Below are 54,011 nucleotides of genomic sequence, written 5' to 3'. Positions count from 1 at the left end.
TGGGGCGTTACTCCGTTTTGTCGGTGGAAAGGTCCAGGGCGATGTTCGCCTGCAGGTCTTTCGGGCAGTTGAGGGGGCGGATCTTGAAGAAGGCCACGACCTTGGTTTTGCTCAGCCAGTTCAGCACCAGGTCGCCGTCCTTCGGTGGCTCGATATCACCGGGGAACACCTGGCCAGCAAAGGTGGTGGACTTGGCCATGGCGCGCATCGGCGCCATCAGCTGGTTGGTGTTGACCGCGATGCTGTTGGGGGTGTTGTTCAAGCGGCGATCGGCTACGCGACGGATCAGCAGCGGGCGGATCAGGCGAGCGGTCTTGTCAGTGATGCGCAGGTACTCCACGACCTGGTAGTCGCTGGCATCGCTGTCCAGCATGTTGCCGTCGCCCCAATACACGCCCTCATAGTCGGGATAGGTCTGCGACACCGAGTATCGGGCCCGGTCCAGTTCGCTGCGCACCGCCGACGGCAGAGGCACTTTCTCGATATCGACCGGCACCGGACCCAGGCCCAGCACCGCGCCGGTGGCCACGCGCATCGGGCTGTCAGCAATGCTGACCGTCGCATTGGCCAGGCGCCCGGCGAGAACGCCCAGGTCATTGCCATGCAGTTGCGGCACAACCAGAACACGCGGCGCTAACAGGTTGGCCACCAGGGCCTTTTGTGCGGTCACGTATTGCGCCCAGGTCTGTTCAACGGTGATGCCGGCAGTGGACGCCATGACGAACACACGGCGGCCGTAGGTGTTGTTCAGGGCAATGGCGGCGTCATGCATGGCCGACAGTTCGGCGGCGGCGGTCACCGGCTTGGTGATTACTACGGCCTCGACTGAATACCCCTGCTGCTGGGCCTGTTCCAATGCGGAGGACCAATCGCCCTCGCTGCCGATCGGCGCGGCGATACACGCCCAGCGCTGGCCGCCGTTGAGGCGGGCGGCGGTGATTTGGGTTTTCAGGTCGCTGACCGGAATGCCCAGGGCGACGTCCAGGTCGCTGTCGGTATTCAGCGGGATGAACTGACCGACGTTCTTACTGGCCGGGCCAATGAAAAGGAAATAGCGCTCAATCTCTTTCACGGCACCCTGGCCCAGATTGAGATTGTCGACGGTGACTTGACCGAGTGCCATGTATGCCTCGTTAACGGGGTGAGTGAAGGATTTGCTGCAGTACCTGGTGCAACAGCTGGCTGGCTTCCAGGTCGCTGACGCCCAGGAACTGGCGTTTCGGCAAAGTAATTTCCCAGCTCTGAGCGCCTGTTGATTCGCTGCGCTCGTTGTCCAGGATGCGGATCAGCAGGCCGGCTTTCGCGTAGTTCACATGCTCTTGAATCCACGCCACAGACGGCCGGGTCAGTGTCTTTTTGCCCGCCTGGCGCACCCGGAAGCCCAGCCGGCGCAGGCGTTTGGCCTGCTTTTCGGTCGCGGCAAGCCCGGGGGGAGTCTTGTTCCAGCGGCGCATCTGCGCCGCTGTGCGGCGCTCGCTGACGCCGTTGTGCTGTTGCGTCGCGACCCAGCGGGTCAGGGCGTTACGCCAGCCGAGTTCGGCCTGGTCGGGCGTCAGACTGGTGACCTGCATCAGCTTCGCCAGGCCGGCCTCCATTTTCTTCTTGCCCTTGCTGCTGCCCTTGCGAGGGGCGAACGGCGTGCCGTCCAGGTTCACCTGGTCACGCACGCGCTTTCTGCCCATCGAGCGCGCGCGCTTGCTGACGTTGTTCAGCAGCCGGCGGCGCAGCTTCGGCGGCAGGCTCAGCAGGTCCAGCTGATCGCGCACGCTCAGAAGGCCGCGGGCGTCGAGGTTGAGAGCGCTACTTGCGGCCATCGGTGGCCACCTCGCCATGTTCGGCAATCCACAGATCAAACGGGACGAAAGCCCAGGACTTTCCGAAGGCCTTGATCTCGCCTGCAGGATCCTCGGCCAGGTACTGCGGCTCGACGAACTCCAGGGTTATGTCCACGTCGAAAAGGTCATTGTCCTGGGGCTCGACGGCGAACAGCGGCGCCGGCAGTGCATGCCGATCGCGCTTCGGATCGTGGGTTTCCAGCCAACTGCCAATGAGGGCCATCAGCCGCGCCGGGTGGTCGGCGAAGCGCTCCAGGACGAGCGCGGCGCGGTAGCGCATGTCGCCCAGGTGCATGCCGTCCAGGTCGGGTTTCCAGACCAGTTCCAGCGTTACCTGCTCCGTCCAACTGTCGAGCTGTTCGGGCTCGACCAGGCGGTGTTCCAGCAGGTAAGCGGTCAATGCCTGCAGCTTGGTCATAGCAACGCAGCCGTGATACGGCTACGGCCCTGCAGGGCGCGGACGGCCTGCTGACTGAAAGCCAAGAAAGTGGATTCGCGTTCAGGGGCTTCCTTACCGGTGTTCTCTGCGCTTTCGCGGCGGGTGACGGTGGCGAACTGCTGCAGGGCGCTGGCCTTGGCGCGGCAGTACGCCGCACGCTTGTACAGCCCGGCCTGCAGCGCACGCTCGGGCAGCAGCATCGGGTCGGCGGTTGCGACGTTGGCAATGCCCACGGCCTGCCAGCGCGCTTTCAGCTTGGCCAGGTCCGTATTGACCTCGAACATAGCGATGGTCAGGGCGTCGGTCAGCAGTTCGCCCAGGAACTCCGCCGGTAGGCGGTAGCCCTTCTGGAACTCGGACACGGAGAGGTTCGGCCAGAAGCCGTCGTTCTCGATTGTCTTATCCACAAGGGTGGTGGGTTTCCCGGAAAAGCTCATTGCTGGCCGCTCGAATAGGGCGGGAAACACCGTTTCAACGGGGCGGGCCATAAAATGGCTGACTCGTTTCACGGGTTCCCGCTGGGGGGGGTAGTCAGGTTATTCGGTGGCCGGTGTGGCCCGTTGTTTGGTCAGTTCTTTGCGGCAGGCGTCCAGCTTTGTTTTCACGCCAATGGCGGAATAAAGCTCGGTGGCCCGTTCAAAGTGGGTAATAGCTGCCTCCCACTTCTGCTGGTCCATGGCCCGGATGCCCAGCAACTTGTGGTACTTGGCCGGGATCTGCTCGGGCAACTGCCATTCGCCATCCACTCGGGGCAGCAGGTTGGAAACATAGGGCTCGGGACTGCGCTGAACATCCTGCTCGGCGTTGGCCCACTCGATCACCGCGTCAGCGACAAAGGTCTGGATATCGCGCCGCTTGAAACGCTCCGGCATCTCCTGGCCCTGGGCAATGGCGAAGTCGGCCAGCTCCAGGCCGTCCTCGAATCGCTCGGTGTCGAACAGCCAGACTATTACCTGCACCAGCACGCGGTTCGGCATGTTCAGCCCCGACTCCATGTAGCGCTGGATAAAGTCCTGGTACTTGGGCAGCAGCTCGTCGCGCTTGAGTGCCTGTTTGCTGGCCAGGTTATTGAGCGCGCTCAGGCGATCCAGGTCCTGGTCCAGGGCGGCCTCCTGCAGCAGCAAATACTTACGGGCATTCGCGGGGCTGCTTAGGGATTCTGCCGGCGAGTACATCACCGGTGCAGCTGCAGCAGCGGCTAATGCAGCGCTACCCAGGGCCAGGATGCGGCGCTTGTGCGCCAGGGCCAGGCTCATTTCAGCAGCTCCACGTTCTCGGTCAGCGCGATTTTTTCCAGCTGCTCGATCACATAGCCCTCGTTCCGGCTGTTGTAGTCCTCGACGCGGTTGCGCTTTTCGTTGTCTACCGTCTTCTTGCGCCAGCTGGAGTCCTGGAAGTAGATCGAGAGGTTGTCCCAACTGGTGACCAGCACTGCATTGACCGGGAAGAACGGCACGCTGAAGCTCGGCAGGCCGCCATAGGTTTCGATAACCTGGGCTTCTTCAATGCGTTCTTTCTCAGTCGGTGTATCGCCCTGCTTGGCGTACAGCTTGGCCTTGTCGGCCGCGAGCAGGTCGCTACCAATGATCGCCACCAGGTCGCCGCCGTCACGCAGACGTTCATCCACCATCTGCTTGGTGTCGTGCACCAGGGCATCGAGGTTGGCGTAGTCGCCGCCGGCGCCCAATTTGACCTTGCCGGAGTCCTTCACGCCTTCCTTGAGCACCTGTTGCGGCGCCTGTTCGCGCAACTGCTGCAGCCAGCCCTTGTTCACGTCCTGAAGCATCGGATACTTGCCGATATCGGTCTGCTCGGCGGTGTGCGTACCGTGGAAACCGACCATGATCCGGTCGAGTGCGATCTGCTTTTGCACTGCGGCGGAATAACGCTGGTGGAAGTCTGGGAATTTGGCCCAGGCGTCGATTTTCGCGTATGGCAGACCCACGTCGGACTCGGTCGAGGACAGTTCGTAGGTCGTGTGGTCCAGCGCCGAAGCGTCCTTGGCTTCGCGGTCGGTGGTCTTGGTGTTGGTGCGGCCGGTGACCGGACCAGAAACCCCAATGAACACCTTCTCGCCCTTGATCTCAGTCACCGGAATGACGTTGATACGGGAAAGGAAGTCCGATTTTGCGGTGATGGCGTCGTTCAGTTCCTGAGCGATCGACGGCTCAACGTTGAACATCTTGGTGGACAGCTGGACGCCGTAGGTTTCGGCGATCGCGAGCTGCATTTCTGCATACATCTTCGCGCCGTAGGCGCTGAGAGAACGGGCCATGTCAGAGCACCCGCGCTTTCGTGGTGGTTACAGGACCGGCATTGCGCGGCAACTGGCGGCCGGTGGAGGTGTTCTTCAGCACAGAGAACTCCTTTTGCAGGCCAGCCAGCGCAGCCAGCACAGCAGCGTTAGAACCGCCCTTGCGGCGATATTCGCGCTCTTCTTCGGCCGTGGTGACGATCTCGTCCACTGCGGCGCTCACGTCATCGATCGGGGCCTGGTCGGGTTCAGGTGCATCTTCGGCGGCGGGCTCGATCACGGCCTGAATGCCGGCAGCCACGACCAGCAGCTGGGCCAGCAGGGCTTTTAAAGCCGTTGCGGTAGCTTCATCCATTGGGGGTTTGCTCTCGGTTGGGGTGGTGGGGGTGTCGGTGGCGGGGGCTTCAACGCTGAATCGCTTGAAAAAGCCGGTGAGCAAAGCGGTGAGCTTGCCCAGCTCGCCCTTGGGTTCGTTGTCATGGAAAGAACCCAGCTCAACCGAGGCGGCGTAGTAAGCAGCGCGGTTGGTTTTGTTGGAAAAGTAGAGTTCCTGGGTGCCCGTGCTGGCGGGCTCGTCGGTTACCGCCATGCCGGTCATGTACGCTTTGCCACGGCCGCGGAAGTTCGGAAGGATCTCGACACTGGAGAAGAGTTTTTCCCCGGCATCGTTCAGGCGCAGCAGCTTGTCGTTCGGCTTCAACTGCGCTTCCAGGGCGACTTGGCCTGGCTCCAGATCTTCGGCGCCCTCGATCAGGCGAAGGGCATACACAGTCCCGAAAGAACCGAACCAGCGTTCGTGCTCACACCAGATAACGGCGGTGTACAGCGCGGGGTCGTAGGTTTCGGCACAGTCGCGCAGTTCCTGGGGCAGGATCTCGCGGCCATCGACGGTCGGGCCGCTGGTGGCTACGCGCTTCCAATAGGAGACAAGGGAACGTGGCATAGGTGGTAACTGCGCTCAATCGGTTGAATGAGCCGCCACGATAGGGAGCCGTTTGGCCTCAAACAAACGGTTCCCTTGCGCGTTCCTCCTAGATTCTAGATATAGGTGGATCGCGGAATTTAACTCCGCGTTTCCCGCGTTTTCGCCGCATAGACTGCGGCCCATGTACTACTCGACCGAAGTTAAAGAAGCCGCCAAACGCCTGTTTCTGCGCCGCTGTAAGGCCAAGGAAATTCAGGCGCAGCTCAACCTGCCGAACATCCGGATCGTCTACTACTGGATCCGGCAAGGCGGCTGGGAAGACATGCTGTCGGATGAAGAACCGCTGACCGCCGTAGGGCGGCGTATCACCCTACTCCTGGACAAAGCCACCAGCCTGACCAAGGACGAGCTCAACGAGCTGGACCGGCTGACCACAGTTCGTGAACGGTTGCTGAAACAGGCGGCCAAGCCATCGCCGGCGCCGATCGGCGAATCCTCGGCCGCCCCCCAGGAACGCCGCCAAGGCTCGCGGGGCGAACGCTCCGGCCGTGGCGAGGGTGGCGGCAAGAAGCGCGAGAAGAAGGTCAAGAACGATATCAGCGGCCTGACCGAAGTGGACTTCCTGGATAAGTTCATCTCCAAGATGTACCGCTACCAGCAGGAGCTGTTCGAGGCCAAGCAAAACCCGCTGACGCGCCGGGTTCGCAACATCCTGAAAAGCCGCCAGGTCGGCCTGACTTACTATTTCGCCGGCGAGGCGTTCATGGACGCCGTGTTGAGCGGTGACAACCAGGTGTTCCTGTCGGCCAGTCGATCGCAGTCGGAGATCTTCCGTAGCTACATCATCCAGTTCGCCCAGCAGTGGTTCGGCATCGAGCTGACCGGCAACCCCATCGTGCTGAGCAACGGCGCGGAGCTGCGCTTTCTCAGCACCAACAGCAGCACCGCCCAGGGCTACCATGGCCACGTCTACGTCGATGAATATTTCTGGATCCGCGACTTCGACAAACTGAGCACCGTGGCCAGCGCCATGGGCACACACAAGAAATGGCGCAAAACCTATTTCTCGACGCCCAGCGCGGTGTCGCACCAGGCGTACCCGTTCTGGTCCGGAGAAGAGTTCCGCAACAGCAAGCGCGGCAAGAAAGCTGGCGGCACCTGGCCGAGCGAAGCGGCCTACACGCAGGGTACGCTGTGCCCGGATGGCCAATGGCGCAAGACCATCACCCTGGACGACGCGATCGCCGGCGGCTGCGATCTGTTCGACCTGGAACAGCTGCAGCTGGAGTACGACGAGGACAAATTCCAGCAGCTGTTCTACTGCAAGTTCATCGACAGCTCACAGAGCGCGTTCGGGTTGAAAGACCTGGAGCGCTGCTATTCCGACTTGACGCTGTGGGAGGACTACAAGCCCGAGCTGGATCGACCTTTCGGCAACAGCCCGGTATGGCTGGGGTACGACCCGAGCCGCACCCGCGACGACGCCACCTGTGTGGTCATCGCGCCGCCGCTCGAACCCGGAGCGAAGTTCCGGATCTTGGAAAAGCACAGTTGGCGCGGGCAGTCGTTCAAGTACCAGGCCGAGCAGGTCAAGAAGCTCACAGAGCGTTTCAACGTGCAGCACATCGGCATCGACACCACGGGCATCGGCTACGGGGTTTTCGACCTGGTGCGCGACTTCTACCCGCGTGCGACCTCGATCCATTACAGCCTGGAAACCAAGAACACGCTGGTGCTCAAGGCCCAGGACACCATCCAAGGCAGCCGCATCGAGTGGGATGCCGGCTGGACCGATATCGCCCAGGCTTTCCTCACGATCAAGCGCGGCACGACCGGCAGCGGCCAGGTCACCTACAGCGCATCGCGCACCGACGCCACGGGCCACGCAGATATCGCCTGGGCGGTGATGCACGCCCTGGCACACGAACCCCTAAACACCAACAAGCGGCGCCGTAGCCGCTACGTCACGAGCGGAAGCAATGTCCAAGCGACGACACAGAAAGCACCAGGTAACCCAGCAGGCGCGACAGCAACAGCCCATGCGGGCATTCACCTTCGGGGAACCAGAGCAGGTGCTGAGCGGCAACATCGGCGAATATCTCGGAGTGTTTCCCAGCGACGACGGCGAGATCTACAAGCCGCCGGTGTCGCGGCCGGGCCTGGCCAAGCTGCTGCGCGCCAACGCGCACCACGGCGCTATTCCGAAGTTCAAGCGCAACCTGCTGTTGCGTGAATTCATACCCTCGGCCGGCTGCAGCACGCAGACGATGGGCCGGGCCGGTCTGGATTACATGGTGTTTGGCGAAGCCTACTTCTACCGTGTCCCCAATGCCTTTGGCCAGGTCCTGGAGCTGCAGCACCTGTCGGCGATCAACATGCGGGTAAAGGTGGACGGCGGTTTCAGGATGCTGCTGCCCGACAACAAGTACCAGGACTTCGACCAGGACGAAATCGAGCACGTCCTGGACTACGACGTGGAGCAGAACATCTACGGTGTGCCCGACTACCTAGGCGGTATGCAGGCCCTGCTGCTCAACGAAGCCGCGACCCTGTTTCGCCGGCGCTACTACAGCAACGGCGCGCACGCCGGTTACATCTTCTACACCAACGACCCGGACCTGACCGAGGAAGACGAAGAAAACCTGCGCGCACAGATCAGCGCAAGCAAGGGCGTGGGTAACTTCCGCTCGATGTTCGTCAACATCCCCAACGGCAAGGAGAACGCAATCCAGATCATCCCCGTGGGGGACTTCCAGGCGAAGGACGAGTTGGAGAAGGTGAAGAACATCACCCGCAACGATGTCATCGCCGCCTGGCGAATGAACCCTGCGTTGGCCGGCATCATTCCGGAAAACACCGGCGGTTTCGGCGACATCGAGAAGATCGATCGGGTGTACACCAGCAACGAAATCCGGCCGATCTGTCAGCTGTTCGATCAAGTCAACGCAACCTTACGGTCAGACAGGAAAATCAACTGGAAGGAACCGAAAGAAACAGGAACGACCGCCAATTAACAGGCTATTTGCGGTGAACACCAGCGAACATGACGCCATAATGATGGCTCGTAAAAACCCTGGGGAGGGACACATGCGGATTTATTGCACTACCTGCGGCCACAAAGGGCGCATCAGCTCGCGAGAGGAAGTGACTCGAACCTACGTGAAGCTGTATTGCCAGTGCCTGGACTCAGCAAAGTGCGGCCACACCTGGGTATCCACTCTGGCGTTTTCACATACATTGCGCCCCTCGGCGCAGCATCTGGACACACTCCTGGTCGATCGCTTCAGGAGCTTGCCGGCAGACCAGCAGAAAGCACTATTCGAGATGATGAAGGGGCAGGCCGTAGCCTGATGAGAATCGCCGACATAGGTCGGCGATTTGTTTGGTTGACTCAGGAATCTAAGTCATCCGGGTGCTTGGCCAACTGTTCAATCAACCGTCGCACCTGGTGACGATCATGATCCGTCATCTGACGAAAGCGCCGAATCAACCGGCGCTCATACTCACTCAAACCGAACCATTGAAAATCAACTTGGTCGACGCTTTCCTGCCCAGCTACTGCCAAATCCAACATGCGCTAACTCCTTGATATGCAATGTGGAATCGGCGTTATCGGGGCGGGAGAACTGCTTTACACGGGGAACCGACGAATGGACCGCAAACTACTTGCCTGCGTCATCGAACATGGCTTTCAGGAAGCGCCGCAGCGCTCGCTGATCCTGCTCAGGGATATGCCGGTAATGCACGATAATTTGGGCCTCTTCGGCACTCAGGCTTCCAGCAACGGATCGCGCCCCCGTAAGGACGAACATCACGTCCACCCCCAAGCCCGAGATGGCGACGAGATAGGCAGAATCAGGGTTTCTGGCCCCACGTTCATAGCTTCCCTGCGTATTCCGGTTCACTCCGCCCGCTTGGGCCAGATCCTCTTGTTTGAGGTTCAACCGGACCCTTTCCTCGCGCAGCCGATCCCCGACCGTTCCGTCAGACGCTGATTCTGGCGCACAATTTTTCAAGCATTCACCCTTTACATGATTAATTTCGTGTGCATAATCACCTCCAATGAACTCAAAACAACGCGCACAAACAGGAGGAAACACACTATGCCCGCGCCAGTTACGCCGGAGCAAGCCCGCGCAGCGCTTGATCGAAAAGGGATGAGCATTGCGGAATTCAGTCGGATTCATGATTTGAACAAAAATTTGGTCAGTGACCTTCTCAACGGTCGTCGAAAAGGCCGCCGGGGGGAGGCACACCGCGCTGCAGTGCTGTTGGGCATCAAGGACGGCGAGATCTAAAAGTAAGGCCATAGGACTAGGAAGGACCACGAGAACATGAAAACCAAAATCCTCAATACGCGTCGCGACATGACCAGAGCAGTAATCAACGGCTTTCCCGGGGGGCGTATCGCTGCTGCTGCAGTCCTTGGGCTGACGCTCAAGCAGCTTGATAACCACGCCTATGAGAATAGCGAACGCCGTCCGCTTTCGGACGTGCAACTGCACCAGTTGGAGCAGCAAGCCGGAACCACCTACTTTCCCGAGTATGTCGCCCGTCTCTACGGCGGTATGTTCGCCCGCATGGCGCCGGCCGAACAGTTAGACAACGTCGAGCTGTACGCCATGTCGGTGCGCGTTTCCACGCACCGCGGCGCCGTGGATCAGGCGATTGCTCGCGCCCTCGATGACGGTTCGATCGACCAGGCCGAGGCAGACGAAATCCTTCTTAAGCACAACCGTCATCTGGCGTCCCGCCATGCAGAGGTTCTGTCCGCAATCGCGCTGTACAGCAAGCGGAAGACCGCACAGGTGGTCGCATGAATACCGAGAACTCTGTAATCGCCTTCCAGGACGTGCTGAAACGCTCTGCTCTGCACTACCTGGAGCGCCACCAGGCCGAGCATCTGACAGGTGACGACAAACTGTTCAGCCGGACAGTTACCCACCTGCAGAACGACTATGAGATCTCCGGCCCATCCGCCGAAAAAGCTGTGCATTTGGCCATGAGCGACATGGGCCTGTGCTGTATCACCACCCGCCCCGCGTAATTTCGCTGTAACCCCAATCAACCCGCCCTCCCCCGCTCTATCCGTGGGTTTGGGCGAGCTGCGCCCAAATCGAGGTTTGACGATGGAAAACGCCATGAAGATCGAAGCTGAACTGACCCCTGGTCAGGCTCAAGCGCTCTTGGCCAACCTGCGCGAGCAGTACCGAATCAGCCTCAATGAACTCTGGTACGACGATCAGTACCGGCTGATTCCGGATGGGATGCGGCACGGTTCGATTTTGGCCAGCTGCCCCGTAATGGCAGCACAGAAACGCCTCATGGGCGCCCTATCCCTCAGCCTCAAAGCAGTGAAATAACCAATGAAAGAAAAATTGCGCAGTGACGTGATCAAACGCCTGCAAACCGATTACGGGCTCAAGCACCGGACAAAAACTAACTACATGCGCGGCGGCACCTGCCCGAAATGCCGTCAGAAAACGCTGTACACCCGTTTTGATGCTCCTTGGTTGGTGATCTGCGGCAGACCTGAAAAATGCGCTCACACCCTGCATGTGAAAGAGCTGTACGAAGACCTGTTTGAAAACTGGAGCAAGCGTGCGCCAGCGACCGATCAAGACCCCAATGCGACCGCCCGCGCCTATCTGGAGTTCGCCCGGGGCTTTCGCATCGAGCTTATCCAAGGCTGGTTCACCCAGGAAAGCTTCTACTCCCCCGACCATAACGCTGGTAGTGCAACTGTCCGCTTCGCCCTGGAGAAGGGTGGCTGGTGGGAGCGCCTGATCGACCGACCGTACCGCTTTGGGAAAATGAAAGCGCGGTTCAAGTCGAAGGACAGCTATCGCGGAGTTTGGTGGTGCCCGCCGTGCGTGGATCTCCTGGAAGCGAAGGAAATCTGGATTGTTGAAGGAATTTTCGACGCCATCGCCCTGGTGCACAACGACATAGCGGCAGTCTCGGCCATGTCCTCGAATGCGTTCCCCGAGGAATCACTGCAGGCGCTTGCTCGTAACCGCGGCGGGAAGCTGCCCAAGCTGGTTTGGGCGCTCGACAACGAACCAGGAGCCCACACCTACACCAAACGCTGGGCAAAGCAGGCTCGGGCACTTGGGTTCGTCTGTGAGGCTGCACAGATCCCACTTCGCGACGGCCGCAAGACCGACTGGAACGACCTGCATCAGCGCTGGGGGTTCATCGAGGACGACAGCGAACGAGCTGACCAGATCGCGGCCGACCTCAAGCAAGCACGCCACCAAGGGGCCCTGCTGTTGGCCGAGAGCGCCGCCGAGAAGGCATTGCTGATGTACGACTGGAACAAGCGCGGGGAGTTTCACCTCGGCTTCGGTAACCGTCTGTACTGGTTCAAGTTGGACATGGAGAAGTTCAACCGGGCCATGCAAGACATCGAGGACAGCGAAAGCCACGACGACCAGTTGCTCAATCAATCGCAGCAACGCGAGAAGGCGCTGCAGCAGTCCGGCAGTGTGGTCGAGATCGCCAACTGCTACCCGCAGGCTTTGTACTTCCAACGTAACGAGGTCACAGATGAGTCCTGGTACTACGTGCGTGTTGACTTCCCTCACGACTCCGAAAGTGTGAAGAACACCTTCACCAGTGGCCAGCTGTCCGCCGCAAGCGAATTCAAGAAACGTCTGCTCGGAATGGCCGCTGGTGCCATGTACACAGGTAGCGGGCAGCAGCTGGACAAGCTGATGAAGGATCAACTGTTCGGTATCAAAACCGTTTCAACGATCGACTACGTGGGCTACAGCAAGGAATACGGCTGCTACGTGTTCGGCGATATCGCGATCAAGGACGGAGTGACCTTTAAGGTCAACAGTGAGGACTATTTCGAGTTCGGCAAGCTGCGGCTGAAAACGCTGCAGAAAGGCGTGCCAGTCAAGCTTCAACGTGATGGGAAAGAGTTCAACGAACAGTGGCTGCAGTTGCTATGGACATGCTTCGGTGCCCAGGGCCTGGTCGCCCTGGTGTTCTTCTTCGGCTCACTGTTCTGCGAGCAGATCCGGGCACGCTACCAATCGTTCCCATTCTTGGAGGCCACCGGCGAGGCCGGCGCCGGCAAAACGACCCTGCTCAATCTGCTATGGAAGCTGCTCGGTCGAGAGGGTTACGAAGGCTTCGATCCGATGAAGTCTACGAAAGCAGGCCGTTCACGGTTGATGGGCCAAGTGTCCGGGATGCCGGTCGTGTTTCTTGAGGCCGACCGCCACAGCGATGATCGATCTCACGCCAAGACCTTTGAATGGGACGAGCTGAAAGACTTCTACGGCGGCGGCACCTTGGCCACCAAAGGGGTCAAGACTGCGGGAAATGAAACCTACGAACCACCGTTTCGCGGAACGATCGCCATCAGCCAAAACGCTGCTGTAGTCGCCCATGAAGCGATCATGACTCGAATCGTGAAACTGCACTTCATCCGGCCGACAGTCACCCCAGAAAGCCGTGCAGCAGCAGACAAGCTGAACGCCCTGGATGGCGGCATCCTCAGCCACTTCCTGATTCGAGCCGTCGGCAAAGAGTCTGCCGTCCTTGAGCTTTTCGCCCAGCGCATGCCGGAGCACGAGGCCAAGCTACGCCGCCTGCATACCCATTGCTTTGCATGCAGTGCCGAGTACCCCAATGAACAGGGCAACTGCAGCACCTGCGGCTATGACTTGCGCGGCTACATCCGCGTCGAGCGTATCAGCAAGAACCACGCTCAATTGCTCGCCCTGCTCGATGCGCTGCGCTTGGTCCTGAACTTGAGTGATTACCAGGTAACAGCTACCCAACGCCAGATCGTCCGTATGGCGATCGAGCGCCAGGCGTCGATCAGCTCCGACCATCCGGCTGTCGCTGAATTTTGGGAGGTCTACGACTACCTCGAATCACTCAGCGAAGACCCGCTGGTCGACCACAGCAGCGATCCAAGCGTTATCGCAATCAACCTCAACGAATTCAGCGAACGAGCTGCGGAACACAAACAGAAACTGGCCGACGTGGCCACCCTCCGCGACCTGCTCAAAGAATCCCGATCGCACAAGTTTCTGGATGCGAACAAAGCCGTACACAGCGCCGTCCGCGTGGCGATGAACAACAGAACACCAATGGCGCCAGGCCGCCCAACAACGGTCAAGTGCTGGACTTTCAAAGCGTAAAAGGAGGCTACACCGATGCAAATTCAAGTTTTTCTAGGCAATGCCGGCGACGGCAAAACAAGCAAGCTGCAGGAAGTCCAGAGCCGTCTGGAGTGGATGGGCGAAAGCCACCCGATCATTCAGGCGGGTGCTTATGCCGAAGAAGGGTTGCGGCAGATCCTGGAGGTTCGAGCTGCAGCTGGCCAGCGAGAGATCCTGGTAGATGGGTGTAGTACTCAGCAGATTTTTAGCGTGTTGGAGTGGCAATCGTGCACTGAGGGCGATCCTGATTTCGCCGACCTGGTTATCCACCTGGCCCGCCAGGACTGACAGGAAAAGAAGTGATGTCGAGGAGTTGGCCCTCCCCGACATCCACCACCACTGAGGGCAACACAATGCAAGCACAGCACCAAAGCAGCAGCGAAGTGAAGGCTAACACACCGACCCGGCACCTGGTGGCAACCGCAATCATCGGGGCGGCGATGATCGGCTACCTGGTTCACAAAACACCTGATGCACGTACTCGTCTGGAGAGCCTGACGACCATGGCACAGCAACTTGGCGAACTGAGTGCCAGCGATTTGGCTGTCGTTGCGCAGCTGCTAGCCGCACCACCAGCAACAGTTCATCACCAGGTTTGGAAGAAGGATTGAGCCCATGTCCCCAACTGCTGAACAAGCATTGCAACGTGCCAGAACGCGCGCTGTAGACGCCTCAACGCAAAAGGCAACCACTAACCGGCGTTTCTGGACAACAGCCGAGGAAACCCTCCTGAGATCCTTGTATCCAAACACGCCCATGCCTGAGCTGATGGTGCAGATCGGACGCCCGAAAGCCGCGATCTACGGAAAAGCTAAGGAGCTAGGTTTGAAGCGTAGCGAAGCGTTCCTGGCCAGCGAGCATTCCGGCCGCTTGCGCCACGACGGAAACCCGGGCGAGGCCACACGCTTTAAAAAGGGTCACGGCACCTGGAACAAGGGCAAGCCTTTCAGCGCCGGCGGCAGATCCGCAGAAACACAATTCTCCGGTGGCCACGTACCGCACAACCATGTTCCCGTCGGTACGGAAGTCATGGCCACAGACGGCTATCTGAAAATCAAAGTTGCAGAGCCGAACACCTGGGAATGGACGCATAGACGTAACTGGCAAGCCGTTCACGGCCCAATTCCGGCCGGCCATTTACTTGTGTTCAGAAACAGGGACCACACCAACTGCAACGTGGACAATCTCGAACTGATAACCCGGGGCGAACTGATGAGGCGGAACACTATCCACCGATACCCGGAAGAACTGAAAACCACCATCCGCCAGTTGAGCAGGTTGAAACGAGCGATCGAGGCCGCGCATGAATAACAAGATGACAGATCTCAGGAACCATCTGTTTGCAACCCTGGAGGCGCTCCAGGATCCCGATAAGCCAATGGATATCGAACGAGCCAAAGCAGTTGCAGAGGTAGGGAAAGTGCTGGTTGACTCGGCAAAGGTCGAGGTTATGTATCTGAAAGTTATGGATGGTGACGGCAAAAGCACCGGTTTCATCGAGTCGGAGAAAGCGCTACCGTCACTTCCACATGCTGGGAGCCGATCGTGAGCAAGTTGGATCGTTTTATGCGGGAAAAGGATGTCATCGCTGTGACCTCTTTGTCCCACTCCACACTATGGCGAGTAATCAAACTGGGGCGATTTCCCAAGCCAATAGCTATTTCCCCTGGCCGGGTTGGGTGGCGGGAATCTGCGATCGCCGCCTGGCAGACAGACCCGGCAAAATGGCAAGCACCTGAAGCAACTGAAGCCGCATAACGCGGCTTCATCTATTCCAGCTTCGCGGTTACTACATTCACCTGTAACCATGTGGCCCAGCGCTGCAGCCCGCGCTGTTTTTCCTTGAAGTAGTCGTAGCGATCATAGTGTTTCGACGATACATCACCGAATGCATGCCCCTGGATGCGGTCTTTCAACTCTTTACTGAGGCCTGCAACTCCCATCAGCGTTTTACAGGTACGACGCAAGTCCCGAAGCGTAAAGGGACCATTGAACTTATCAGCATGCCGACCATAGAGCTTGGTGACTGCACGGGATAACGAGTTGGTATGCAGTGAGGCCCCCACTACCTTGCCCTCGAATGGGAAGACACTGCTCTCGCTGATTTCGTCCATGACCTTAAGGCTCTGCCGCATCAGCTTGTTGTAAGGCACCACATGCAACGAGCGCTCGCCCTCAACGCCTTTGTTACTCCGCATAATCAAATGGTCTTTCAGGTAGTTGCGACGTTCGGTCGCCAACAACTGCTCCGGGCGTTGACCACCGGCCGCGATCAGGAACTTGAGCAGTTCAGAGGTTGTTAGGGACAAGAACTCCGGCAGCATCTGCCACAGCGTGGCCAGTTCCTCAGTCGAAAGCGCTCGATCGCCTGGCTGTTCCCAGTCGGACTGCACCGGCACGCTGGCCACAGGGTTGGACTGCAGACCGAAACGCAATACCTTCTTCTGATAGCTTCGAGGGTTGAACTCCTGTTCAAGCGCCATTTGGAACGCCGCATGAAGCTGTGAGCGCAGTCGATTGCAATAGGTCGTAATGCCGGCTTCGATCATCCGGACGAGAATGTCCCGGATATCACCGGGGCCAAGTAACGACGCCGGTCGCTTGACCAGATCAGGGAAGGGCTCAGATACATAGTGCCTAAATGACCACTCCACATCAGAAGCCGATGCGGCACCTTCACCTTTCAACTTGGTGACATAGGCGTCCAGGACGTCCTGGAACGCTCCCTCCGAAGCCCTTACCTCCTTCTCTCCCCTACTGCAGTCCCTGGCGGCCGTAAGACTCAACGTCGGCCACGTGCCCAACTTGGTCAACTTCTTCTTACCTGCGACATGCCGCTGGAAATAGAACTCCTTTGTTCCATTCGGCCGGACCTTGATAACCAGCACTCCCTCCCCCCTGGCACTGCGGCCGTCCGATATGACGTAGTCCTTTTCGCGGGGCTTGAGGGCTCGTATCTGCTTTTCCGTGAGCATTTGGTGACAGTTCCTGGTGACAGTTCGCCTGAACGAAGGGGGTAAACGATGAGACAGCCTGAAACAACGAAGGAATCCCAACCCCTTGATTCTACTGGCCTAAAGGCATCCAAGCATACACATTGCTACAATATGAAACTCTACCCACCCAAGATTCCCAAGCTGATAACGAGGGTTCGATTCCCTTCACCCGCTCCACTTCCCCATTCCGGGACGTCTCGACCCAAGGCGGACGAGCCTGGAAACGCCGCTACTACCAGGCAGACACGCAAAACCCCATCTCCCCCAATCGACCAAGACTTCCAGCCCACACCAGCGTGATGGTTCTGTTGGGCCTGCCGCGTCAGATATTACTGAAACATCTCAACGAACATCCTTGTCGCAGCCATGGTTTGCCCGATTGTATTGGCAGCCACTGAAGGGTTACGCCGCGGCGGGGCAGCCATTGCCTGCGTTGGAAGCGCTGCGGGAGCCGGGAAAAACACGCTCTGGCCGCCGTGTCATACAAGGCCGTTTTTAAGAACCTTCTTATGTTCTCAGTGCAGAAACGGCGGGGAGAATTGCGCATTCGAACTCGCCGCACACTCACGAATCGTTGACGACTCGTGGAGTCGGCGCAGTCGAGACACTCCTGCCAACCCTTCACGCCCATCGATTCTGTACGAATGAAATCCATCAATATCGCAGTCTGATGATTCGATAATTCGTGTGGAGCGGCGTCCAGCGGAGCCCTACTCCATGACACTGAAGCCGACTCGCCTCTCTCTCGCCATCCTGGCGGTGTTGTTCCCGTCACTCTCCATGACCGCAGCAGCGGCCACCTATCCCAGCATCGACCTGTCCTCGCCCAATGGCGAATCCATGCTGCTCGATCCCGGCGATATGGTGGTCAATCGGCAAGTCGCTCCAGCCATCCTTATCAGTGGGGCCGGCAACGCTCTCGCGGGCGATCGCGTCAGCATCGAATCCGGGATCGCCGATACGGGAGTCGGGGCCACGGGTATTACCCTGAGATCGGGCGGGACACTGGACCTGTCCAATAGCACGATCAACACCCAGGGCTACCGCAATGCCCAAGGCGTAGTGGTGCAGGACGCCGGCAGCAAAGCCGTCCTGAATGGCAACACGATCACCACCGAAGGACAGGAATCCCACGGCGTATACGCCCGCGAGGGCGGCCAGGCCGAAGTCACCGGGGGGACGATCAGCGCCCGGGGCTATGGCGCCCATGGCCTGAATAGTGCGGGAGCAGGTTCGACAATTACCGCTCAAGGCTTGGAAATTACCGCCTGGGGAGCGGAAGCCGCCGCGGTCAATGCCGAGGACGGTGGGAGTATCGTCCTGGACAAGGCCAGGCTGAATGCCAACGACACTGCCACGCAATGGGGCAGCAGAGGCATCATGATCAACCGTGGCTCGGTCACTGCGACCCATACCGATATCCGCACGCTCCGCGGAAGGGGTATCGAGACATCCGGGGGAACGCTTTCGCTCTCCCAAAGCACCATCGACGCCTATAGTTCCGGTGTTCACCTGGGCAGCGCTTCGGGGGCCAGCATCACCCAATCCACGGCCAAGTTGACCGATGTGAAGATTCATTCCGAGGCGGGCTATGGCCTCAACGCACAAAGTGAGAGTCGCGCCACCCTGGAACGCGTACAGATCGACAGCAACGGCTCCCAGGTTTCAGGCATCTGGCTGCCGAGCAAGGCGGTCGTATCCGTCAAGGACTCGACCATCGAGATGACCGGCGCCAATGGCGTGGGTGTCGACAACCGCGCGGGTACTTTCACCATGGACGGCGGCTCGATCACCACCCACGGGACCAGCGGCCACGGTCTCTACTCATCCGAAGCCTGGACCGGCAGTGGCGGCCGCGCGACCAGTACGCTCCGTAACGTTGCCATCGAGACCTTTGGTCAGGCGGCCATCGGTGTGGTGTCGCGTACCGCTGTGTCCGATATCGCGTTCGAAGGCGGTTCGGTGACCACCCATGGGAAGACCGCCTACGGCATGCTGGTCAATGGCGGTCGCCTGCAGGCCACGGGGACGACAGTACGCACCACGGGAGATTTCGCCACCGGCTTGAGGATGGGCAACAGCGGCGCAACGGTCACGCTAGACGGCGTTGACATGCGCACCAGCGGTACGGGCGCTGCCGGCTTAATGGCCTACTCGATGAAGGCTGGAGTCGACAATGAAGTCACCATCCGCAACAGCCATATCGAAACCGAGGATGGGCATGGCATCACCGTCGAAGGTTCCGGCCTGACAGCGAACCTGGTCGATAGTATGGTCATCGGCAAATCGCGAAATGGCGGCAATGGCACCCTCCTGCAACTGGATGAATGGACCGGCAGCGACAACGCCAAGCTGAACATCGCCGCGCGTAACGTGCAGCTCAATGCACTGCGCAGCCGCCTCGAAGGCGATGTAGCGATCGATAGCGGATCGGCGAGCCTGAGCTTGCAGGACCATTCCATGCTGACCGGCGCACTGCTCGATCGGAACGGGCGGACCGTGGACAAACTGAGCATCGACGACAGCAGTGTCTGGCGCGTGCGCGGCAACTCGGCAGTAGCGGACCTGGACACGACGGGCAGCGTTTCCTTCGACACCCCTGGAAGCGATTTCAAGACGCTGGACATCAGCGGCAATCTCAAGGGTGGCGGCCTGTTCGAAATGCGCACCGACATCGGCTCCGGCCAGGGTGACCTGCTGCGTGTCGCAGGCACCGTCGAGGGCAATCACCGCGTACTGGTGGCCAACAGCGGGACCGAACCTGCGACGGCCAATGGCGCCCTGAAGCTTATCCAGACCGAAGGCGGTCCAGGCTCCTTCTCGTTGGCCAACAGGGGCCAGGTCGTGGACGTCGGGACCTACCGTTATGAGCTCAAGCGCGATGACAGCGCAGGCGGCCGACCTACGGACTGGAGGCTGTTGAATACCGGACGAAACGCCCCGGTCGAGCCTCCTGCGATAATCCCCCCTCCAGTAACTCCGCCTCCCGTGGAGCCCCCGCCTGTGCTGCCGCCACCGGTTCCGCCTCTCCCCGTCGATCCGCCACCGGTCACTCCCCCTGGCCCTGACAAGCCGCGGCCGGAACATTTGTCGACGGCTGCCAACGCGGCGATCAACACCTCGGCCGCCAGCACCGCGCAGGCGATCTGGCATGCGGAGTCAGGCACGCTGGCCAGGCGCATGGGCGAGCTGCGTCAGGGCAAGGATCAAGACGGGCTCTGGATACGCAGCTTTGGCGAGCGTCAGAAGCTCGATAACCATGGAGCGCGAGCATTCGAACAGACCGTCAGCGGGATGCAAATCGGCGCCGACAAATCCCTGCCGGTCGAGGATGGCCGTTGGTACATCGGCGGCATCGCCGGCTACAGCTCCGCCGACCGCCACTTCTCCGGCGATGGCTCGGGCAGTGCCAACAGCTATCACCTGGGCGCTTATACCACCTGGTTGGCGGATTCCGGTTGGTACGTCGATGGCGTGCTCAAGGCCAACCGTATACAGCAGGACTTCAAGGTGGAGGCCACCGATGGCCAAAGGGTGAAAGGCAAAACGTCCCAGAACGCCATCGGCGCCACCCTCGAAGCGGGGCGCCAGCTGCAATTGGGCGAGGGCTGGTTCGTGGAGCCGCAGGCTGGCATGGCGGTCGTCCACGTCAACGGCGATAACTATCGAGCCAGCAACGGGCTCGACGTTTCGGCCGGAGCCGGCAATTCGCTGCAATTACGGGCAGGCTCCGCGCTGGGTCGCCGCATCGAACTGGCCAACGCAGATTTTATCCAACCCTATGTCAAGGTAGGCCGTGCCCAGGAGCTCAACGGCAAAAGTACGGTGCGCACCAACGGCATCGCCACCCGCACCGACCTGTCCGGTGGCCGTACCGAGTTGGGCCTGGGCATCGCTGCCGCGCTGGGTGCCAGCCACCGCGTCTATGCCGACTATGAATACGCCAACGGCTCGAAGCTGGATAAACCCTGGTCGGTCAGCGCCGGCTACCGGTATACGTGGTGACAGCTCTCTTTGAGTCGACGCACTCATTGCCCGGCAAATACACACGTCCATTCGGTATTTGAAACCGCCCTGGCGTTCGGGCAAAAGGTCGAGGCCTTGCTCGCCCGTTCGCCGCGGTGAGACTTTAGTCGTACAGGTCGCCCACAGGCACGCGCGGACGAGTACGGCTACGCCCAGGTCGCATCCGGTGCATCGGCAGCGCTCGAAACTTCTACGATGGGCCCTCGCCTTTCACCGTAGAGACCGACCATGCGCCAGATCCTGCTCGCTCCCTTGCTCGCACTTTCACTGGTCGCCGGCAGCTGTCTGGCCGGCCCTTCGTTCGATCATCTCTACGCCTTTGGCGACAGCTATTCCGACAACGGCGCCAGCGACCGCTTGACCCGGGACATGCTCGCCCAGCAGCTCAAGGACGCTCAGCAACTGCCCGGCGAGCTGTACTGGCAAGGCCGCTGGAGCAACGGTCCGACTGCCGTCGAAGTGCTTGCCAAAAGCCTGCAACTGCCCCTCACCGACCACGCCGTTGGCGGCGCGAAAAGCGGCCGGAACAATTACTACGCCTGGATGACTGCGTACCGTGACACAGGAGTGAGCGGGCAAATCGACGACTACCTGGCCAACACCAAAGGCCAGGCCGATCCACGCGCGCTGTACTTCATTTTCATCAGCGCCAACGACTTTTTCGAGCACGCCGACTTCGGCCACCAGGAGCCGATCGACGAATTGGCCGCCAGCAGCATCAGCCATATCCAGAACGCCGTCAGCCGCCTGGCCAAGGCCGGGGCCAGGCATTTCCTGGTAATCGGCAGCACCGACCTGAGCCATGCTCCGGCAGTGGTGGCCAGCGGGCAGCGCGAACCGGCGCTGCGCTATCAGCAGATACTTGAACGGCAACTGCCGCCGCTGCTGGTGGCCGAGAGCAAAAAGCTCGATGTACAAATCACCTACTTCGACCACATCGCCTTCAGCGACCAGCTGCGCCGCCAGCCAGCCGAACAGGGCCTGACCCAGCTCGACCAGCCGTGCCAGCCGACCTACCCCGAGGTGAAGCCGGCATGCGCCCATCCAGACGAATATTTCTATTGGGATGAATGGCACCCGACCCGCAAGGTTCATGCCCTGGTAGGCGAAGCCATGGCCAAGGCCCTCGGCCAGGCCCGCTAAGGCACAGCCTCGTCGATGAGCAGCAGCCCTGCCCTAGACCCAGGGCTGCAACGGAAAACGATTCGCCCCGCTCCAGGCCAGGAAGCGCTCCTGCAGCATCGGCCGGGCGAGGAAATAGCCCTGGGCCTCATCGCAACCGAACGCATACAGCATCTGCAGGCATTTGAAACTCTCGATGCCCTCGGCCACGGTGCGATAACCCAGCTCGCGGGCCAGGCTGATGATCGAGCGGGTGATTTTCTGGTGCTGGGTGTTGCGTTCCAGGTCGGTGATCATCGACTTGTCGAGTTTCACCACATTGGCCGGGATCTGATGCAGGTAGGCGAAGTTGCTGTAGCCAGTGCCGAAATCATCGATGGCCACATCCATGCCCAACTCACGGATGCGGGTCAGCTGCGCCAGGACATTCGGGTTGGAACGCAGCCACTCGCCTTCGGTGATCTCCACTTCAAGCCGCCGCGGGTCGATGCGATGCAGCTCGCAGGCACGACGGATCAGCTCGGCGATATCCTGGTCCTCGAAATCCTTGGGCGACAGATTGATCGACAGCTTGCTGCTCTCGGGCAGGCTCCAGGTGTGCAGCTTGCTCAGCACCGTGTCGATGACCCAGCGGGTCACCTGATGAATCAGGCCATTGCGCTCCATCACCGGAATGAACTCGGCGGGCGAGATCGGCCCCAGCCACGGATGCTCCCAGCGCAGCAAGGCTTCGGCACTCACCTGGGCCCCGTCGGGCAGGGCGAAGCGTGGCTGGAACATCAGGTAGATCTGACCACTGCGCAAGGCATCGTTGAGGTCCGAGGCCAGGTTGAACGCGCGGCGCTGGGCATGATCGCGCCCGGCATCGTAGTGCGCCCAGAAGCTGCGCCTGGCCATGGCCAGCTCCAGGGCGAACATGGCCTTGCGCAAGGCATCGTCCACCGACTGGGTATCGATCTCGAACTCCACGGTTCCGGCGCAGACCGTGGGAATCATGGGAAACCCCAGCCCGGGCGGCTGGCGGCGCAGGCGACTGACCAGGGCATCGAGCAACTTGTCGAGTCCTTCGGCCGGCGCCGGCAGCAGGAAGCCGAAGCGCTTGACCGACACGTGATAGACCCGCACATGCCGCCCCAGGTACTCCTGCAGGCGCAGCGCGAGAAAACGGATGATGGTCTCGAAAGGTGCCAGCCCCAGGGCCAGGGTCAATTCGTGGGCGACCTTCATGTCCAGGGCATCGATCAGCACCAGCACGCGCTTTTCGCCGAGGTGATGCTCGGCCAGATCCCGCAGGTCGCCCTGGAACTGCTCGCGATTGGCCAGGCCGCTGACCGGGTCGCGACGCCGCAGGCGCTGGCGCTGCTCGACCTGCTCCATGACCATCGCCGCCATGTCCCGCAACTGCTGGCGTTCGACGATGCTCAACTGCTGCTCGACCTTGTCGATGATGCACAGGCTGCCGATGGCATAACCGGAGGAGGTCAACAGCGGCGCCCCGGCGTAAAAGCGGATGCCCTGGTCCCGGGTCACCAGCGGGTTGTCGCAAAAGCGCGGATCGAGCGCCGCGTTGCGCACCTCCAGCACCTCGCGGCCTTGCACCGTGAAGACACAGAATGACTGGCTGATGGGGGTCTGCGGCTGATCGAACCCCACCCGCGACTTGAACCACTGGCGATCGCGATCCACCAGGCTGATCAAGGCGGTCGGCACCTTGAAGTACTCGGCCGCCATGCGGCAGATCCGGTCGAAATTCTCGCAACTGGCGGTGTCCAGCAACTCCAGGGCATGCAGGGCGGCCAGGCGCCGCTCCTCGGCAATCGCCTTATCGGGCATACACAACCTCGGGCCGGGATAACGCGATCATCACAATAAACAACCTATTCGCAGGGAGGCTGGAGGGACGCGACGACCTTGAATGCGATAGTGGCATTAGGACATCGCCCTCCAGAATGACTGACGGGCAGGCGCTTGCCAAACCCATCCGTCGGACGAACGGTATCGGTTACAAAAAAGTGCGGTTCTCAAGACCTTCGGTCTAGAGCGCTTTGACGGTTTTCGGCGCTGATCTCAGGCGCCAAAACGTGCGATAGCCGCATCGATGAAGTGCCGCAGCTTGGCGGTCATCCGCCGATCCGGCCGGTACAGCAGATGCATGGCGCGGCTCGGCGCCTCATAGCCGGGCAGCAACTGCACCAACTCCCCCGCGGCCCGCGCCGGCTCGAGAAAATCCGCCGGCCCCAGGACGATGCCGAAGCCATCCACGGCCGCCGACAGCAGGGCCCTGCTCTCGTTGACCTGCAAACGGCTGCGCACCTGAACCTCATGTACCTGGCCGGCGCGGCGGAACTGCCATTGGTGGTCCGCCGGCCGCGACCAGTAGACGTACCCCAGGCACTCATGCTGTTCGAGATCCGCCGGCACCTGTGGCGTGCCCCGGGCGGCGAGGTAGGCAGGCGCCGCACAGGCGATCAGCCGATAGGGCGCCAGCGGCCTGGCGGTGAGGCTGGAGTCGGCCAGTGGCCCGATACGAAAGGCTGCCTCGTAGCCTTCCTCCACCAGGTCGATGTAGCGATCGGTGAGGTGCAGGTCGATTTCCACCTCCGGATGCTCGCGCAGAAACGCCGTCACGAACGGCATGAGGCTGTAGGAGCCGAAGGTCACCGGCGCGCTGATGCGCAGCTTGCCCCGGGGCGTGGCGTTCATGATCTGCGCCAGGGAATCGGCGGCCTGGGCCTCGCCGAGGATGTGCTTGCAGCGCTCGAGGTAGGCACTGCCCAGCTCGGTCAGGCTTTGCCGGCGCGTGGTGCGGTTGAGCAGGCGCGCGCCCAGCCGCTGCTCCAGCGCCGCGACATGCTTGGCGACCATCTGCGGCGATAGCCCCAGGCGAGTCGCCGCACGGGCATAGGAACCGCTTTCGGCGGCCACGACAAAGGCCTCCATGCTGGTCAGACGATCCATCATTCAACACTCCCAGTAACGAGACCCAGTACCAGATGCTTATTTATCGCCATTGAGTGGCGAATCATCATAGCCGCTCGACCCTTTCAACGGAGCATGGACATGCGTATCGGCATTATCGGAGCAGGTTTTATCGGGCGCGCCGTGGCGCAACTGGCCCTGGCGGCGGGACATGAGGTGCTGCTCAGCAACTCCCGCGGCCCGCAGACCATGAGCAGCGTGGCCAGCGGCATTCGCGGCAGCCGCATCGGCAGCGTCGAAGACGCCGTGCAGTTCGGCGAGCTGGTGCTGGTGGCCATTCCACTGGCCCACTACCGCAGCCTCCCCGCGGCCCTGCTGGCCGGCAAGACGGTGCTGGATGCCAACAACTATTACCCGGATCGCGACGGCCATATTGAGGCCCTGGACCGCTTCGAAACCACCACCAGCCAACTGCTCGCCGAGCACCTCGAAGGCGCCAGGGTGGTGAAGGTGTTCAATGCCATCCTCGCCCAGGACCTGCTGACCGACGCCCGCCCCGACGGCGCTGCCGATCGTCGGGCCCTGCCGATTGCCGGCGACGATCCGCAGGCCAAGGCGCAGGTTGTGCAACTGCTCGACGAGCTGGGTTTCGACGCTGTCGATGGCGGCGGCCTGGCGGACAGCTGGCGCTTCGAACGGGCCAAACCGGCCTACTGCATCCCGCTGGATAAACCGGGGCTGCGCGCGGCCCTGGCGCAGGCGCAACGCGAGGTCGAACTGCCCGAAGGCTGGTGGCGCTCCTAACGCCAGCAGCATTTGATGTCGATCAGTCAAAGAAAGGGTAGGAGCGAAGCTTGCTCGCGATGGTCGCTAACGATAACGCGCATCTACTGGGTAAACGCGGCGCTCTCAAGTCCATCGCGGGCAAGCCTCGCTCCTACAACGGATTACCTTCGCTTTTATAGCTGGGGCTATTCTCGCTCAACTGGCCCAGCCACCCGCATGCAGGTGCCAGCCATCGCCGCGACGCTCCCAGAACGGGTGCACATAATGGTACCCGGGGCGCAACGGCTCCCAGTGGCCATGGACCGCCACATATTGCCGGCCATCCCAGTGCCAGTAAGCCCGGGACCAGACATAACCCGGGCGATGCATGGGCTCGACTTCGATAACCCGCACCGGCGGTGGCTGCGACGCAACCACCTCGGTGTACTCCACCGGCGCCGCGCGTTCGACCACCCGCCGCTCATGCACCACCCGTTCCTGCACACACCCGGAGGCCACTACGACCACCGCCATCAGAGCCGTGTAACGTAACAACATGCTGCCTCCCCGGCGCTTGACGCCGACGTTTGAACTGCTGACAACGCCCCCTGCAACCACCCGGCTCCTGCCAGGCGTACGGAGTGTTTTAACAGCTCGAAACTGTCTGCTTGCTGAACCTGGTAGCGGCCGGCAGATCGCGACAGCGGGGTGGCGACAAACGGCCAGCCAGCGGCGGCAGATCAAGGTCGTCGAGCGTCGAAATCCGCCCGGGTCATCTCGAAGAACTTGCTCGGCAAGCCTTCGAACTCGCCGTCGCGCACAAAACGAAAACCCACTTTGCGCGCCACCGCCAACGACGCCTGGTTCAAGGCATGGGCATCGGCGACGATGCGTTCGACTCCAGCGCCGAGAAAGGCATGCTCGACGATGCGCCCCGCCGCCTCGGACGCAACCCCCTTGCCCCACGCCCGCCGCACCAGGCGCCAGCCCATTTCCAACTCGGGGCCGACGGCCTCGTAGGGAATGAACGACACCCAGCCGAGAAACTCCTCCGGCGCGGACTTGGCAAAGATCGCCCAGTAACCGCAGTGCTCACCAAAATCACGCTCGATGCGCGAACGCACGAAGTCACGGTGCTCCTCGCCACCGTCCCAGGGGCCGGGAAGGTAACGGGTGACGTGCGGATCGAGGTCCATGGCGATGCACGCCTCGAAGTGTTCGAAGGTGCGCGGGCGCAGCAGCAGGTTGGGGGTTTCGAAGTGGTGGTTCATCAACTGGATATCCGTATTCACCGATGGAAAGATGCCGCAGAGAAAGTAGCAGGTCGGCGTCGGCATCGCCGGATATCCGTAGCAGAACCGCCCCCTGACACGCAGACAGCTTTAGGAGCGAAGCTTGCTCGCCACCACAGGCCACCACCCTGTTCCAGGCAGCAACCCCTTTCTGAAGGCCTGCGACGCCATCGCGGGCAAGCCTCGCTCCTACAGGAAATCGTGGTTACTACGCCAACAGCGCCTGGATATCGTTGAACAGCGCGAGTGGAATCTGCACGCCGTGTTGCATGCTGCGCGCCCTGGCCTCGAAACGCCGCTGCGACGGCAGCCGCGCGCCTTGCGCGGTGATGGCCGCGAATAGCCCTTCGGCGCGCGCCAGGCCGTTCTCGTAGTCCTGCCCCAGAAACACCTTCGGATCGAACGCCAGGATCAGTTCGCCATGGCAGGGCGCGGCGCCGACGCCGGCGTCGAAGGCCATGGACTCGGCGCTGGTGAGGTCGCCGATCAGCGCGCCGGCCAGCAGTTCGATCATCGCCGCCAGGGCTGACCCCTTGTGCCCGCCGAAGGTTTGCATGGCGCCTTGCAGGGCCGCCTTGGCGTCCGTGGTGGGCTGGCCCTGGGCGTCGATGGCCCAATGTTCGGGGATGGCTTTGCCTTGGCGCGCGTGCAGTTCGATATCGCCGCGGGCGATGGCGCTGGTGGCGAAGTCGAACACGAACGGCTGGCCCGACGGGCGTGGCCAGGCGAATGCCAGGGGGTTGGTGCCGAACACCGGCTTGCTGCCACCGGCCGGTGCCACCCAGCTGTGGCTGGGGTTCATGGCGATGCCCACCAGCCCTTCGGCGGCGATCGCCTCGACCTCCGGCCACAGCGCCGAGAAATGGAAGCAGCGCTTGATCGCCATGGCCGCAAGCCCCTGGCTGCGGGCCTTTTCCGCCAGCAACGGCAGGCCGGTCTGGAACGCCAGCAAGGAATAGCCGTAGTGCGCATCCACCTCCAGCACGCCCGCGGAAATAGGCCGCAGGCTCGGTTCGGCCAGCGGGTCGACCTTACCCTCGCGCACGGAACGCACACAGCCCAGCAGGCGATACACCCCGTGGGAGTGGCACTCGTCGCGCTGACCCTGGGTGATAACCTCGGCAATAGCCCGGGCATGGGCATCGGACAGGCCGTGGCGGGTCAGCACCTTGAGGGACAGCTCGCGGACCTGGTCGAGGGACAGGGTGATGAATTCGGACATTTCACTGCCTCATGATCGTGAAGACAAAACCGCCTCCATCAGGCGGTGGCGACAAAACCTATTTAGTGAAATGCGCCTGAGCAGCAAACAGCCAACCTGGCGCACTCTCTACACCCCTCTCAACACGGCCGCTCACCGTTGAGGCGCAGCGGAACCTGCCAGGGGTTGTCGCTGCGCAGGGCCTGCGGCAGCAGTGCTTGCGGCAAGTCCTGATAGGACACCGGACGCAGGAAACGCTGGATCGCCAGGCTGCCCACCGAGGTGGTGCGCGTATCCGAGGTGGCGGGGAACGGCCCGCCATGGACCATGGCATGGCCGACTTCGACACCAGTGCCAAAACCGTTGACCAGCAGGCGGCCGGCCTTTCGCTCCAGCAACGGCAGCAGTTCCCGGGCTTGCGGATGGTCGTCGTCACTCAGGTGCAGGGCGATGGTCAGTTGACCTTCCAGGCTCGCCAGCAGCGCTTTCATCTGGGCCGCATCAGTGCAGCGCACGATCAACGAGGCCGGGCCAAAGACTTCTTCGCGCAGCGCAGCGCGGGCCATAAAAGCCGCAGCCGACGTGGCGAACAGCGCGGCCCGGGCCTGATAACGCTCGCCGTCACCGCCCTGTCCCAGGCAGTCCACCTCGGCATGCCGCAGCAGCCGCTCGACACCCTGGCAGTAGCTGGCGTGAATGCCTGGCGTCAGCATGGTCTGCGCCGGCGCCACCTTGAGCGCCGCGGCCGCCGCGGCTTCGAATGCCCGCAGCGCCGGGCTGTCGACGGCGAGGATCAACCCCGGGTTGGTGCAGAACTGGCCGGCGCCCAGGGTCAGGGAGCCGACAAAGGCCTTGGCAATTTCCTCTCCCCGCTCGGCCAGTGCATTGGCCAACAACAGCACCGGGTTGATCGAACTCATCTCGGCATAGACCGGGATCGGCTCCTCACGGGCCGCGGCGATCTGCATCAACGCCACGCCGCCGCTACGCGAACCGGTAAAGCCCACGGCCTTGATCCGCCCATCCGCCACCAGCCCCTGGCCGATGCTGCGGCCGGCATCGAACAGCAGCGAGAACACCCCTTCCGGCAACCCGTGGCTGTGCACCGCCTGCTGGATCGCCTGCCCTACCAGTTCCGAAGTGCCGGGGTGCGCCGAATGCGCCTTGACCACCACCGGGCAACCGGCGGCCAGCGCCGAGGCGGTGTCGCCGCCGGCCACGGAAAACGCCAGGGGAAAGTTCGAGGCACCGAACACCACCACCGGCCCGATGGCGATCTGGCGCAGGCGAAGATCCACCTTGGGCAAAGGCTGGTGTTCCGGCTGGGCCGGGTCGATGCGCGCCTCCAGGAAACTGCCGTCGCGCACCACCGCCGCGAACAAACGCAGTTGGCCGACTGTGCGCCCGCGCTCGCCTTCCAGGCGGGCACGAGGCAGGCCGGTCTCGCTCATGCAGCGCTCGATCAGCTCGTCGCCGAGGGCGAGGATGTTGCTGGCGATGCTCTCGAGGAACGCCGCCCGTTGTTCCAGGCTGGTTTCCCGATAGCGGTCGAATGCCGCTTCGGCCAGGGCGCAGGCGCGCTCCAGGTCATTCGGGCCGGCGCCGCCAAAACTCGGCGCCAGGGCCTCGCCAGTGGCGGCGGCCAGCGCATGCACTTCGCCGTGGCTGCCACGCACGCGGGCTTGGCCGATCAGCAGTTGTCCTGTTACAGGCATGAGTTACCTCTCCGAATAGATGGTATGAACAGCGGTCATTCGTCTTCCCCTTCCAGCACCAGCTTGCTGGACGGCACCCCGGTATTGGCGCCCCAGTAGTAGATGCACAGGGCCATGACCGTGACGGCCAGGGTGTCGTAAGGGTGAGTGAGGGTGCCGATACCGCCGAAGCTGCCCAGGTAGGAAATGACCATGGTCAGGGCGTAAAAGGCGATCAGCCACAGGGACGAGCGCACCTGTTCGCTGAGGCTCAGGTGGTCGGTGGGCACCAGGCGCTTGCAGCCCAGGTAGATGACGAACATCAGGATCTGCAGGCCCAGCAGCCAGGACACCGTGCTCCAACCGGACCAGTAGACGATCAGCGCAGCGATGACAAAGGACACCGGCCCCAGCAGGCCGAAGCCGCTGACCCGGAACGGCCGCGGCAGGTCCGGCGCACTCTTGCGCAGCGCCGCCACGCTGATCGGGGCAATCGCATAACTGAGCACCAGGGCCGCCGACACCACATTGATCAGCGCTTCCCAGGACGGGAACGGCAAGGTCCAGAACACCGACAGGCCGAAGGTCAGCCACAGCGCCGGGCGCGGAATGCCGGACTGCTCGTCGATGCGGGTGAAGATCTTGAAGAAGGTCCCGGTCTTCGCCCAGCCGTAGACCACCCGTGGCGTGGCGTTCATGTAGATGTTGCCGCAGCCGCTGGGGGAAATCACCGCGTCCGCCACCACCAGATAAGCCAGCCAGCCGACGCCCAGGGTCAGGGCGATGTCGCGGTACGGCAGGGAGAATTCCTTGCTGATGCTGCTCCAGCCGTTGGCCAGCATGTCGGTGGGAATGCTGCCGAGGAACGCCAGTTGCAGCAGGCCGTAGATCAGGGTCGAGAGCAGCACCGAAAGGATCAGCGCGATGGGAATGGTGCGCTGTGGATTGCGCACTTCGCTGGCCACCGAAATGATCGGCGTCAGGCCCAGGTAGGCGAAGATGATGCCGCCGGCGGAGACCGCCATTTCGATGCCGGACAGGCCGAAGGGGGCAAAGCCCTGGACGTGGAAATTGTCCGGTTTGAAGAAGGTGAACAGCACGCCGATGACCAGCAGCGGCACGACGAACTTGAACAGGCTGATGAGGTTGTTGGACTTGGCGAAGGTCTTGACGCTGGAGTAGTTGAGCCAGAAGAACAGGCACAACAGGGCGAACTGCACCAGCCAGCCAAGAATGGTCGGATTGCTGTTGCCGGCATGGGTCAGCCCCGGAAACCAGGCCGCCGCGTATTGCCGCGCCGCCACCACTTCAATGGCCACCAGGCTGGAAAACGCGATCAGTGTGATAAAGCCCATCAGGTAGCCCAGCAGCGGCCCGTGGGAGAACACCGGATAACGCACCACCCCGCCCGCTCGCGGCAAGGCCGCGCCCAGTTCGCAATAGACGATGCCCAGCAGCAGGACGGCGAAACCGCCGAGCAGCCAGGAGAAGATCCCCGCCGGCCCGGCGATGGCCGAGACATGGCTGGCGGCGAACAACCAGCCGGAGCCGAAGATCGCCCCCAGGCCGATGAAGGTGAGGTCAACCAGAGAGAGCTGTTTCTTGAATTTGCCTTGGCCTGACATAGGCGCGCCTTCTTATTGAGTTATTGGAGTAGGCAGATTGAATGTCGCGCCGGCCTTCCGCGGACGGGTTGCCGACGTGGTGAAACACGGCACTGCGCGAGTGCCTGATTGTTCTTCTCGTGGACCAGGGCGCTCCCGCCACCCTGCACGCGGGAGCGGCCTGTCGGCAGGCTTACAGACCGACGTCCGGCAATTGCGGACGCTCGGCCAGGGCCTTGGCGACTATCGCCTTGACCTCGGCCAGGGTCTCGCCCTGCAGGGCCAGGCGCGGTGGGCGGGTGATCGAGGAGCCGCGACCGACCAGCTCCTCGCAGAGCTTGATGCACTGCACCAGGTCCGGACGCGCATCCAGGTGCAGCAGCGGCATGAACCAGCGGTACAGCGCCAGGGCTTCCTCGAAGCGTTTTTCCTTGGCCAGGCGGAACAGCGTCTCGCCCTCTTTCGGGAAGGCGTTGGACATGCCGGAGACCCAGCCTTCGGCGCCGACGGCGATGCTTTCCACCACCACGTCATCCAGGCCGGCGAACAGCACGAAGCGGTCACCCACGGCATTGCGCAGGTCGATGAAGCGCCGGGTGTCGCCGGAGGAGTCCTTGAAGCAGACGATGTTTTCGCAGTCCTGCAGGGCGATCAGCACGTCCGGGGTGACGTCGTTTTTGTAGATCGGCGGGTTGTTGTAGACCATCACCGGCAGGTCGGTGCCGGTGGCGATGCTGCGAAAGTGCGCGGCGGTCTCATGGGACTTGGCCGAATACACCAGGGCAGGCATCACCATTACCCCGTCGACCCCGACCTTGGCCGCTTCGCGCACGGTGTTGCGGGCGAACTCGGTGGTGAACTCGGCGATCCCGGCGATCACCGGTACGCGGCCGCCGGCGGCGTCCTTGGCGACCTCGATCACCGAGAGTTTTTCCGCAGTGCTCAGCGAGGTGTTTTCGCCCACGGTGCCGCACACCACCAGGCCCGACACACCGTCGGCCACCAGGTTGCGCATGACGCTGTGGGTGGCGTCCAGGTCCAGGGAAAAGTCAGCTTTGAACTGGGTGCTGACAGCAGGGAACACACCGCTCCAGTGGATGGCTTTACGGCTCATGGTCTTGTCCTTGTTGGTTGAGTCGGCCGGGCCGACAGGCGTTGAAAACGAAAAACAGATTCCGCCTTTCGCCGCCCTGGAGCTTGAGGTTTTTCCCGCTCAAGCAAGACGAAATCGGCACATTCGCCCAATCGTCCACAGACCTTTTCTGTCCATTGCGCCTGCGCGCTACCCTCCTTCGACCCGCCTGAAATCCCCTGCACCAGCAGCCGCACCGCACGCCTGTAGCCGCTGCCGAGGTACGAGGCTGCGATCGGCTGCGCAGCAGACGCAGAACCTGTATCCCCGGTCTTTCTGTCACACCACGTCGTCCGATCTGGCGGACGCTGCGCGTCCGTGCGCAGCCTGCGGCAGCGGCTACAGGGTTGGCGGGAAACCCCACTGTGCCAATTTCGTCATCCGCCGCAGAGAAAACCCACAAGCGATACAGCCCTTTCCCGAGCCAATCTGTAGGCCTTTTCCGTCAGGTGCTGCCATGAAAAAAATAACCGTCATCGATTCACATACGGGGGGCGAGCCGACTCGCCTGGTTGTCGACGGCTTTCCCGACCTGGGCAGCGGTTCGATGGCCGAACGGCTGGCCGTCCTGCAAGAGCGTCACGATCGCTGGCGCACGGCCTGCGTGCTGGAACCGCGGGGCAGCGACGTGCTGGTGGGGGCCCTGCTGTGCGAACCCCAGGCGGCGGATGCCTGTGCCGGGGTGATCTTCTTCAACAACAGCGGCTACCTGGGCATGTGCGGCCACGGCACCATCGGCCTGGTGCGCTCGCTGCATCACCTGGGGCGCATCGCCCCCGGCGTACACCGCATCGAAACCCCGGTGGGCACCGTCAGCGCCACTCTGCACGACGACCTCTCGGTCAGCGTGCGCAACGTGCCGGCCTACCGTTACCGCAGCGGCGTCGAACTGCAGTTGCCCGGCCACGGCCCCGTCCGCGGCGATATCGCCTGGGGCGGCAACTGGTTCTTCCTGATCAGCGAGCATGGCCAGCGCATCGCCCTGGATAACGTCGAAGCCCTGACCCACTACACCTGGGCCGTGCGCGAAGCCCTGGAGGCCGCCGGCATCAGCGGCGCCGATGGCGGCGTGATCGACCATATCGAGCTGTTCGCCGACGACCCGCATGCCGACAGCCGCAACTTCGTGCTGTGCCCCGGCAAGGCCTACGACCGCTCCCCCTGCGGCACCGGCACCAGCGCCAAGCTGGCCTGCCTGGCCGCCGACGGCAAGCTGGCGCCCGGGGCGATTTGGCGTCAGGCCAGTGTAATCGGCAGCCAGTTCAGCGCCCGCTACGAGCAGGCGGGCGAGCAGGTCATCCCGACCCTTCGCGGCACCGCCCATATCAGCGCCGAAGCCACCTTGCTGATCGAAGACAGCGATCCCTTCGCCTGGGGCATCCTCTCGTGAGCGAGCCGGCCGAAGCCGACGTGCTGGTGATTGGCGGCGGCATTGTCGGGGCCGCCTGCGCCCACGAAATGGCCCGCCGCGGCCTGCGGGTGCGGGTGCTCGACAACGCCAGCGGCGGCGCCACCGGCGCGGGCATGGGCCACCTGGTGGCGATGGACGACAACCCCGCCGAACTGGCGCTGAGTCACTACTCCATCGGCCTGTGGAACCAGCTGCGCGCGCACCTGCCGGCCGCCTGCGCCTACCGCAATTGCGGCACCCTGTGGCTGGCGGCGGACCCGGCGGAAATGGACCTGGCCCGGGCCAAGCAGGCGACCCTGGCCCAACACGGCGTGGCAGGCGAATTGCTCGACAGCGCGACCCTGGCCGGACTCGAACCCATGTTGCGCAAAGGTCTTGGCGGCGCCCTGAAGATTCCCGGCGACGGCATTCTCTACGCCCCGGCCACGGCCCATTGGCTGTTGCACAACACGCCTGGGATCAGCTGCGAGCGAGCCACGGTCAGCGCCATCGCCGCCCAGCGCGTGGAGCTGGATGACGGCCGTGTGCTGCGCGCCGAGTACGTGGTGCTGGCCAACGGTCTGGCGGCGCGGAGCCTGCTGCCGGAGTTGCCGTTGCGACCGAAGAAGGGCCACTTGCTGATCACCGATCGTTACCCCCGACAGGTGTCCCACCAACTGGTGGAGCTGGGCTACGCCGCCAGCGCCCACGCCAGCAACGGCACCTCGGTGGCGTTCAATGTGCAGCCACGGCCGACCGGGCAATTGCTGATCGGCTCGTCCCGCCAGTTCGACACTCTCGACCCGGCCATCGAGCCCGAGGTGCTGACGCCGATGCTGCAACGGGCCGTGGCCTATCTGCCGGGCCTGGCGCAATTGAACGGCATCCGCGCCTGGACCGGCTTTCGCGCCGCCACCCCGGACGGCCTGCCGATCCTTGGCGAACACCCACGACACACCGGCCTGTGGCTGGCGGTCGGCCATGAAGGCCTGGGCGTCACCACCGCCCCCGGCAGTGGCCGGCTGTTGACCAGCCTGATGCTCGGCGAACGGCCGGATATCGATGCCCATGCCTATCGCCCCGAACGCTTCGCCGAGCTGACCGCCACCCTGACAGGAAGCGCCCCATGATCATTTACCTGGACCGTCAGGCGCTGACCGTGGGCGATGGCCTGAGCGTCGCCGCCGCCATCGCCGCCAGCGGCGACCCACGTACCCGAACCTCCTGCACCGACCAGCCCCGGGCGCCCTTCTGCGGCATGGGCATCTGCCAGGAATGCCGCATGACCATCGACGGCCGGCGCCAACTGGCCTGCCAGACCCTGTGCCGCGAAGGCATGCACGTGGAGCGCACGCCATGAAGCAACAGCGCCTGAGCTGCGACATCCTTATCGTCGGCAGTGGCCCGGCCGGCCTCGCGGCAGCCCGGGCGGCGAGCCGCAGCGAGCTCTCCATCATCCTGCTCGACGACAACCCACGCCCCGGCGGCCAGATCTGGCGCAACGGACCCGGCGTCACGCTCCCCGGTATCGCCCGCGAAGCCTTGCAGGTGCTGCAACATCCACGGCTGCGCTACCTGCCGGGCACCCGGGTGGTGGCCGGCGCCGGCGCCAATGTCCTGCTGCTGGAAGATGCCGAGCAGGCTCTGCTGGTCCGCTACCAGAGCCTGATTCTGTGCTGCGGCGCCCGCGAACTGTTGCTGCCCTTCCCCGGCTGGACCTTGCCCGGAGTGACAGGCGCCGGGGCCTTGCAGGCGCTACTGAAAAACGGCCTGGCCGTGGCCGGCGAGCGGGTGGTTATCGCCGGCAGCGGGCCGTTGCTGCTGGCCAGCGCCGCCACCGCCCGTCAAGTTGGTGCCCGGGTCGAGGCGGTCCTGGAACAGGCCCCGTTGCCCGCGCTGGCGACATTCACCGCCGGGCTCTGGCGCTGGCCGGCCAAGCTCGGCCAGGCCGTCGGGCTGGCCACCACTTCCTATCGCTGCAACGCCCATGTGCTCGAAGCCCTGGGCGACGATCGCCTGGAAGCGGTGCGCATCCAGCAGGGCGAACAGGTGCGGGAAATCCCCTGCGAACGTCTCGCCTGCGGGTTCGGGCTGGTGCCCAACACCACCCTGGCTAGCCATCTCGGTTGCCAGCTACAGGCCAATGCCATCGCGGTGGACCCTTACCAGGGCACCAGCCTCCCGCAGGTCTACGCGGCCGGCGAATGCACCGGGGTCGGCGGCAGCGAACTGGCGAGGGTCGAAGGCGAGATCGCCGGACTGGCCGCCAGCGGGCAGGCCCGGGAGGCCACCGCGCTGATCCAGCGCCGAGCCCATTGGCAGGCGTTCGCCGAGCGAGTGAGTGAAACCTTCGCCCTGCAACCGGCGCTTCTGCGCCTGGCGCGAGCTGATACGCTGCTGTGCCGCTGCGAGGATGTGCCCTACGCCGCCGTGGCTGGCGAAGCAGGCTGGAGCGAGGCCAAACTGCACAGCCGCTGCGGCATGGGTGCCTGCCAGGGGCGGGTTTGCGCCACGGCGGCACAGGCCCTGTTCGGCTGGACCGTACCGACACCACGAGCGCCCCTGGTGCCGGCGCGGATCGAGACCTTGCTGATGGAGTCGACGCCCGGCGCGAAGTGACGAGCAGACCGTTGCCGCTGGCCGCCCGCCAACGGCGCCGTGGGATTCAAGGATGAGCCAGTAGACCCGAAGTCGCGGGGCGCGCCCCGCCCCCTAACAAGAGCAGCCCTTGATGATCGACACCGCTCAGCTGCACCGCCTGCCCGAAGCCATCGCCAGCCAGGCGCCCGAGGATATTCACGACCTGCTGGGCAGCATGGCCCTGGTGATCCCGCTGCTCGACACCCTGCCCAACGCGGTGTTTTTCATCAAGGACCTGCAGGCCCGCTACCTCACCGCCAACCTGACCCTGGCCCAGCGTTGCGGTTTCAAGAACGTCGCGCCGCTGCTGGGCAAGACCTCGGCCGAGGTGTTTCCCGCCGTGCTCGGCCCGGTCTATACCGAGCAGGACCAGCGCGTGCTGCGCCAGGGCATCACCATCAAGGGCCAACTGGAACTGCACCTGTACGGCAGCCGCGAACCCGGCTGGTGCCTGACCCACAAGCTGCCGCTGCATGGGCGCGACGGGCGGATCATCGGCATGGCCGGCATCTCCCTCGACCTGCAGGCCGCCCGCGACGCGCACCCGGCCTACGAACGCCTGGCCGCGGTCGACCGGCATATCCGCGAGCACTACAACGAAGCCATCCGCCTCGACGACCTGACCCACATCGCCGACCTGTCCATCGCCCAGCTGGAGCGCTACTGCAAACGCATCTTCCACCTCACCCCGCGGCAGATGATCCACAAAGTGCGCCTGGAACACGCCTCGCGCCTGCTGCTCGGCGAACTGCCGATCACCGACGTCGCCCTGCAATGCGGCTACACCGACCACAGCGCCTTCAGCCGCCAGTTCAAGGCCCTGACCGGCGTCAGCCCACGGCAGTTCCGGCAGAACGCCGCGCACTGACCTGGGCAGCCCGCAGGCTGAAGTTTTATCGGATGAAGGAATACGCAGGGATTGAAACCGGAGACTGTCTGCAAAAAAGAAGTTTATTCCCTTCATCCGTCCATTCTCTTGAGCGATCTATTTTGGTTCGATCTAAGTACTTAACAAAAGAACATATGCTAGATCTGAAACATTCAAATCTATAACTTAATGTTCCATATGATTTTTATGATTCGCACTATTTTTGTGCCGTTGCGCACCATAAGATGGCGACCAGACAAATTCATAAACCCCACAAAAAAGTTATTGACAGCTTTCCATTAGACAAGCACTTTTCAGTGCCACAGCCGTTCACACAAACAACACCGAAGACGTCAGGACAGACGCTGGTGCAGATGCGTTTTCTCTATCGAAAGAGGGATCTATGTTCGAGGAAATTGGCAACGACACTCACCAGGCCGACTTTTTAATTCCAGGCCTCAGATTCGAAAAGAACTCTGTCAGTAATACCTATGCTGGAAACGGCTGGTTCAGTCGAAAATTAATGTCCAGCAAGGGTCCGCTCATATCAGACTTCGTCACTCATGAACCCGACTTCAGTTATTCAACCTATGGCATACATGTCGGCCAGGACGATCGCCTGACATTCATGGGGGAAAACGGCAAGAAAATAGAAGGCTTCTTTGTCGATTGCCGAGAAGGCAGTCCTAGTATCCATCAAGTTGTCCAACTCAGATTCTCGCCAAGCCTGTATCGACACTTGGTCATTCCACGAGGCGTGGCTCATACCTTCGATAACCTAGAGTACATTGTCACCCGGGACGAACCAGTCTGGCACTCGGATCAAGACAATGCAGCATGGAATCTGGACAACGATCTTGTTTCAGTCCCTCGTACTACGGAACTTGCAAAGTTTCCAATTATCAAGGCCAACAGATACCGCTTGCCCGATGAAGCCCATCGCTTTCTTTCGAAGATTTCCCAGTCTTTGCTGGAGAACCCCAAATCCTATCTGGCCCGATACCCGGTGACCATTCGCGGCGCCGAACAGTATGTGATGTTCGAGCCCAAGACCTGGTCGGACGATGCCCGCAGCGTCGCTGAACGATTGACGGACGAGGAGTTCTGCGGAGTACGGATAAAACGCAACCGCTATGCCCTGACTGGCGCCAGGTCCTATACGCTGGTGCCCAATACTGCCTCCTGCGTGGCCGACGTCCTGGTGCTTCCAACGTCCGTTCCGGGCACTCCTCACCAGTACTACTGGCACGCCAGAACGAAAAAAACCTATACCTTCCTCAATAATCAGGAACTGCAAATCGACTTGAACCTGATTGATTTCAGGCATGACTCCGCCACTTACGGTCAGCACAAGTCTCTCCAGATCATTTGTGATCCACGCACCAGCATTCATATCGAGCAAGGTATTGCCTACACGTTCAACTGCAGTAAACCGACGCTGGTTCGCTGTGAACATGAAGTCTTCGTCAGCCAGAATGAGCCACGCTCGGATATTCCCATGTTCGGTCAGGACCTGATTCCATTCGCTATCGACCAGCCCTATCCAAATATCAAACTACCTGACATGCGCTGCCCGGACATCCTGCTGTACAAGATGGCCAAGTTCGAGCAGCAGACACTGGAAAGAACTTAGTTTTGGGGTGTGCACCCAAGTTGCAAACTTACTTACACCATGGAGATTCACATGAAAGCAACTCAAGAAGCAGTATCCTGGAAAGAAGAGCTGGCTGATCTGGTTGGTTCTGCGCAAAACGCGGAAGAGTCTCTGGCTCTTGCAGCGTTCGAGAAAGCGCTGTCCCCTTACCTGCAAGAACCTGGAGCACTGCGTACACTCCTGGGCAAGATACAAGCCATGGAAATTGTTGCGCTGGACAGCCTTACATCCAAAAAGGAGTTCAACAGCATAGAAGAACTCCAATCGTTCTTGCCTGCCAACATCAAAGCCCTGGCTGCATGATACCGGGCATATAAAAAATTTAACGGATTAAATTTCTGTGCACACCTCTTTCAATTCAACGGCGCGGTCAGTGTGGTCCTTTGTGGCTTTGGGGGTATTACTTATACTTTCCGAAGCCATCTACGACCTGGTATTCGCCAACCTCGCCTATTCCATTAGCGGAACGACGCTCGCTGTTACCACCACCTACGCCGTCGGCTATAGCGCTGAAATACTGGTGACCCTGCTAGGCGCGGGTTTTATCGATCGTTTCAACAAATGGAAACTGTTCATTGCCACGCAACTGGCCAACATTGCGGTGTTTGCCCTGGCTGTTTTTGTCCTCAGGATCTACGACAGCTCCGTGGAGTGGGTGTGGTTTTTTGCCTTCTTAATCGACCTGATCCATCAGTACTCACGGCTGATCATGTTTGCCTTGATCCCGTTCCTTTTCACCGCTGACAACATCCCCAGAATCAACGGCCTGCTCGCCACCTTCAATGGCATCGCCAGGACCCTGGGGCCGGTCATCGGCGCCCTGGTCATTTTCAACGTCGGCTTGTCGATCTCACTGCTGGCCTCCATTGCCTTCATGCTGGCGGCGCTCGCCTTGACGATCAGCCTGAGCGCCTTGAATGAGAAGACCTCGACCCTCGATATCTGCAGCACGTCGTTTGCCCAACGCTTCCAGGAAAGTGTCACCGGCGCATCAAGAGCCACCATCGATCTGTTGCGCGCTCCACGCTGGCGGTATTTCCTTGCCTCCTATGCCACCTGCCTGCTGGTGGTCAGCGTGCTGGCGCTGCTGTGGGTCCCCTTGCTGCGGGGCTTTCATGGTTTTTCTGAAGCACAGACCGGCTACCTGTTCTCAGTTGGAGCAGCAGGCGCCATAGCCGGCGGACTCGCCTTGCGCGCCAGTGGCCAGGCCTCCCGGGTGCCGGGCACGATATTGCTGTCCCACCTGATCATGATCTCGGGGGTCTGCATCACGTTATGTCTGCGCGGCAACCTCTGGCTCGCGGGCACCGGCATGTTCGTGTTCCAGTTCGGTACCACGCTGTATTTTCGTACCACAGCCAGTGCCATCCAGCTCACCGTACCCAAGGAAATCATTGGCAGCTGGTATGGCTCGATAGACTTCATCAGCCGCTTTGCCGGACTCGTGGGCATTCTGCTGGCGGGTTGGGCCTACGATAAGCTCGGGACCTACGCCATCTACTCGATCCTCTTACTCTTGCTGGCACTGAGCAGTTTCAACTGGCGCGGCAGTCGCCAGGCTCGCTGGTTGGTCAATACCTGAGGCTGTGCCCCCTCGGTCCGTCTCAGTGCCCATGACCTGAAGCATGGGCACTTTGCGCGAAAGCCTCCTTGCCCGATGTTACTCGAGCAGCTCGCTGCATAGCTCGTCAGCATCTTGTCGTCCTCTGCTTCTGCATCATCGTTATCGGCATTCCCTGCTCCGAAGGCGCAGGCAACCGCAAGAGACGGCTGGATAGCACCACTCATTGCAGACCTGAGACGATCATTGATTTGATCATTGAGAAATTGACCCACCATTTTTCGAGTCAGCTCATAAAACTGTTCCCGGACTTTTTGGGTAATCACTCCGTCGTACACCCGCGATGCAAAGACATGGTTTTTTCCAGCGCCAGGGCACGCCAGGCCGCACAACCCGGATCAATTTCGTGAACGCCAGGACTTGCGATGAATTATGATGCGCGCCCTTTCGGCTCGCGTTTCAGCGCAGGCTCACAGCGCCACCCCCTCGTTCGCCATCCAAGGCCAGGAACCCTACATGCTTCACCTCAGGAGATTCACCCGAACGCTGCATCGGCAGCAGATCGATGGCGTGACCTTCCATTTCGATCCATCCCACCGGCACGAACTGGACAGGCTGCTACGGCGTTTTTTGGCCAAGCCCGAGCAATACCCCACGCTGGATATTCCGGAAGACACCCGGGGCGTATTCCTGCTCGAAGGCGAACGCCAATGGGTGCTCAAGCGCAACCGCCTGACTCACTGGAAAAAGCAGCTGCAGAACTTCCTCGGGCTCAAGCGCAGCTTCGGCCTGCACGACCTGACCAACGAATTCATCAACCTGTCGGTGGTGTCGGGCAAATCCGCCCTCTCGCCCCAGGTCTCGGCGTTTGGCTACAAGGGGCGTTTTCCGTTCCTGCGCGAAGAGTACTTGCTGGTGGGTTTCTGGGCCGATCATTGCAGTGTCGACGACCGTCTGCTGGCCCATCCCGAGCAGGCTGAAACCCTGTTGTCGGCGATCTTCCGGCTGTTCGGCCAGATGCTCGACGACGACTTCGTGCACATGGACCCCCACCCGAAAAACATTCTGGTCGCCGCCGATGGCCGACTGCGCCTGATCGACTTCGAGTGCTGCGCCCACTCGGTACTCGACCGCGACTTCAGCCTGGGTTTCCTGCTGGGTTACTTCTACCGCTTCTGGTTCCGGCGCTTCATCTCACAGCAGGATTACGACCGGCTTTGCGAGGCCTACCTGAGCGCGGAGCAACCCCACCTGGATCGCACCGTCTTCCAGCCGGTGTACCAGCGCTTTCGCGACCAAACCGTCTCACGCAGCACGCGCTACCGCATCCTCACCTGTGCCCGGGCACAAGCGGCGTTCCAGCGTGAAATCAGCGGCCCCCGCGGCTAATCCGAGATCCCGCTCAAGCGTTCTTGATAGGCGAAGGCAGGGAGCCAGGCCGGTAGCGCATTGGGCCTGAGAGCCCAGATCGAGGTGACACTGACGGAATGAGTCAGACAAAAAAGAACCGGCGTAGCGCGCCGGCTCTTTAACTCGTACCAAATGCAGATTTTCTAGTCGTAATACCCGACGGTTTTTTTCAGGTGATCGGAGTACTCGTAGATCTCATCGACAGAGCTGATCGGATGACGGGTTTCATTCTTTTCCTCGTCAAAAATCCCGATGTACTTCTGTGAACGGTTGAAATGCAGGCGGCAAATCGGTTTTCGGTTGTTGTCGTCGAGCAAGATACCGAAGTAGCTCTGAGTGTCCCTTTGGACGATACGCTTGGCATCGACCACAGAGCGAACCACCGCACGTACGATGTGATAGCCCTCAAGCTCCTCCAACGTCGTCAGCACCTTATCGTCCGCTGTCTCTGCATCATCGTTATCGGCACTCCCCGCTCCGGAGGAGGAGGCAACCGAAAGAGACGGCTGGATCGCGCCACTCATTGCAGACTTGAGACGATCATTGATTTGGTCATTGAGAAATTGCCCCACCGCTTTTCGAGTCAGCTCATAAAACTGCTCACGGACTTTTTGGGTAATCACTCCGTCGTACACCCGCGATGCAAAGACTTTGACGAAGTCATCGTCTGGCTTACTAACCTGAGAAGCGATGACTTTTTTGATCTGGCTAACGTACTTCAGCTCACCTGCCGCGCTGATAATCGACTCCACATCAAAAGACGACTTGGTCAGTTTGGTCAGCTCTGGTACCGAATACTCATCGATATCGAGCAGATCCAGTTCAAGGAAGGGTTTCTCATCCATTTTGTTGGGAGCATCCAGATCGGTGAAAAACTTATACACCTGGCCATTGGTAAGGATGGAAATCCGCGCGCTGGTGACATGGAAGTAACGAAACAATTGCGATGCATGATTGATATGCAACGGCTCGCCGATCTTCTTGCACTCGATGAGGATCTGAACCTCCCCATCTTTCATGATCGCGTAATCGATCTTCTCGCCCTTCTTGGTTCCTATATCGCAGACAAATTCTGGCGTCACCTCCGTCGGATCGAATACGTCATAGCCCAACACCGTGCTGATGAAGGGCATGACAAAAGCATTTTTTGTCGCTTCCTCCGTCTGAATGGCTGCTCCCTGCAGACGTACCTTGGCAGCAAGACTGGTTAACTTCTCGAAAAATTCCATGAGTGGCCTCTTACCTGTTTCGATCCGTGTTTTAGCGTGATGGCAAATCGACTACCACTTGATACTAGACACAAACCGCTACAAAGAAAGACTCCCCCACTCTAGAGAGAATGCCGGGATGGGCTGGTTCTCAAGCGGCTGGAGAAACCGCTGCAAGACAGCACTCAGCCATCCAACTGATCCAGGGCCCGCCCAGCCTTGAGGGCCTTGGCCATTTGCAGGTGGTTTTGCAGTTTCGGCAGGGTCTCTTCGGCAAAGGCCTTGAGTTCCGGTACCTCGGTGATTTCGGCCTGTTGCTGGATCTGCTCGATGGCCTCTTCGGTGGCCTTGACCTGGCTCTCGGCATAGGCGGCGTCGAAGGCTTCGCCTTCCGGGACCTCGGGGATCAGCGCCTTGGCCTTGCTGATCACTTCTTCCCTAGGCGCCACGGACAGGTCGAGCTTTTTGGCGATTTTCGCCAGGTGCTGGTTGGCGGTGGTGCGGTCGTTGATGACCACGATGGTGTAGTCCTTGACGGCCTTGGAGGACGTCTTCTGGTGGGCCAGACGACTGGCCTCGATGTCTGCCATGCCCTTGGCCGAGGCGTCATCGATAAACTCCGCGGGGGACTGGGCGAACGCCGCGCTGGCGCTCAGGCCGAGCAGCAGCGCGAGGCAGGTGCGGGACAGATGGGTGGCCATGAAGCTCATGGTGTCGGCCTCCTTTGATCAGGTGACGGCGCACGGCGCCTGCACAGAGTGAGAGTTTTCAGGCCATCGAAGGTTTGAAAAAGTTGCATCGGCCACGACGAACGGTTGGCAAAAAAAACGGCCAGCTCCGCCGCTTCCGTCAAGCGCGGGATGGGCTTCGCTGGGCGCGCTTGGCCGCGTACATCGCCTCGTCGGCGTGCTTGAACAACTGCTTTTCGTCATGGCCGTGTTCGGGGAACAGGCCGATACCGATGCTCGGCAGAATGCTCAGCTGATGGCCGTCCAGGCGCAGCGGCTCGTTGAGTGCCTGGCGAATCTTCCCGGCGACGATACCGGCATCTTCCGCGTGCTGGATACAGCCGAGCAGCACCACGAACTCATCGCCACCGATCCGCGCCACGGTGTCGCTTTCGCGCACGCAGGCCTTGAGCCGGTTGGCCACGGCCTGCAACAGCATGTCACCCACGGCGTGGCCAAGTGTGTCGTTGACCTGCTTGAACCGGTCCAGGTCGACATAGAGCAAGGCCATGCGCCCGGACTCGCGACGGGCTCGGGCCAGGGCGTTGCGCAGGCGCTCGCGTAGCAGTTCGCGGTTGGGCAACTGGGTCAGCTGGTCGTACTGGGCCATGTACTGCAGGCGCGCATGCAGCTGCTTGCGCTCGATGGCGGTGGCGAGCTGGGCGCAGACGTATTGCAGCAACTCCTTGTCCTGCTCGGTGTATCGCTCGTCGCCCGGCGCGCTCTTGACGATCAGCGCGCCGATGGTGCCCTTCTGCGAATTCAGCGGCACACCGAGCCAGCAGGGTGAATGCGGGTCGGCGCTGGCATCCGGCAGCGGCACATAATCGTCAGGGGTCAGCAGCAACGGCTGGCCACTGCGGATCACCTCGGCACACAGGCTGCCGGTCAGCGTGCCCGGCTGCTCCGGGCAACGCTCGCGGTCGTCGACGTGATAGGGAAAGCTCAGCGCCTGGCATTGCTCGTCGTACAGCGCGACGGAGAAATTCAGCGCCGGCAGCCATTCCCCGATGATCCGGTGCACGCGCCGGAACAACGCCAGCAGGTCCTCGGCGGCATGGGCCGCTTCGGAAATTGCATACAGCGCCGCCTGCCGCGACTCGGCCTGCTTGCGTTCGGTGATGTCGCGGGCCACGGCGATGCGCAGCTGGTCGACCTCGGACCAGCGCGCCGACCAGAGGATATGTGCGACCTGCCCGTCCTTGCGCAGGTAACGGTTCTCGAAGTTGGGCATGGGTTCGCCGGCCATGATCCGGTCGGCGGCCTGCAAGGTGCGCGCACGGTCCGCGGGGTGCACCAGCTCGATCATGCGCCGGCCGACCAGCTCGTCCGGCGTGTAGCCGAAAATCCGCTCGCAGGCGGCGCTGACGAAGACGAAACGGCCTTCGACATCCACCGCGCAGACGGCATCCAGCAGAAGGTCGATGAAACTGGCCAGGGGCGCGGAGTTGTTGGTTGCCATCAGGGAACGACACTGCCTGTGAAGATAAAGCGCCGAGTATCAATCCCTGGGTTCCGGCAGCGGCGCAAAGCCGCTGCTTGTCCGTGACTGTCGCAACCTTGCGAACAGCCTTTATGCCTTGTTCGCCAGCAATCCCGGAACGGCATGCAGCAAGGCGTTGATGGCAAACCCGATGAACATCACGCCGCAAAGCCGGGTGATCGCCAGTTCGTGGCGCTGATACAGGGTCCGCACCCGCCGCGCACCGACGATGCCAATCAGAATAGCGTATGCGCCGATGCCGCCGAGGAAACTGAGGAAGATCAGCCAGGGCAACATCGACCAGTTGAGCAGCTCGGCACGACTGGACAGCAGCGCGGTGAAAGTCGCCACGGCCACCGGGTACGCCTTGGGGTTGGTCAGGCCGAACAGGATGCCGTGCCAGAACGGCTGGCGCGCCGGCCCCTGGGGCTCCTGCCCGCTGCTGCGCTGGCTGCGGATTGCCCGCAGGCCGAGCCAGAACAGATAAAGGCCGCTGAGCACGCCCAGCACATCGAAGGCACTGCTGCCGATCTCCCGCGCGCCGACGATGGCGATCAGCGCGGTGCTGCACCAGACCACATCGCCCAGCAGATGCCCGCAGAGAAAGCCGGCCCCGGCCCGCCGCCCGCGCGCCGCGCCAATGCCGAAGACCGCCAGCACGCCAGGCCCTGGGGTAATGCCGTAGATAAAACCCGAGGCGAGGACAGCCAGTAACAGCGAAGAAGTCATGCCACACTCCGAAGCGCCGAAGGTGGCGCGGTTTTGATCGCAGGATTCTGCCGGCTTGTGCGCCCCCGCACCACCCCACAATGGTCGTCACAGCGACAGCCAGTCGTCTTGAAGCGGCGGCGAGCGGTCATTCGTCGGTAAAGATCGTCATCCCGGCATAGGGTTGCTGCCGACAGGCGCGCAAGCGCGAGGCCAGATCGCCGACATGGGCTTCCAGCTGGTGGCCGTCGGGGTCGAGGAAATAGAACGAGGCGCCTTCGCTGCGGTTGTCGCGCCACTCCCGCACACCGGCAGCACGCAGGCGCTGGACGAACGCCACGAAATGCCCGGCCTCGATGCTGAAGGCGTAATGGGTGTAGTCCGGCACCTCCGCCGAACGGCGCGACGAGTCCAGCGACAGGCACAACCACAGGCCCGGCAGCGACAGATAGGCGCCGCTGTCCCAACTGGCGTCCAGGCGCAGGCCCAGCAGGTCGCGGTAAAACCCCAGGCTGCGGTTCAGATCGGTAACGGCGAGGGTCAGGTGGTTGAGGCCGGTCAGCATGCAAAGTCCTTGTTAAGAGGAAGGTCCTGAATCGTCTTGAATCAAAGCAGCGTTCGCACTGGACGAATGGCTCTGGCGGCGAGCCCCGATTGGCGATGTAGTATGTTGTATTACAAACCACTACATCGAGATCACCATGTCCGTCATGTCCTTGCGCCTGCCCGATGATGTTGCCGATACCCTGGCTCACTTGGCCAAGGCGACAGGCCGCAGCAAGTCATTCCTCGCTGTGGATGCACTGAGAGAATATCTGGCCCGCGAAGCCTGGCAAATCAACGAGATCCAGAAAGCCCTGACTGAAGCAGAGGCAGGCGACTTCGCCAGCGCCGAAGAGCTGGATGGCGTACTCAACAAATGGACTGGCAATGCACGTTGAGTGGCTGCGCAGCGCCCTCAAGAACCTCGATGACGAAGCCGCCTACATTGCACAGGACAGTCCTCAGGCCGCCGCGGAATTCGTCAAAGCCATCCTGAGTAGCATTCAACACCTGAGCCGTTTTCCTGCCAGTGGTCGCGAAGGTCGCCTGCCCGGTACCCGGGAGTGGGTGGTCCCCAATCGTCCTTACCTGATCCCCTACCGCGTACGTCAGGGACGCCTGCAGATACTGCGGATTTTCCACACCCGGCGCTTGCCGCCTGCCGGTTGGCAAGACGACCGCCAATAGCTCGTGCATTGGGGCCAGCGGCGGCGCGCCCAGGACAGCAAGTCCCGAGCGCGCGGTAAAACATCTGTAGGTATCAGAACGCGCTGCGGAAGATTTCCTCGATCTGGCGCTGGTCGGCGGTGCGTGGATTGGTCAGGCCGCAGGCGTCTTTCAGGGCGTTGGCGGCCAGGATCGGGATGTCCGTCAGCTTGGCACCCAGGTCGCGCAAGCCGCTGGGGATCTCGACATCCCGGGCCAGGCTGCGAATGGCGCTGATGGCCGCCTGCGCGCCCTCCTCCGGGCTGAAGCCACGAATGTCCGCGCCCATGGCGTGGGCCACGTCGGTCAGGCGTCCGGCGCAGACCATGGCGTTGAAGCTCTGCACATGGGGCAGCAGCACCGCGTTGCACACGCCATGGGGCAAGTCGTAGAAGCCGCCCAGCTGATGCGCCATGGCATGCACGAAACCCAGCGACGCATTGTTGAAGGCCATGCCGGCGAGGAACTGGGCGTAGGCCATGTTTTCCCGGGCCGTCAGGTCGCTGCCGTCGCGTACCGCCTGGCGCAGGTTCTGGCTGATCATGGTCACGGCTTTCAGCGCGCAGGCATCGGTGATCGGGTTGGCCGCGGTGGACACATAGGCTTCGATGGCGTGGGTCAGCGCGTCCATGCCGGTGGCGGCGGTCAGGCCCTTGGGCATGGCGACCATCAGCGCAGGGTCGTTGACCGACAGCAGCGGCGTGACGTTACGGTCGACGATGGCCATTTTCACGTGGCGCTTTTCGTCGGTGATGATGCAGAAACGGGTCATTTCGCTGGCGGTGCCGGCGGTGGTGTTGATGGCGATCAGCGGCAGCTGGGGCTTGGTCGAACGGTCGACGCCTTCGTAGTCGCTGATATGCCCGCCATTGGTGGCGCACAGGGCGATGCCCTTGGCGCAGTCATGGGGCGAGCCGCCACCGAGGGAAATCACGAAGTCGCAGCCACTTTGCTGCAATTGCGCCAGGCCCTTCTCGACGTTGTCGATGCTCGGGTTGGGCTTGGCGCCGTCGAAGATCACCGAATCGATGTCCTGCATCGCCAGCTTCTCGGCAATCATCCCGGCCACCCCGGCCTTGGCCAGGCCAGCGTCGGTGACGATCAGCGCCTTGCGAAAACCGTAGTTGCGAATCGCGACCATGGCCTCGTCGAGACAATCGATACCCATGATGTTCACGGCGGGGATGAAAAAAGTGCTGCTCATGGCGCGTCCTCCAGGCTAGGGGCGGATCGACCGTGCCGATCCGGCAAATGCGCACAGGATCGACCCATCGGTCACGCGCGTTGTTGATCTGGCTCAAGGGTCGGTCGTGATAAAGTCGGCGCCCTGTACACCTTCTGCCTTGAGACGACGAACCGCGATGATGGATTTCCAGGAATTTGATACCGACCTTGAAGACTGGAACGCCTTGCGCGCCAGCACGCCGATCGCCGGCCTGCTGATCGGCAACGGCGCCAGCCGCGCGGTGTGGGAAGACTTCGCCTACGACTCGCTGTTCGAGAACGCCCGCACCGTCGAGGAAAAGCCCCTGAGCCCCTCCGAGCTGAGCGTGTTCGACGCCCTGCAGACCCGCAGTTTCGAGCTGGTGCTGGGCGCGCTGAAGACCACCAGCCGGGTCAACAAAGCCCTGGCCGTCAGCTCCGCGGCGCCGCGCAATCGCTACTACGCGATCAAGGAAGCGCTGATCAATACCGTGCACGCGGTGCACATTCCGTGGCGCCTGGTGCAGCCGGCGAGTCTTTCGCAGATCAACCAGGAACTGCGCCGCTACCGCACGGTGTTCACCAGCAATTACGACCTGCTCAACTACTGGGCGATCCAGCACGACGCCCAGGGCATCGACGACCTGTTCCAGGGCGCCGACCCGAGCTTCGACATCGGCCAGACCGCCAGCCAACAGACCCGCGTGCTGTACCTGCACGGCGGCCTGCACCTGGTGCGCAACCAGGACGGCACCGCGCGCAAGCTGGGTTCCACCGAGGGCACCCTGCTGGGCAACTTCGCCATCAACAACACCCTGAAGACCCTCGACGATGTGCCGCTGTTCGTCAGCGAAGGCCCGGTGGCGGACAAGCTCAAGACCATTCGCAGCAGCGACTACCTGTCGTTCTGCTACCAGCAGTTGCTCAACCACAGCGACGCGCTGTGCATCTTCGGCCACGACCTCGGCCCCCAGGACAGCCACCTGGTGCAGGCGATCCGCCAGTCCGGAGTGCAGACCCTGGCGATCTCGATCCTCCCGCGCAGCAAGGCCTTTATCCAGAACCAGAAGCGGCGCTACACCCAGCTGTTTGAAGGGATGGAAGTGACGCTGCGCTTCTTCGATTCGAAGAGCCATGCCCTGGGCGCGCCTGCGCTATCGGTGCCGGTCGAACGCTGAAAGCTACCCGCGATCCGTAGGAGCGAGGCTTGTCCGCGATCCAGGCACTGCGGTCTGCCCGCAAGGACGCCATCGCGAGCAAGCTTCGCTCCTACAGTTTTCATGCTGGTACGCCACCTGTAGCCGCTGCCGAGCGCAGCGAGGCTGCGAAGCGGCCGTAACATTCTTCCAGGCATACCGCGTGCTCAGGTTTTGCGAGGACTGCGTCGGAATGCCGCCCACCTCGATCGCAGCCTCGCTGCGCTCGGCAGCGGCTACGGGCCTACGGGGCAGCGGTTCGGCGCCGATGGTGTAGGAAAATCCACAATCCGCAGGAGCGGGCTCATTCCTCGCCGCTGTGCACCACCACCAGCAACTGTGCCTGCACCTCGCCCACCGAGCGCAGGCGGTGGGGTTTCTGCGCGTTGAAGTGCAGCGCATCGCCACGGTTGAGGATCACCCGCTCGTTCATGAAATCCACTTCCACCTGCCCTTCGTGGACAAACAGGAACTCCTCCCCCAGGTGTTCCTTGAAGCTCTTGTCGGTGAACTCCCTGGGCGGATAGATGATGAACGGCAGCAGGCTGCGCTCGCTGACCTGATGCGCCAGCACCGCGTAACCCGGCGCCTGGTCGTTGGCCGCCAGCGACTGGCGTTCGTCGCTGCGCACCAGGCTGTAGCTGTCGAGGCTGACCTTGTCTTCGGCGAACAGCTCCTCGACGTTCACGTTCAACGCCTTGGCCAGTTTCAACGCCGCGGCGATCGAGGGCGTGTTCAGGCCGCGTTCGACTTTCGACAGGTAACTCTTGGTCATGCCGGATTTCTCGGCCAGGGCCTCCAGCGTCACGCCAAGTTTTTTTCTCAATAATTTCAAACGGATAGACATGTAGAACGGTTAACCCATCAAGGAGGCGACGATTTGTCCTTGCCAATGACACAAAGTGTCATATAGCCTCTTTAGTGTCATTTGCTTTCACCCAACGACCTTGCGAGCAGCGGGAGCTGGCAAATCCGACGTCCATTGAAACGACCAAAGGACACCGATATGGCCAAGACATTAGCACTACCCAAAGAGCAACTGGTCAAGCAAGCCTTGACCCAGATGCAAAACACCCTGGCGGATAATACGTGGACCGACCGGCAAAAGCTGGCGCTGACGTGCCGCATCCTGTTCGAGAACGGGCATGACTCCGGCCTGGCCGGGCAGATCACCGCCCGCGGCCCGCAGCCGGGCACTTACTACACCCAGCAACTGGGCCTGGGCTTCGATGAAATCACCGCGGGCAACCTGCTGCTGGTCAACGAAGACCTGGAGGTGCTCGAAGGCCACGGCATGCCCAACCCAGCCAACCGTTTCCACAGCTGGGTGTACCGCGCCCGCCCCGACGTGAACTGCATCATCCACACGCACCCGACCCACGTCGCCGCGTTGTCGATGATCGAAGTGCCGCTGGAAATCTCCCACATGGACCTGTGCCCGCTGTATGACGACTGCGCCTTTCTCAAGGCCTGGCCGGGCGTGCCGGTGGGTAACGAAGAAGGCGAGATCATCTCCGCGGCCCTGGGCGACAAGCGCGCCATCCTGCTCTCGCACCACGGCCAGCTGTCCACCGGCGCCAGCATCGAGGAAGCCTGTGTGATCGCCCAGTTGATCGAGCGCGCCGCCAAGCTGCAATTGCTGGCCATGGCCGCCGGCACCATCAAGCCGATCCTGCCGGAGCTCGGCCGCGAGGCCCATGACTGGATCTCCAAACCCAAGCGTCACGCCGCCGCCTTCAACTACTACGCTCGGCAGAACCTCAAGCAACACGCCGATTGCCTGAACTGAAACCCCCTTATTCGCTAAAGGAGCGTCGCCATGTCGAACACCCACATTCACGGCATCATCGGCTACACCATCACCCCGTTCACCGCCAACGGTGAGCAACTGGACCTGGACACCCTCGGCCGTTCCATCGATCGCCTGATCGACAGCGGCGTGCATGCAATCGCGCCCCTGGGCAGCACCGGCGAAGGCGCCTACCTGAGCGACGCCGAGTGGGACCAGGTCGCCGAATTCAGCATCCGCCACATTGCCAAGCGCGTGCCGACCATCGTCAGCGTTTCCGACCTGACCACCGCCAAGGCCGTGCGCCGCGCGCGCTTTGCCGAGGCCAAGGGCGCCGATGCGGTGATGGTCCTGCCGACGTCCTACTGGAAGCTCAGCGAAGCCGAGATCCTCGGCCACTACCAGGCCATCGGCGCCAGCATCGGCGTGCCGATCATGCTCTACAACAACCCGGCCACCAGCGGCACCGACATGTCGGTGGAACTAATCCTGCGGATCTTCGATGCCGTGGAAAACGTGACCATGGTCAAGGAGAGCACCGGCGACATCCAGCGCATGCACAAGCTGCAACTGCTGGGCGAAGGCCAGGTGCCGTTCTACAACGGTTGCAACCCGCTGGCCCTGGAAGCCTTCGCCGCCGGCGCCAAGGGCTGGTGCACCGCCGCCGCGAACCTGATCCCGCAGCTCAACCTGGACCTGTACCAGGCGGTGCTGGACAACGACCTGGACCGCGCGCGCGAGCTGTTTTACCGCCAGTTGCCGGTGCTCGACTTCATCCTCAAGGGCGGCCTGCCGACCACCATCAAGGCCGGGTTGAACATGACCGGGCTGCAGGTCGGCGACCCGCGCCGGCCGGTGTTCCCGCTGGGTGAGGCTGGGCGTAATCAATTGCAGGCCATGTTGCACGCCGTGCGCTGATCGGGCCTTCGCTGTAGCGGCGAGCTTGCGGGCCTCATCGCCGGCAAGCCTGGCTCCTACAGAAGCCAAAGACGCCACCGACCTGTAGGAGCGAGCTTGCTCGCGATGACGCCAGCAGGAGCGCCGCACAACTTGCCCGAGATAGCGGTGCATCAGGCAAAACACCTTGCCTTAAAACGCCGCCCAACAAAAAGCCCGGCAGGTTGTCCTGCCGGGCTCTTTTGCTTCAGAGCAGAAAACTAAACGGTCTTGTCCTTGATGGTGGTGGTTGGACCGTTGGTCTTGACGCTTTCGATACCGCCGTCGCGCGCCGCCTCGGACGAATAGCGCTGGCTATTGCCGATGATCTGGTGGTTCGCCGCCTTGAGGTTGAAATAAGGCTTGCCGTCCTTGGATACTTCCTTGGCGTAGCGGGCCTCGTTGGGGCTGTTGGTCTGCACCGAAGCGATGCCGTTTTCGGCGGCGCTGCGGGAGGAATACAGCTCACTCGTCAAAATGGTTTCAGCATTGCCAGCCTTGAGAACGAAGCGGAACTGCCCGTCACTGCTTTTGCTCAATTCATACCATCCAGCCATGGTCCTGCTCCTGAGTGTCCAAAGATGCGAATGCACTTCGGAGTAAAGCTTGTCTTTGCCGGTTTACCAGCGTTTGGGGTGTGTTGCTGAGGCACGCAGCATCAGACAGGAAAAATCGCATCCGGTTCATGAAGCGAAACTCATGCAGACAAATAGCAATAATTCTCGATATCATTCGCGACCTTTCTGCCCGGCAGTACTTGCGAAGGATTTTCATGTCTCGCTTCAAGCCCGACCCCACCTCGGCGGACCCCGTCCGCGGGTTCTATGCGGACATCCTGCATTACCTGCGTAAACGCACGGACAACGCCAGCGATGCGGCGGACATGACCCAGGACGTCTTCACCCAATGGCTCGATTACCGCGACCGGGCCAAGGTCGAACAACCCCGCGCCTTTCTGTTCCAGATGGCGCGCAACCTGCTGCGCGATCACTGGCGCCGGCAGAAGGTCAGGCACAAGGTGCACCACGAACCGCATGCAACAGAACCCGAGCCGCTGGCCGACGAACACCACGAGCCACTGCCCGCGGCCCAGCGCCTGCAACGCCTGGAGCGCTTGAAGAGCGTGCTCGCCGAACTCTCGCCGCGCCGCCGCGAAGCCCTTATGCTGCACCGCTTCGAAGGCCTGAGCCAGGCGCAGATCGCCGAACGCATGGGCATCTCCCTGAGCATGGTGGAAAAACACATCGCCTTTGCCCTGCTGCACTGCAAGCAGCGCCTGGAACAGGAACACGGCAAGGAGCAAGCGCAATGACCCGCCCCCACGACACCGAGCAGCAGATCGACAGCATCGATGCCCAGGCGGCCGGCTGGTTCACCCGCAATCGCGACGATCGCAGCCAGGCCACGCGCGACGCCTTCGCGGCCTGGTCCAGCGAACCGGCCCACACCCGGGCTTATGCCGAGTTCGAGCGCTTGTGGGCCGACCTGGCCGAACTCGAACCACTGAACCGACCGACGCCGCTGCCGCTGAGCAAAAAGCCGCGCTGGCGTCCGGCCCTGGCGGTGGCCGCCGCGCTGGTCTGCGCATTGCTGGCCATCGAA

General features: G+C 61.7%; 59 protein-coding genes and 1 pseudogene (2 of these 60 cut by a window edge). 32 read left to right on the top strand and 28 right to left on the bottom strand.

The window, feature by feature from the left end; translation table 11 throughout:
* The 8 genes from PVZ80_RS23505 to PVZ80_RS23470 all read right to left on the bottom strand — a co-directional run.
* On the bottom strand, position 1 holds a 1-nt sliver of the coding sequence (locus PVZ80_RS23505) for a phage protein (protein ID WP_273864630.1). It extends 452 nt beyond the left edge of the window; only 1 of the gene's 453 nt is visible here; its start codon straddles the left edge of the window (only 1 of its three bases is visible, at position 1); its stop codon lies beyond the left edge, outside the window.
* 6 nt (positions 2–7) lie between these two features.
* Entirely contained in the window at positions 8–1,123 is a 1,116-nt protein-coding gene (locus PVZ80_RS23500; RefSeq protein WP_273864629.1) for a DUF2586 domain-containing protein, read from the bottom strand.
* A 10-nt stretch (positions 1,124–1,133) separates the two neighbouring features.
* Positions 1,134–1,814 carry a phage virion morphogenesis protein gene (locus PVZ80_RS23495; RefSeq protein WP_273864628.1) on the bottom strand — a complete coding sequence of 227 codons (681 nt, stop codon included), beginning with the start codon at positions 1,812–1,814 and terminating at the stop codon, positions 1,134–1,136.
* The gene (locus tag PVZ80_RS23490) at positions 1,801–2,253 is read right to left on the bottom strand and encodes a phage tail protein (RefSeq protein WP_273864627.1); all 453 of its coding nucleotides are present in this window, start codon (positions 2,251–2,253) and stop codon (positions 1,801–1,803) included. Before PVZ80_RS23490 ends, PVZ80_RS23495 begins: the two co-directional genes overlap by 14 nt.
* Entirely contained in the window at positions 2,250–2,711 is a 462-nt protein-coding gene (locus tag PVZ80_RS23485; RefSeq protein WP_273864659.1) for a head completion/stabilization protein, read from the bottom strand. The genes PVZ80_RS23490 and PVZ80_RS23485 overlap by 4 nt, the downstream gene beginning before the upstream one ends.
* Positions 2,712–2,810: 99 nt before the next feature.
* Positions 2,811–3,530, bottom strand: a complete 720-nt coding sequence (gene gpM / locus PVZ80_RS23480) for a phage terminase small subunit (RefSeq protein WP_273864626.1) — start codon at positions 3,528–3,530, stop codon at positions 2,811–2,813.
* Positions 3,527–4,549 carry a phage major capsid protein, P2 family gene (locus tag PVZ80_RS23475; RefSeq protein ID WP_273864625.1) on the bottom strand — a complete coding sequence of 341 codons (1,023 nt, stop codon included), beginning with the start codon at positions 4,547–4,549 and terminating at the stop codon, positions 3,527–3,529. Before PVZ80_RS23475 ends, gpM begins: the two co-directional genes overlap by 4 nt.
* 1 nt (position 4,550) lies before the next feature.
* A complete protein-coding gene (locus tag PVZ80_RS23470; RefSeq protein ID WP_273864624.1) occupies positions 4,551–5,471 on the bottom strand; it encodes a GPO family capsid scaffolding protein in 921 nt (306 codons plus the stop codon).
* A 163-nt stretch (positions 5,472–5,634) separates the two neighbouring features.
* Between PVZ80_RS23470 and PVZ80_RS23465 the strand changes: the two genes are divergently transcribed.
* The 3 genes from PVZ80_RS23465 to PVZ80_RS23455 all read left to right on the top strand — a co-directional run bounded on the left by PVZ80_RS23465 (position 5,635) and on the right by PVZ80_RS23455 (position 8,804).
* Positions 5,635–7,686 carry a terminase large subunit domain-containing protein gene (locus tag PVZ80_RS23465; RefSeq protein ID WP_273864658.1) on the top strand — a complete coding sequence of 684 codons (2,052 nt, stop codon included), beginning with the start codon at positions 5,635–5,637 and terminating at the stop codon, positions 7,684–7,686.
* Positions 7,625–8,467, top strand: a complete 843-nt coding sequence (locus PVZ80_RS23460) for a phage portal protein (RefSeq protein ID WP_273864657.1) — start codon at positions 7,625–7,627, stop codon at positions 8,465–8,467. The genes PVZ80_RS23465 and PVZ80_RS23460 overlap by 62 nt, the downstream gene beginning before the upstream one ends.
* Before the next feature lie 73 nt (positions 8,468–8,540).
* Positions 8,541–8,804: an ogr/Delta-like zinc finger family protein gene (locus PVZ80_RS23455; protein ID WP_210472589.1), complete on the top strand. Its 264-nt coding sequence runs from the start codon at positions 8,541–8,543 to the stop codon at positions 8,802–8,804.
* A 40-nt stretch (positions 8,805–8,844) separates the two neighbouring features.
* On the opposite strand, the gene PVZ80_RS23450 is transcribed toward PVZ80_RS23455, so the two are convergent.
* Positions 8,845–9,027 carry a hypothetical protein gene (locus PVZ80_RS23450; RefSeq protein ID WP_273864623.1) on the bottom strand — a complete coding sequence of 61 codons (183 nt, stop codon included), beginning with the start codon at positions 9,025–9,027 and terminating at the stop codon, positions 8,845–8,847.
* An 88-nt stretch (positions 9,028–9,115) separates the two neighbouring features.
* Positions 9,116–9,640, bottom strand: coding sequence for a helix-turn-helix domain-containing protein (locus PVZ80_RS23445; RefSeq protein ID WP_337960732.1), 525 nt, complete (start codon positions 9,638–9,640; stop codon positions 9,116–9,118).
* Between PVZ80_RS23445 and PVZ80_RS23440 the strand changes: the two genes are divergently transcribed.
* The 10 genes from PVZ80_RS23440 to PVZ80_RS23395 all read left to right on the top strand — a co-directional run bounded on the left by PVZ80_RS23440 (position 9,557) and on the right by PVZ80_RS23395 (position 15,394).
* Positions 9,557–9,751, top strand: coding sequence for a DNA-binding protein (locus PVZ80_RS23440; RefSeq protein ID WP_273864621.1), 195 nt, complete (start codon positions 9,557–9,559; stop codon positions 9,749–9,751). The two genes, PVZ80_RS23445 and PVZ80_RS23440, sit on opposite strands and share 84 nt — an antisense overlap.
* 36 nt (positions 9,752–9,787) lie before the next feature.
* Entirely contained in the window at positions 9,788–10,273 is a 486-nt protein-coding gene (locus PVZ80_RS23435) for a YmfL family putative regulatory protein (protein WP_273864620.1), read from the top strand.
* On the top strand, positions 10,270–10,500 hold the full coding sequence (locus PVZ80_RS23430; protein ID WP_273864619.1) for a hypothetical protein: 231 nt from the start codon (positions 10,270–10,272) through the stop codon (positions 10,498–10,500). The genes PVZ80_RS23435 and PVZ80_RS23430 overlap by 4 nt, the downstream gene beginning before the upstream one ends.
* Positions 10,501–10,582: 82 nt before the next feature.
* Positions 10,583–10,816, top strand: coding sequence for a hypothetical protein (locus tag PVZ80_RS23425; RefSeq protein WP_273864618.1), 234 nt, complete (start codon positions 10,583–10,585; stop codon positions 10,814–10,816).
* A 3-nt stretch (positions 10,817–10,819) separates the two neighbouring features.
* On the top strand, positions 10,820–13,615 hold the full coding sequence (locus tag PVZ80_RS23420) for a toprim domain-containing protein (protein WP_273864617.1): 2,796 nt from the start codon (positions 10,820–10,822) through the stop codon (positions 13,613–13,615).
* A gap of 15 nt (positions 13,616–13,630) precedes the next feature.
* A complete protein-coding gene (locus PVZ80_RS23415; protein ID WP_273864616.1) occupies positions 13,631–13,924 on the top strand; it encodes a hypothetical protein in 294 nt (97 codons plus the stop codon).
* A 65-nt stretch (positions 13,925–13,989) separates the two neighbouring features.
* Positions 13,990–14,247, top strand: coding sequence for a hypothetical protein (locus tag PVZ80_RS23410; protein ID WP_273864615.1), 258 nt, complete (start codon positions 13,990–13,992; stop codon positions 14,245–14,247).
* Between the two features lie 4 nt (positions 14,248–14,251).
* Positions 14,252–14,947, top strand: a complete 696-nt coding sequence (locus PVZ80_RS23405; protein ID WP_273864614.1) for an HNH endonuclease signature motif containing protein — start codon at positions 14,252–14,254, stop codon at positions 14,945–14,947.
* A complete protein-coding gene (locus PVZ80_RS23400; RefSeq protein ID WP_273864613.1) occupies positions 14,940–15,185 on the top strand; it encodes a hypothetical protein in 246 nt (81 codons plus the stop codon). Before PVZ80_RS23405 ends, PVZ80_RS23400 begins: the two co-directional genes overlap by 8 nt.
* Positions 15,186–15,202: 17 nt before the next feature.
* Positions 15,203–15,394, top strand: coding sequence for a helix-turn-helix transcriptional regulator (locus tag PVZ80_RS23395; protein WP_273864656.1), 192 nt, complete (start codon positions 15,203–15,205; stop codon positions 15,392–15,394).
* 11 nt (positions 15,395–15,405) lie between these two features.
* Here PVZ80_RS23395 and PVZ80_RS23390 read toward each other — a convergent pair whose 3' ends face one another.
* Positions 15,406–16,611 carry a tyrosine-type recombinase/integrase gene (locus PVZ80_RS23390; protein WP_273864612.1) on the bottom strand — a complete coding sequence of 402 codons (1,206 nt, stop codon included), beginning with the start codon at positions 16,609–16,611 and terminating at the stop codon, positions 15,406–15,408.
* Positions 16,612–17,349: 738 nt separating this feature from the next.
* Here PVZ80_RS23390 and PVZ80_RS23385 point away from each other — a divergent pair.
* Both PVZ80_RS23385 and PVZ80_RS23380 read left to right on the top strand, forming a co-directional pair.
* Complete coding sequence (locus PVZ80_RS23385; protein ID WP_273864611.1) at positions 17,350–20,637, top strand: autotransporter outer membrane beta-barrel domain-containing protein; 3,288 nt, start codon at positions 17,350–17,352, stop codon at positions 20,635–20,637.
* Between the two features lie 249 nt (positions 20,638–20,886).
* Complete coding sequence (locus PVZ80_RS23380; RefSeq protein ID WP_273864610.1) at positions 20,887–21,801, top strand: SGNH/GDSL hydrolase family protein; 915 nt, start codon at positions 20,887–20,889, stop codon at positions 21,799–21,801.
* Positions 21,802–21,834: 33 nt separating this feature from the next.
* Here PVZ80_RS23380 and PVZ80_RS23375 read toward each other — a convergent pair whose 3' ends face one another.
* Entirely contained in the window at positions 21,835–23,613 is a 1,779-nt protein-coding gene (locus PVZ80_RS23375; protein ID WP_016702120.1) for a putative bifunctional diguanylate cyclase/phosphodiesterase, read from the bottom strand.
* A gap of 234 nt (positions 23,614–23,847) precedes the next feature.
* The gene (locus PVZ80_RS23370; protein WP_273864655.1) at positions 23,848–24,738 is read right to left on the bottom strand and encodes a LysR family transcriptional regulator; all 891 of its coding nucleotides are present in this window, start codon (positions 24,736–24,738) and stop codon (positions 23,848–23,850) included.
* A 102-nt stretch (positions 24,739–24,840) separates the two neighbouring features.
* Here PVZ80_RS23370 and PVZ80_RS23365 point away from each other — a divergent pair, with 102 nt between their 5' ends.
* The gene (locus tag PVZ80_RS23365; RefSeq protein WP_289942882.1) at positions 24,841–25,503 is read left to right on the top strand and encodes an NADPH-dependent F420 reductase; all 663 of its coding nucleotides are present in this window, start codon (positions 24,841–24,843) and stop codon (positions 25,501–25,503) included.
* Between the two features lie 177 nt (positions 25,504–25,680).
* On the opposite strand, the gene PVZ80_RS23360 is transcribed toward PVZ80_RS23365, so the two are convergent.
* The 6 genes from PVZ80_RS23360 to PVZ80_RS23335 all read right to left on the bottom strand — a co-directional run bounded on the left by PVZ80_RS23360 (position 25,681) and on the right by PVZ80_RS23335 (position 32,369).
* Positions 25,681–26,022, bottom strand: a complete 342-nt coding sequence (locus PVZ80_RS23360; RefSeq protein ID WP_009047466.1) for a YXWGXW repeat-containing protein — start codon at positions 26,020–26,022, stop codon at positions 25,681–25,683.
* Positions 26,023–26,204: 182 nt separating this feature from the next.
* Positions 26,205–26,735 carry a GNAT family N-acetyltransferase gene (locus tag PVZ80_RS23355; RefSeq protein WP_337960733.1) on the bottom strand — a complete coding sequence of 177 codons (531 nt, stop codon included), beginning with the start codon at positions 26,733–26,735 and terminating at the stop codon, positions 26,205–26,207.
* A 229-nt stretch (positions 26,736–26,964) separates the two neighbouring features.
* On the bottom strand, positions 26,965–27,978 hold the full coding sequence (locus PVZ80_RS23350; protein ID WP_273864608.1) for an Ldh family oxidoreductase: 1,014 nt from the start codon (positions 27,976–27,978) through the stop codon (positions 26,965–26,967).
* Between the two features lie 119 nt (positions 27,979–28,097).
* Positions 28,098–29,672, bottom strand: a complete 1,575-nt coding sequence (locus PVZ80_RS23345; protein WP_273864607.1) for an aldehyde dehydrogenase (NADP(+)) — start codon at positions 29,670–29,672, stop codon at positions 28,098–28,100.
* Between the two features lie 35 nt (positions 29,673–29,707).
* Positions 29,708–31,276, bottom strand: a complete 1,569-nt coding sequence (locus tag PVZ80_RS23340) for an APC family permease (RefSeq protein ID WP_273864606.1) — start codon at positions 31,274–31,276, stop codon at positions 29,708–29,710.
* A 172-nt stretch (positions 31,277–31,448) separates the two neighbouring features.
* A complete protein-coding gene (locus PVZ80_RS23335; protein WP_009047461.1) occupies positions 31,449–32,369 on the bottom strand; it encodes a dihydrodipicolinate synthase family protein in 921 nt (306 codons plus the stop codon).
* A 475-nt stretch (positions 32,370–32,844) separates the two neighbouring features.
* On the opposite strand from PVZ80_RS23335, the gene PVZ80_RS23330 reads away from it, so the two are divergent.
* From PVZ80_RS23330 to PVZ80_RS23295, 8 genes are all read left to right on the top strand, one after another.
* A complete protein-coding gene (locus tag PVZ80_RS23330) occupies positions 32,845–33,777 on the top strand; it encodes a 4-hydroxyproline epimerase (RefSeq protein WP_101281936.1) in 933 nt (310 codons plus the stop codon).
* Positions 33,774–34,907 carry an NAD(P)/FAD-dependent oxidoreductase gene (locus PVZ80_RS23325; RefSeq protein ID WP_038630811.1) on the top strand — a complete coding sequence of 378 codons (1,134 nt, stop codon included), beginning with the start codon at positions 33,774–33,776 and terminating at the stop codon, positions 34,905–34,907. The genes PVZ80_RS23330 and PVZ80_RS23325 overlap by 4 nt, the downstream gene beginning before the upstream one ends.
* Positions 34,904–35,137, top strand: a complete 234-nt coding sequence (locus PVZ80_RS23320) for a 2Fe-2S iron-sulfur cluster-binding protein (RefSeq protein ID WP_038630809.1) — start codon at positions 34,904–34,906, stop codon at positions 35,135–35,137. Before PVZ80_RS23325 ends, PVZ80_RS23320 begins: the two co-directional genes overlap by 4 nt.
* Positions 35,134–36,396 carry an NAD(P)/FAD-dependent oxidoreductase gene (locus PVZ80_RS23315; RefSeq protein ID WP_273864605.1) on the top strand — a complete coding sequence of 421 codons (1,263 nt, stop codon included), beginning with the start codon at positions 35,134–35,136 and terminating at the stop codon, positions 36,394–36,396. Before PVZ80_RS23320 ends, PVZ80_RS23315 begins: the two co-directional genes overlap by 4 nt.
* Positions 36,397–36,508: 112 nt before the next feature.
* Entirely contained in the window at positions 36,509–37,285 is a 777-nt protein-coding gene (locus tag PVZ80_RS23310; protein ID WP_038630807.1) for an AraC family transcriptional regulator, read from the top strand.
* A gap of 403 nt (positions 37,286–37,688) precedes the next feature.
* The gene (locus PVZ80_RS23305) at positions 37,689–38,918 is read left to right on the top strand and encodes a dTDP-4-dehydrorhamnose 3,5-epimerase family protein (protein WP_009047455.1); all 1,230 of its coding nucleotides are present in this window, start codon (positions 37,689–37,691) and stop codon (positions 38,916–38,918) included.
* A 51-nt stretch (positions 38,919–38,969) separates the two neighbouring features.
* Positions 38,970–39,242: a hypothetical protein gene (locus tag PVZ80_RS23300; RefSeq protein ID WP_009047454.1), complete on the top strand. Its 273-nt coding sequence runs from the start codon at positions 38,970–38,972 to the stop codon at positions 39,240–39,242.
* Between the two features lie 37 nt (positions 39,243–39,279).
* Entirely contained in the window at positions 39,280–40,521 is a 1,242-nt protein-coding gene (locus PVZ80_RS23295) for an MFS transporter (protein ID WP_273864604.1), read from the top strand.
* A gap of 101 nt (positions 40,522–40,622) precedes the next feature.
* Here the strand turns inward: PVZ80_RS23295 and PVZ80_RS23290 are convergent.
* Positions 40,623–40,853: pseudogene (locus PVZ80_RS23290) on the bottom strand (restriction endonuclease); the annotation flags it as partial.
* Positions 40,854–41,016: 163 nt separating this feature from the next.
* Between PVZ80_RS23290 and PVZ80_RS23285 the strand changes: the two are divergent.
* Positions 41,017–41,889 (top strand): AarF/UbiB family protein, encoded by an 873-nt coding sequence (locus PVZ80_RS23285; RefSeq protein ID WP_273864603.1) that lies wholly within the window; start codon positions 41,017–41,019, stop codon positions 41,887–41,889.
* Between the two features lie 164 nt (positions 41,890–42,053).
* Here PVZ80_RS23285 and PVZ80_RS23280 read toward each other — a convergent pair whose 3' ends face one another.
* The 5 genes from PVZ80_RS23280 to fos form a co-directional block, all read right to left on the bottom strand.
* Positions 42,054–43,139: a type I restriction endonuclease gene (locus PVZ80_RS23280; RefSeq protein WP_016702104.1), complete on the bottom strand. Its 1,086-nt coding sequence runs from the start codon at positions 43,137–43,139 to the stop codon at positions 42,054–42,056.
* Positions 43,140–43,303: 164 nt separating this feature from the next.
* Positions 43,304–43,828, bottom strand: coding sequence for a DUF4142 domain-containing protein (locus PVZ80_RS23275; protein ID WP_273864602.1), 525 nt, complete (start codon positions 43,826–43,828; stop codon positions 43,304–43,306).
* Positions 43,829–43,967: 139 nt separating this feature from the next.
* Complete coding sequence (locus PVZ80_RS23270; protein ID WP_103331534.1) at positions 43,968–45,308, bottom strand: sensor domain-containing protein; 1,341 nt, start codon at positions 45,306–45,308, stop codon at positions 43,968–43,970.
* Positions 45,309–45,419: 111 nt separating this feature from the next.
* Complete coding sequence (locus tag PVZ80_RS23265) at positions 45,420–46,058, bottom strand: LysE family translocator (RefSeq protein WP_016702101.1); 639 nt, start codon at positions 46,056–46,058, stop codon at positions 45,420–45,422.
* Between the two features lie 127 nt (positions 46,059–46,185).
* Positions 46,186–46,602, bottom strand: coding sequence for a fosfomycin resistance glutathione transferase (gene fos, locus PVZ80_RS23260; RefSeq protein WP_009047448.1), 417 nt, complete (start codon positions 46,600–46,602; stop codon positions 46,186–46,188).
* 136 nt (positions 46,603–46,738) lie between these two features.
* Here fos and PVZ80_RS23255 point away from each other — a divergent pair, with 136 nt between their 5' ends.
* A complete protein-coding gene (locus PVZ80_RS23255; RefSeq protein ID WP_038581543.1) occupies positions 46,739–46,978 on the top strand; it encodes a CopG family ribbon-helix-helix protein in 240 nt (79 codons plus the stop codon).
* On the top strand, positions 46,968–47,267 hold the full coding sequence (locus PVZ80_RS23250) for a type II toxin-antitoxin system RelE/ParE family toxin (protein WP_038581545.1): 300 nt from the start codon (positions 46,968–46,970) through the stop codon (positions 47,265–47,267). The genes PVZ80_RS23255 and PVZ80_RS23250 overlap by 11 nt, the downstream gene beginning before the upstream one ends.
* Positions 47,268–47,340: 73 nt before the next feature.
* Here the strand turns inward: PVZ80_RS23250 and yiaY are convergent, their stop codons facing one another.
* A complete protein-coding gene (yiaY, locus tag PVZ80_RS23245) occupies positions 47,341–48,489 on the bottom strand; it encodes an L-threonine dehydrogenase (protein ID WP_009047446.1) in 1,149 nt (382 codons plus the stop codon).
* 157 nt (positions 48,490–48,646) lie between these two features.
* Between yiaY and PVZ80_RS23240 the strand changes: the two genes are divergently transcribed.
* Positions 48,647–49,666, top strand: a complete 1,020-nt coding sequence (locus tag PVZ80_RS23240; RefSeq protein WP_103331536.1) for a DUF4917 family protein — start codon at positions 48,647–48,649, stop codon at positions 49,664–49,666.
* A 322-nt stretch (positions 49,667–49,988) separates the two neighbouring features.
* Here PVZ80_RS23240 and PVZ80_RS23235 read toward each other — a convergent pair whose 3' ends face one another.
* A complete protein-coding gene (locus PVZ80_RS23235) occupies positions 49,989–50,531 on the bottom strand; it encodes a helix-turn-helix domain-containing protein (protein ID WP_007922237.1) in 543 nt (180 codons plus the stop codon).
* A 159-nt stretch (positions 50,532–50,690) separates the two neighbouring features.
* Between PVZ80_RS23235 and PVZ80_RS23230 the strand changes: the two genes are divergently transcribed.
* The gene (locus PVZ80_RS23230; protein WP_023968112.1) at positions 50,691–51,473 is read left to right on the top strand and encodes an aldolase; all 783 of its coding nucleotides are present in this window, start codon (positions 50,691–50,693) and stop codon (positions 51,471–51,473) included.
* A 30-nt stretch (positions 51,474–51,503) separates the two neighbouring features.
* Positions 51,504–52,391, top strand: coding sequence for a dihydrodipicolinate synthase family protein (locus PVZ80_RS23225; RefSeq protein WP_273864601.1), 888 nt, complete (start codon positions 51,504–51,506; stop codon positions 52,389–52,391).
* Positions 52,392–52,630: 239 nt separating this feature from the next.
* Here the strand turns inward: PVZ80_RS23225 and PVZ80_RS23220 are convergent, their stop codons facing one another.
* Positions 52,631–52,966: a YegP family protein gene (locus PVZ80_RS23220; protein WP_009047442.1), complete on the bottom strand. Its 336-nt coding sequence runs from the start codon at positions 52,964–52,966 to the stop codon at positions 52,631–52,633.
* A gap of 215 nt (positions 52,967–53,181) precedes the next feature.
* On the opposite strand from PVZ80_RS23220, the gene PVZ80_RS23215 reads away from it, so the two are divergent.
* Both PVZ80_RS23215 and PVZ80_RS23210 read left to right on the top strand, forming a co-directional pair.
* On the top strand, positions 53,182–53,721 hold the full coding sequence (locus PVZ80_RS23215; RefSeq protein WP_023968109.1) for an RNA polymerase sigma factor: 540 nt from the start codon (positions 53,182–53,184) through the stop codon (positions 53,719–53,721).
* A protein-coding gene (locus PVZ80_RS23210) for a FecR family protein (protein WP_038630799.1) crosses the window boundary here: on the top strand, positions 53,718–54,011 show its 5' end (the start). Its footprint extends 666 nt past the window's final position; the window shows 294 of its 960 coding nt (coding positions 1–294); it begins with the start codon at positions 53,718–53,720; the stop codon falls past the right edge of the window. The genes PVZ80_RS23215 and PVZ80_RS23210 overlap by 4 nt, the downstream gene beginning before the upstream one ends.

This window comes from Pseudomonas sp. B3G-3 (assembly GCF_028640915.1).
In the GTDB taxonomy this organism is placed as follows: domain Bacteria; phylum Pseudomonadota; class Gammaproteobacteria; order Pseudomonadales; family Pseudomonadaceae; genus Aquipseudomonas; species Aquipseudomonas chlororaphis_I.
Note: the sequence above shows the minus strand (reverse complement) of the source record. Positions and strands in the feature narration are given on the sequence as shown.

Excerpts from the sequence above, each read along its gene's own strand:
- PVZ80_RS23500 (WP_273864629.1), bottom strand. The coding sequence starts at position 1,123 with ATGGCACTCGGTCAAGTCACCGTCGACAATCTCAATCTGGGCCAGGGT.
- PVZ80_RS23495 (WP_273864628.1), bottom strand. The coding sequence starts at position 1,814 with ATGGCCGCAAGTAGCGCTCTCAACCTCGACGCCCGCGGCCTTCTGAGC.
- PVZ80_RS23490 (WP_273864627.1), bottom strand. The coding sequence starts at position 2,253 with ATGACCAAGCTGCAGGCATTGACCGCTTACCTGCTGGAACACCGCCTG.
- PVZ80_RS23485 (WP_273864659.1), bottom strand. The coding sequence starts at position 2,711 with ATGAGCTTTTCCGGGAAACCCACCACCCTTGTGGATAAGACAATCGAG.
- gpM (WP_273864626.1), bottom strand. The coding sequence starts at position 3,530 with ATGAGCCTGGCCCTGGCGCACAAGCGCCGCATCCTGGCCCTGGGTAGC.
- PVZ80_RS23475 (WP_273864625.1), bottom strand. The coding sequence starts at position 4,549 with ATGGCCCGTTCTCTCAGCGCCTACGGCGCGAAGATGTATGCAGAAATG.
- PVZ80_RS23470 (WP_273864624.1), bottom strand. The coding sequence starts at position 5,471 with ATGCCACGTTCCCTTGTCTCCTATTGGAAGCGCGTAGCCACCAGCGGC.
- PVZ80_RS23465 (WP_273864658.1), top strand. The coding sequence starts at position 5,635 with ATGTACTACTCGACCGAAGTTAAAGAAGCCGCCAAACGCCTGTTTCTG.
- PVZ80_RS23455 (WP_210472589.1), top strand. The coding sequence starts at position 8,541 with ATGCGGATTTATTGCACTACCTGCGGCCACAAAGGGCGCATCAGCTCG.
- PVZ80_RS23450 (WP_273864623.1), bottom strand. The coding sequence starts at position 9,027 with ATGTTGGATTTGGCAGTAGCTGGGCAGGAAAGCGTCGACCAAGTTGAT.
- PVZ80_RS23440 (WP_273864621.1), top strand. The coding sequence starts at position 9,557 with ATGCCCGCGCCAGTTACGCCGGAGCAAGCCCGCGCAGCGCTTGATCGA.
- PVZ80_RS23445 (WP_337960732.1), bottom strand. The coding sequence starts at position 9,640 with ATGAATCCGACTGAATTCCGCAATGCTCATCCCTTTTCGATCAAGCGC.
- PVZ80_RS23435 (WP_273864620.1), top strand. The coding sequence starts at position 9,788 with ATGAAAACCAAAATCCTCAATACGCGTCGCGACATGACCAGAGCAGTA.
- PVZ80_RS23430 (WP_273864619.1), top strand. The coding sequence starts at position 10,270 with ATGAATACCGAGAACTCTGTAATCGCCTTCCAGGACGTGCTGAAACGC.
- PVZ80_RS23425 (WP_273864618.1), top strand. The coding sequence starts at position 10,583 with ATGGAAAACGCCATGAAGATCGAAGCTGAACTGACCCCTGGTCAGGCT.
- PVZ80_RS23420 (WP_273864617.1), top strand. The coding sequence starts at position 10,820 with ATGAAAGAAAAATTGCGCAGTGACGTGATCAAACGCCTGCAAACCGAT.
- PVZ80_RS23415 (WP_273864616.1), top strand. The coding sequence starts at position 13,631 with ATGCAAATTCAAGTTTTTCTAGGCAATGCCGGCGACGGCAAAACAAGC.
- PVZ80_RS23410 (WP_273864615.1), top strand. The coding sequence starts at position 13,990 with ATGCAAGCACAGCACCAAAGCAGCAGCGAAGTGAAGGCTAACACACCG.
- PVZ80_RS23405 (WP_273864614.1), top strand. The coding sequence starts at position 14,252 with ATGTCCCCAACTGCTGAACAAGCATTGCAACGTGCCAGAACGCGCGCT.
- PVZ80_RS23400 (WP_273864613.1), top strand. The coding sequence starts at position 14,940 with ATGAATAACAAGATGACAGATCTCAGGAACCATCTGTTTGCAACCCTG.
- PVZ80_RS23395 (WP_273864656.1), top strand. The coding sequence starts at position 15,203 with ATGCGGGAAAAGGATGTCATCGCTGTGACCTCTTTGTCCCACTCCACA.
- PVZ80_RS23390 (WP_273864612.1), bottom strand. The coding sequence starts at position 16,611 with ATGCTCACGGAAAAGCAGATACGAGCCCTCAAGCCCCGCGAAAAGGAC.
- PVZ80_RS23385 (WP_273864611.1), top strand. The coding sequence starts at position 17,350 with ATGACACTGAAGCCGACTCGCCTCTCTCTCGCCATCCTGGCGGTGTTG.
- PVZ80_RS23380 (WP_273864610.1), top strand. The coding sequence starts at position 20,887 with ATGCGCCAGATCCTGCTCGCTCCCTTGCTCGCACTTTCACTGGTCGCC.
- PVZ80_RS23375 (WP_016702120.1), bottom strand. The coding sequence starts at position 23,613 with ATGCCCGATAAGGCGATTGCCGAGGAGCGGCGCCTGGCCGCCCTGCAT.
- PVZ80_RS23370 (WP_273864655.1), bottom strand. The coding sequence starts at position 24,738 with ATGGATCGTCTGACCAGCATGGAGGCCTTTGTCGTGGCCGCCGAAAGC.
- PVZ80_RS23365 (WP_289942882.1), top strand. The coding sequence starts at position 24,841 with ATGCGTATCGGCATTATCGGAGCAGGTTTTATCGGGCGCGCCGTGGCG.
- PVZ80_RS23360 (WP_009047466.1), bottom strand. The coding sequence starts at position 26,022 with ATGTTGTTACGTTACACGGCTCTGATGGCGGTGGTCGTAGTGGCCTCC.
- PVZ80_RS23355 (WP_337960733.1), bottom strand. The coding sequence starts at position 26,735 with ATGAACCACCACTTCGAAACCCCCAACCTGCTGCTGCGCCCGCGCACC.
- PVZ80_RS23350 (WP_273864608.1), bottom strand. The coding sequence starts at position 27,978 with ATGTCCGAATTCATCACCCTGTCCCTCGACCAGGTCCGCGAGCTGTCC.
- PVZ80_RS23345 (WP_273864607.1), bottom strand. The coding sequence starts at position 29,672 with ATGCCTGTAACAGGACAACTGCTGATCGGCCAAGCCCGCGTGCGTGGC.
- PVZ80_RS23340 (WP_273864606.1), bottom strand. The coding sequence starts at position 31,276 with ATGTCAGGCCAAGGCAAATTCAAGAAACAGCTCTCTCTGGTTGACCTC.
- PVZ80_RS23335 (WP_009047461.1), bottom strand. The coding sequence starts at position 32,369 with ATGAGCCGTAAAGCCATCCACTGGAGCGGTGTGTTCCCTGCTGTCAGC.
- PVZ80_RS23330 (WP_101281936.1), top strand. The coding sequence starts at position 32,845 with ATGAAAAAAATAACCGTCATCGATTCACATACGGGGGGCGAGCCGACT.
- PVZ80_RS23320 (WP_038630809.1), top strand. The coding sequence starts at position 34,904 with ATGATCATTTACCTGGACCGTCAGGCGCTGACCGTGGGCGATGGCCTG.
- PVZ80_RS23315 (WP_273864605.1), top strand. The coding sequence starts at position 35,134 with ATGAAGCAACAGCGCCTGAGCTGCGACATCCTTATCGTCGGCAGTGGC.
- PVZ80_RS23310 (WP_038630807.1), top strand. The coding sequence starts at position 36,509 with ATGATCGACACCGCTCAGCTGCACCGCCTGCCCGAAGCCATCGCCAGC.
- PVZ80_RS23305 (WP_009047455.1), top strand. The coding sequence starts at position 37,689 with ATGTTCGAGGAAATTGGCAACGACACTCACCAGGCCGACTTTTTAATT.
- PVZ80_RS23300 (WP_009047454.1), top strand. The coding sequence starts at position 38,970 with ATGAAAGCAACTCAAGAAGCAGTATCCTGGAAAGAAGAGCTGGCTGAT.
- PVZ80_RS23285 (WP_273864603.1), top strand. The coding sequence starts at position 41,017 with ATGCTTCACCTCAGGAGATTCACCCGAACGCTGCATCGGCAGCAGATC.
- PVZ80_RS23280 (WP_016702104.1), bottom strand. The coding sequence starts at position 43,139 with ATGGAATTTTTCGAGAAGTTAACCAGTCTTGCTGCCAAGGTACGTCTG.
- PVZ80_RS23275 (WP_273864602.1), bottom strand. The coding sequence starts at position 43,828 with ATGAGCTTCATGGCCACCCATCTGTCCCGCACCTGCCTCGCGCTGCTG.
- PVZ80_RS23270 (WP_103331534.1), bottom strand. The coding sequence starts at position 45,308 with ATGGCAACCAACAACTCCGCGCCCCTGGCCAGTTTCATCGACCTTCTG.
- PVZ80_RS23265 (WP_016702101.1), bottom strand. The coding sequence starts at position 46,058 with ATGACTTCTTCGCTGTTACTGGCTGTCCTCGCCTCGGGTTTTATCTAC.
- fos (WP_009047448.1), bottom strand. The coding sequence starts at position 46,602 with ATGCTGACCGGCCTCAACCACCTGACCCTCGCCGTTACCGATCTGAAC.
- PVZ80_RS23255 (WP_038581543.1), top strand. The coding sequence starts at position 46,739 with ATGTCCGTCATGTCCTTGCGCCTGCCCGATGATGTTGCCGATACCCTG.
- PVZ80_RS23250 (WP_038581545.1), top strand. The coding sequence starts at position 46,968 with ATGCACGTTGAGTGGCTGCGCAGCGCCCTCAAGAACCTCGATGACGAA.
- yiaY (WP_009047446.1), bottom strand. The coding sequence starts at position 48,489 with ATGAGCAGCACTTTTTTCATCCCCGCCGTGAACATCATGGGTATCGAT.
- PVZ80_RS23240 (WP_103331536.1), top strand. The coding sequence starts at position 48,647 with ATGATGGATTTCCAGGAATTTGATACCGACCTTGAAGACTGGAACGCC.
- PVZ80_RS23235 (WP_007922237.1), bottom strand. The coding sequence starts at position 50,531 with ATGTCTATCCGTTTGAAATTATTGAGAAAAAAACTTGGCGTGACGCTG.
- PVZ80_RS23230 (WP_023968112.1), top strand. The coding sequence starts at position 50,691 with ATGGCCAAGACATTAGCACTACCCAAAGAGCAACTGGTCAAGCAAGCC.
- PVZ80_RS23225 (WP_273864601.1), top strand. The coding sequence starts at position 51,504 with ATGTCGAACACCCACATTCACGGCATCATCGGCTACACCATCACCCCG.
- PVZ80_RS23220 (WP_009047442.1), bottom strand. The coding sequence starts at position 52,966 with ATGGCTGGATGGTATGAATTGAGCAAAAGCAGTGACGGGCAGTTCCGC.
- PVZ80_RS23215 (WP_023968109.1), top strand. The coding sequence starts at position 53,182 with ATGTCTCGCTTCAAGCCCGACCCCACCTCGGCGGACCCCGTCCGCGGG.